This is a genomic window from Xenorhabdus stockiae (assembly GCF_002632825.1).
Lineage (GTDB): Bacteria > Pseudomonadota > Gammaproteobacteria > Enterobacterales > Enterobacteriaceae > Xenorhabdus > Xenorhabdus stockiae.
The window spans coordinates 57672-115342 of sequence record NZ_NJAJ01000012.1; the positions used below are offsets into that span (position 1 = coordinate 57672).

General features: G+C 44.3%; 44 protein-coding genes (1 of these 44 only partly in view). 26 read left to right on the top strand and 18 right to left on the bottom strand.

All coding sequences use genetic code 11. The annotated features are described in order from the left end of the window. The first annotated feature begins 69 nt into the window (after window positions 1-69). From corC to ybeD, 17 genes are all read left to right on the top strand, one after another. Window positions 70-948, top strand: a complete 879-nt coding sequence (gene corC / locus Xsto_RS07985; RefSeq protein WP_099111153.1) for a CNNM family magnesium/cobalt transport protein CorC — start codon at window positions 70-72, stop codon at window positions 946-948. 10 nt (window positions 949-958) lie between these two features. Beyond that, complete coding sequence (gene lnt, locus Xsto_RS07990) at window positions 959-2488, top strand: apolipoprotein N-acyltransferase (protein ID WP_099124710.1); 1530 nt, start codon at window positions 959-961, stop codon at window positions 2486-2488. Window positions 2489-2962: 474 nt separating this feature from the next. Beyond that, the gene (locus tag Xsto_RS07995) at window positions 2963-3850 is read left to right on the top strand and encodes a glutamate/aspartate ABC transporter substrate-binding protein (RefSeq protein WP_099111155.1); all 888 of its coding nucleotides are present in this window, start codon (window positions 2963-2965) and stop codon (window positions 3848-3850) included. Between the two features lie 88 nt (window positions 3851-3938). Then, complete coding sequence (locus Xsto_RS08000; protein ID WP_099124711.1) at window positions 3939-4679, top strand: amino acid ABC transporter permease; 741 nt, start codon at window positions 3939-3941, stop codon at window positions 4677-4679. A gap of 3 nt (window positions 4680-4682) precedes the next feature. After that, window positions 4683-5357, top strand: a complete 675-nt coding sequence (gltK, locus tag Xsto_RS08005; protein WP_099111157.1) for a glutamate/aspartate ABC transporter permease GltK — start codon at window positions 4683-4685, stop codon at window positions 5355-5357. Continuing rightward, window positions 5357-6082, top strand: a complete 726-nt coding sequence (locus tag Xsto_RS08010) for an amino acid ABC transporter ATP-binding protein (RefSeq protein WP_099111158.1) — start codon at window positions 5357-5359, stop codon at window positions 6080-6082. The genes gltK and Xsto_RS08010 overlap by 1 nt, the downstream gene beginning before the upstream one ends. Before the next feature lie 314 nt (window positions 6083-6396). After that, window positions 6397-8991, top strand: coding sequence for a leucine--tRNA ligase (leuS, locus tag Xsto_RS08015; RefSeq protein WP_099124712.1), 2595 nt, complete (start codon window positions 6397-6399; stop codon window positions 8989-8991). 16 nt (window positions 8992-9007) lie between these two features. Continuing rightward, entirely contained in the window at window positions 9008-9535 is a 528-nt protein-coding gene (lptE, locus tag Xsto_RS08020) for an LPS assembly lipoprotein LptE (protein ID WP_099111160.1), read from the top strand. Next, window positions 9532-10599 (top strand): DNA polymerase III subunit delta, encoded by a 1068-nt coding sequence (gene holA, locus Xsto_RS08025; protein ID WP_099124713.1) that lies wholly within the window; start codon window positions 9532-9534, stop codon window positions 10597-10599. The genes lptE and holA overlap by 4 nt, the downstream gene beginning before the upstream one ends. Further along, window positions 10583-11269: a nicotinate-nucleotide adenylyltransferase gene (gene nadD, locus Xsto_RS08030; RefSeq protein WP_099111162.1), complete on the top strand. Its 687-nt coding sequence runs from the start codon at window positions 10583-10585 to the stop codon at window positions 11267-11269. The genes holA and nadD overlap by 17 nt, the downstream gene beginning before the upstream one ends. 98 nt (window positions 11270-11367) lie before the next feature. After that, a complete protein-coding gene (rsfS, locus tag Xsto_RS08035; protein ID WP_099111163.1) occupies window positions 11368-11694 on the top strand; it encodes a ribosome silencing factor in 327 nt (108 codons plus the stop codon). Window positions 11695-11696: 2 nt separating this feature from the next. Next, window positions 11697-12167 (top strand): 23S rRNA (pseudouridine(1915)-N(3))-methyltransferase RlmH, encoded by a 471-nt coding sequence (gene rlmH / locus Xsto_RS08040; protein WP_099111164.1) that lies wholly within the window; start codon window positions 11697-11699, stop codon window positions 12165-12167. 36 nt (window positions 12168-12203) lie between these two features. After that, on the top strand, window positions 12204-14132 hold the full coding sequence (mrdA, locus tag Xsto_RS08045) for a peptidoglycan DD-transpeptidase MrdA (protein WP_099124714.1): 1929 nt from the start codon (window positions 12204-12206) through the stop codon (window positions 14130-14132). A 4-nt stretch (window positions 14133-14136) separates the two neighbouring features. Beyond that, entirely contained in the window at window positions 14137-15249 is a 1113-nt protein-coding gene (gene mrdB / locus Xsto_RS08050; RefSeq protein WP_099111181.1) for a peptidoglycan glycosyltransferase MrdB, read from the top strand. Window positions 15250-15261: 12 nt separating this feature from the next. Then, a complete protein-coding gene (gene rlpA / locus Xsto_RS08055) occupies window positions 15262-16278 on the top strand; it encodes an endolytic peptidoglycan transglycosylase RlpA (protein ID WP_099124715.1) in 1017 nt (338 codons plus the stop codon). Window positions 16279-16494: 216 nt separating this feature from the next. Beyond that, window positions 16495-17703 carry a D-alanyl-D-alanine carboxypeptidase DacA gene (gene dacA / locus Xsto_RS08060; protein ID WP_099111167.1) on the top strand — a complete coding sequence of 403 codons (1209 nt, stop codon included), beginning with the start codon at window positions 16495-16497 and terminating at the stop codon, window positions 17701-17703. A 108-nt stretch (window positions 17704-17811) separates the two neighbouring features. Continuing rightward, window positions 17812-18075: a DUF493 family protein YbeD gene (gene ybeD / locus Xsto_RS08065; RefSeq protein WP_086953830.1), complete on the top strand. Its 264-nt coding sequence runs from the start codon at window positions 17812-17814 to the stop codon at window positions 18073-18075. Between the two features lie 112 nt (window positions 18076-18187). Here the strand turns inward: ybeD and Xsto_RS08070 are convergent, their stop codons facing one another. Next, window positions 18188-19648: a TrkH family potassium uptake protein gene (locus Xsto_RS08070; RefSeq protein ID WP_099111168.1), complete on the bottom strand. Its 1461-nt coding sequence runs from the start codon at window positions 19646-19648 to the stop codon at window positions 18188-18190. Window positions 19649-19829: 181 nt separating this feature from the next. Here Xsto_RS08070 and lipB point away from each other — a divergent pair, with 181 nt between their 5' ends. The 3 genes from lipB (at window position 19830) to crcB (ending at window position 21962) form a co-directional block, all read left to right on the top strand. After that, on the top strand, window positions 19830-20465 hold the full coding sequence (lipB, locus tag Xsto_RS08075) for a lipoyl(octanoyl) transferase LipB (RefSeq protein ID WP_099111182.1): 636 nt from the start codon (window positions 19830-19832) through the stop codon (window positions 20463-20465). Window positions 20466-20609: 144 nt separating this feature from the next. Further along, a complete protein-coding gene (lipA, locus tag Xsto_RS08080; RefSeq protein WP_099111169.1) occupies window positions 20610-21575 on the top strand; it encodes a lipoyl synthase in 966 nt (321 codons plus the stop codon). A gap of 12 nt (window positions 21576-21587) precedes the next feature. Then, window positions 21588-21962, top strand: a complete 375-nt coding sequence (gene crcB, locus Xsto_RS08085; RefSeq protein WP_099124716.1) for a fluoride efflux transporter CrcB — start codon at window positions 21588-21590, stop codon at window positions 21960-21962. A 69-nt stretch (window positions 21963-22031) separates the two neighbouring features. On the opposite strand, the gene cspE is transcribed toward crcB, so the two are convergent. Together cspE and Xsto_RS08095 are read right to left on the bottom strand one after the other, a co-directional pair. Continuing rightward, window positions 22032-22241: a transcription antiterminator/RNA stability regulator CspE gene (gene cspE, locus Xsto_RS08090; RefSeq protein WP_045969514.1), complete on the bottom strand. Its 210-nt coding sequence runs from the start codon at window positions 22239-22241 to the stop codon at window positions 22032-22034. Between the two features lie 197 nt (window positions 22242-22438). Beyond that, complete coding sequence (locus tag Xsto_RS08095) at window positions 22439-22915, bottom strand: methylated-DNA--[protein]-cysteine S-methyltransferase (RefSeq protein ID WP_099111172.1); 477 nt, start codon at window positions 22913-22915, stop codon at window positions 22439-22441. A gap of 1392 nt (window positions 22916-24307) precedes the next feature. Here Xsto_RS08095 and Xsto_RS08100 point away from each other — a divergent pair. The 5 genes from Xsto_RS08100 (at window position 24308) to emrB (ending at window position 29078) form a co-directional block, all read left to right on the top strand. Beyond that, on the top strand, window positions 24308-25099 hold the full coding sequence (locus Xsto_RS08100; protein WP_099111174.1) for an AzlC family ABC transporter permease: 792 nt from the start codon (window positions 24308-24310) through the stop codon (window positions 25097-25099). Next, window positions 25092-25427, top strand: coding sequence for an L-valine transporter subunit YgaH (gene ygaH, locus Xsto_RS08105; RefSeq protein WP_099111175.1), 336 nt, complete (start codon window positions 25092-25094; stop codon window positions 25425-25427). The genes Xsto_RS08100 and ygaH overlap by 8 nt, the downstream gene beginning before the upstream one ends. Before the next feature lie 129 nt (window positions 25428-25556). Continuing rightward, the gene (gene mprA, locus Xsto_RS08110) at window positions 25557-26084 is read left to right on the top strand and encodes a transcriptional repressor MprA (protein ID WP_099111176.1); all 528 of its coding nucleotides are present in this window, start codon (window positions 25557-25559) and stop codon (window positions 26082-26084) included. A 240-nt stretch (window positions 26085-26324) separates the two neighbouring features. After that, entirely contained in the window at window positions 26325-27521 is a 1197-nt protein-coding gene (gene emrA, locus Xsto_RS08115; protein WP_099111177.1) for a multidrug efflux MFS transporter periplasmic adaptor subunit EmrA, read from the top strand. A gap of 15 nt (window positions 27522-27536) precedes the next feature. After that, on the top strand, window positions 27537-29078 hold the full coding sequence (gene emrB / locus Xsto_RS08120) for a multidrug efflux MFS transporter permease subunit EmrB (protein ID WP_099124717.1): 1542 nt from the start codon (window positions 27537-27539) through the stop codon (window positions 29076-29078). A gap of 71 nt (window positions 29079-29149) precedes the next feature. Here the strand turns inward: emrB and Xsto_RS08125 are convergent, their stop codons facing one another. The 12 genes from Xsto_RS08125 to Xsto_RS08180 all read right to left on the bottom strand — a co-directional run bounded on the left by Xsto_RS08125 (window position 29150) and on the right by Xsto_RS08180 (window position 54426). Then, entirely contained in the window at window positions 29150-29917 is a 768-nt protein-coding gene (locus tag Xsto_RS08125) for a thioesterase II family protein (protein WP_169926608.1), read from the bottom strand. A gap of 3 nt (window positions 29918-29920) precedes the next feature. After that, window positions 29921-33259: a non-ribosomal peptide synthetase gene (locus Xsto_RS08130; RefSeq protein WP_244590355.1), complete on the bottom strand. Its 3339-nt coding sequence runs from the start codon at window positions 33257-33259 to the stop codon at window positions 29921-29923. Continuing rightward, window positions 33256-34461, bottom strand: a complete 1206-nt coding sequence (locus Xsto_RS08135; protein WP_099124718.1) for an aromatic ring-hydroxylating oxygenase subunit alpha — start codon at window positions 34459-34461, stop codon at window positions 33256-33258. Before Xsto_RS08135 ends, Xsto_RS08130 begins: the two co-directional genes overlap by 4 nt. After that, window positions 34461-35492, bottom strand: a complete 1032-nt coding sequence (locus Xsto_RS08140; protein ID WP_099124719.1) for a ketopantoate reductase family protein — start codon at window positions 35490-35492, stop codon at window positions 34461-34463. Before Xsto_RS08140 ends, Xsto_RS08135 begins: the two co-directional genes overlap by 1 nt. A 1-nt stretch (window position 35493) precedes the next feature. Further along, window positions 35494-36744, bottom strand: coding sequence for an MFS transporter (locus tag Xsto_RS08145; protein WP_099124720.1), 1251 nt, complete (start codon window positions 36742-36744; stop codon window positions 35494-35496). Continuing rightward, the gene (locus Xsto_RS08150) at window positions 36741-42428 is read right to left on the bottom strand and encodes a non-ribosomal peptide synthetase (RefSeq protein WP_099124721.1); all 5688 of its coding nucleotides are present in this window, start codon (window positions 42426-42428) and stop codon (window positions 36741-36743) included. The genes Xsto_RS08145 and Xsto_RS08150 overlap by 4 nt, the downstream gene beginning before the upstream one ends. Window positions 42429-42432: 4 nt before the next feature. Next, window positions 42433-47382 carry a type I polyketide synthase gene (locus Xsto_RS08155; RefSeq protein WP_099124722.1) on the bottom strand — a complete coding sequence of 1650 codons (4950 nt, stop codon included), beginning with the start codon at window positions 47380-47382 and terminating at the stop codon, window positions 42433-42435. A gap of 90 nt (window positions 47383-47472) precedes the next feature. Further along, a complete protein-coding gene (locus Xsto_RS08160; protein ID WP_099124723.1) occupies window positions 47473-48435 on the bottom strand; it encodes a TauD/TfdA family dioxygenase in 963 nt (320 codons plus the stop codon). Between the two features lie 141 nt (window positions 48436-48576). Further along, on the bottom strand, window positions 48577-49755 hold the full coding sequence (locus tag Xsto_RS08165; RefSeq protein ID WP_099124724.1) for a pyridoxal phosphate-dependent aminotransferase: 1179 nt from the start codon (window positions 49753-49755) through the stop codon (window positions 48577-48579). A 77-nt stretch (window positions 49756-49832) separates the two neighbouring features. Continuing rightward, window positions 49833-51014, bottom strand: a complete 1182-nt coding sequence (gene blsG, locus Xsto_RS08170) for an arginine 2,3-aminomutase (RefSeq protein WP_099124725.1) — start codon at window positions 51012-51014, stop codon at window positions 49833-49835. Window positions 51015-51483: 469 nt separating this feature from the next. Next, window positions 51484-53010, bottom strand: a complete 1527-nt coding sequence (gene abgT, locus Xsto_RS08175) for a p-aminobenzoyl-glutamate transporter (protein WP_099124726.1) — start codon at window positions 53008-53010, stop codon at window positions 51484-51486. A gap of 90 nt (window positions 53011-53100) precedes the next feature. Next, window positions 53101-54426, bottom strand: coding sequence for a M20 family metallo-hydrolase (locus tag Xsto_RS08180; RefSeq protein ID WP_099111924.1), 1326 nt, complete (start codon window positions 54424-54426; stop codon window positions 53101-53103). Between the two features lie 129 nt (window positions 54427-54555). Here Xsto_RS08180 and Xsto_RS08185 point away from each other — a divergent pair, with 129 nt between their 5' ends. Beyond that, window positions 54556-55449, top strand: coding sequence for a LysR family transcriptional regulator (locus Xsto_RS08185; protein WP_169926609.1), 894 nt, complete (start codon window positions 54556-54558; stop codon window positions 55447-55449). Between the two features lie 22 nt (window positions 55450-55471). On the opposite strand, the gene Xsto_RS08190 is transcribed toward Xsto_RS08185, so the two are convergent. The 3 genes in view from Xsto_RS08190 to Xsto_RS08200 are tightly spaced (at most 15 nt apart) and all read right to left on the bottom strand, a layout consistent with a single transcriptional unit that may run on beyond the window. Further along, window positions 55472-56119 (bottom strand): Qnr family pentapeptide repeat protein, encoded by a 648-nt coding sequence (locus Xsto_RS08190; protein ID WP_099111922.1) that lies wholly within the window; start codon window positions 56117-56119, stop codon window positions 55472-55474. Window positions 56120-56134: 15 nt separating this feature from the next. Next, entirely contained in the window at window positions 56135-56875 is a 741-nt protein-coding gene (fhuF, locus tag Xsto_RS08195) for a siderophore-iron reductase FhuF (protein ID WP_244590356.1), read from the bottom strand. A 1-nt stretch (window position 56876) separates the two neighbouring features. Further along, window positions 56877-57671, bottom strand: partial view of an ABC transporter ATP-binding protein gene (locus tag Xsto_RS08200; RefSeq protein WP_099124728.1) — the 3' portion only. Its footprint extends 21 nt past the window's final position; the window shows 795 of its 816 coding nt (coding positions 22-816); its start codon lies off the right edge, out of view; it ends in the stop codon at window positions 56877-56879.

Below are 57671 nucleotides of genomic sequence, written 5' to 3' on the forward strand. Positions count from 1 at the left end.
ACAAAGAGGCAGCTTGAAAGACGTAGGGTATATACACATTAATTAATGAGGAAATAAAATTAGAACGCCATGAGCGACGACCATCCTTCTAGTAACGATAGCCCTGGACCTAAGAAAGGCTTTTTTGCACTTCTTAATCAGATTTTCCATGGTGAGCCGAAAAACCGCGATGATTTAGTTGAACTGATCCGAGATTCAGAACAGAACGACCTCATCGACCCCGATACCCGAGAAATGCTCGAAGGGGTGATGGATATTGCTGACCAGCGCGTGCGTGACATTATGATCCCACGCTCACAAATCGTTACCTTAAAACGCAACCAGCCTCTGGACGAATGTCTGGATGTCATTATCGAGTCAGCCCACTCCCGCTTCCCTGTGATCAGCGAGGATAAAGATCACATTGAAGGCATTCTGATGGCAAAAGATCTTCTGCCATTTATGCGCTCGAACGCAGAACCTTTCAGCATTGATAAAGTTCTGCGGCAAGCGGTGGTGGTGCCGGAAAGTAAGCGCGTTGACCGATTGCTGAAAGAGTTTCGTTCCCAACGCTACCATATGGCGATTGTTATCGATGAATTCGGCGGTGTTTCCGGTCTGGTCACGATTGAAGATATACTTGAACTGATTGTAGGCGAAATTGAGGACGAGTACGACGATGACGAAGATAACGACATTCGTGCCCTGAGCCGCCATACTTATTCAGTACGAGCTTTGGCTCAGATTGAAGATTTCAACGATGTTTTCGGCACTAATTTCAGTGATGAAGAAGTTGATACCATAGGCGGGTTGGTCATGCAGGCATTCGGGCATCTGCCTTCCCGTGGAGAATCCATCAGCATTAATGGCTATCATTTCAAAGTAGCTATGGCAGATAGCCGTAAAATCATTCAGGTTCATGTAAAAATACCGGATGACGCTGAAGTTCCTGGCCTTGATAAAGACTAATGGGATCTGGATGAACAAAACCTCATTAATAAGTTGCCAGCGGCTGCGTGCCTTGCTGGCGCTTTTCTTCGGAGCCAGTGGAACACTGGCTTTTTCACCTTTTGATTTCTGGCCTGCTGCTCTTATCTCCCTCTTTGGCCTGCAAACCCTGACGTTAAACCGAACCAGCCGACAAGCAGCCTTTATTGGTTTCTGCTGGGGATTTGGGTTGTTCGGCAGCGGAACAAACTGGGTTTATGTCAGCATTGCCGGTTTCGGGGGTATGCCAACCGCCGTTAATATCTTTTTAGTTGTCTTGCTGGCGGCTTACCTTGCGCTTTATCCAACTCTGTTTGCCGGGTTACTTAACCGCTTTTTCCCTGCTTCAAACGGGATCAGGCTGATAATTGCCGGCCCTGCTCTGTGGCAGTTAACGGAATTTTTACGTGGTTGGGTACTTACCGGTTTTCCGTGGCTACAGTTTGGTTATAGTCAAATTGATGGTCCGTTAAAAGCCATTGCGCCGGTTTTCGGGGTAGAAGGTATTACTTTCCTGTTGATGATTATCAGCGGGTTGTTGGTTTTTGCTACCGTACATAAAAAAATCGTAGCTGCCATCGTTGCCGTTGCTTTACTGATGTTACCGTGGCCAATGAGGCATTATCAGTGGTATACCCTACTACCGGAAAAATCGGCTGATATAGCACTGGTACAGGGGAATATCCCTCAGGAAATAAAATGGGATCCTTCAGCATTGGGCAAAACAGTGGATATCTATCTGGATAACAGCCGCCCTTTTATTGGGAAAGTTCCCATCATTATCTGGCCAGAAGCAGCCATTCCTGATACCGAACACGACCAGAGTCTCTTCCTGACCAAACTGGATGCGTTGCTCAGGCAACATCATACCAGCCTGATCACGGGTATTCCCGATGCACGACCAACATTAGACGGATACAAATTCTATAACAGTATTATTGTGTTAGGGGAGAAAACACCTTACCAGTATCCGGCGGCTGACCGCTATGACAAACATCACCTTGTGCCGTTTGGTGAGTTTGTACCGCTGGAATCATTACTGCGTCCATTGGCGCCCTTATTTAACCTGCCAATGTCCTCTTTCAGTCAGGGAAATTATATACAACCTCAGCTTTCTGTTGCTGGTTATGACATTACTGCTGCTATCTGTTATGAAATCATTTTGGGTGAGCAAGTCCGCGATAATTTCAAACCCAGCACAGAATTTTTGCTGACAATTTCCAACGACGCATGGTTCGGCCAATCTATTGGCCCGTGGCAACACTTCCAGATGGCGCGGATGCGCGCTCTTGAACTGGGTCGCCCATTATTACGGGGAACCAATAATGGCATTACTGCCGTAGTCAGGCCAGATGGTTCAATACAGGCTGAAATTCCGCAGTTCACCCGTCAGGTCTTGGAAGCCGAAGTCACTCCAGCCAGCGGGATCACCCCTTATTTCCGTATTGGGAACTGGCCGGTTTGGGGAATGACTGTATTGTTTATTTTGTTCGGATTAATCAGGAACCGTCGTCATACTTAGTTAAGCATTTAACGATACCCCTAAAAATCCCCCAAAGAATAAGTTCAGAATGTATTTATATACTGAACTTATTCTTTCTCGTATATCATTTTAGGTAATTTCTCCAACACGAATCCCTCCATTAGTTTCATTTCTAAAATATTCACAAAAAACATAAAAACAGCCTAAAAGATCACCGTACTACGGTATTTATTCCTAAAAAGTGCAAACTGTGAACAAGATTCAAAATTATTTGCCACAAAATCACACTTAAACAAAATTGTTTGTTTATAGTTCGAGTTGGCTCGCAAAATGAAAACATCAATGTTTCAAAAAAGTAACATTATGAATTATTTTTTTACGACTCATATACAAAACAATATTAGAAATTTATTTCTATGCTAACGATCTCTGTAAAACAGAAATAAAAGCATAGATCCACCCCCTGCAAACAAACCCAGTTTTGAATAAAACAACCACATGAAGGAGCTGTATATGCGTAAGTTTATGTTAGCCACAATGTTGCTTAGCGCGGTAGGAGCTGCCCATGCTGAGGAACTGACCGGCACATTGAAAAAAATTAAGGACAGCGGTGTTGTTGCTGTCGGGCACAGAGAATCTTCTGTTCCATTTGCTTATTACGATGGAAAACAGAACGTTGTCGGTTTCGCCCAGGACCATTCAAATTTAATCGTGGAAGCGATTAAGAAAAAAATTGGTGCTCCTGATCTACAAGTGAAATTGATCCCGGTTACCTCCCAGAACCGTATTCCATTACTCCAAAATGGGACTTTTGATTTTGAATGTGGTTCAACCACCAATACTCCCGAGCGCCAAAAACAAGCCGCATTCTCCAATACTATTTTTATCGTCAATACCCGCCTTCTGACCAATAAAGATTCAGGTATCAAAGGATTTGATGATCTGGGTGGAAAAAATGTTGTTGTCAGTGCCGGTACAACATCTGAAATGCTGCTGAATAAGCTTAATGACGAGAAAAAAATGAAGATGCGCATTATCAGTGCAAAAGATCATGGTGATTCATTCCGGACACTGGAATCTGGTCGCGCTGTCGCCTTCATGGTTGATGATGCGCTATTGGCAGGAGAGCGCGCCAAAGCGAAAAAACCTGAACAATGGATTATCGTTGGTGAACCGCAATCTAAAGAAGCTTATGGCTGTCTGATGCGCAAGGATGACCCTCAGTTCAAGAAGCTGCTGGATGAAACGGTTGCAGAAATACAGACATCAGGCAAGGCCGCAGAAAGGTTCGATATCTGGTTTAAACAGCCGATTCCACCCAAAAATCTGAATATGAATTTTACTCTGTCCGATGAGATGAAAGAACTGTTCAAAGCACCAAATGATAAGTCATTGAATTAATTATAAACCTAAAACCCCGATTTTATTGGCACGACGGGTATGAGGTAGCCGTTTCCTACCTCATTTTTATGTTTCAGGGAGCATATGTATGTCAATTGATTGGAACTGGGGCATCTTTCTACAGGAAGCGCCTTTTGGTAATACCACCTATCTGGGGTGGATCATTTCTGGATTTCAGGTAACTGTAGCTCTTTCAATATGTGCCTGGGTTATTGCATTTATTGTCGGTTCTTTTTTCGGCATTCTGCGAACTGTACCGAATAAATTTCTTTCCGGGTTAGGAACCTGCTATGTCGAACTATTTCGTAACGTTCCCCTTATAGTCCAGTTTTTTATATGGTATCTGGTTGTTCCGGAATTCCTGCCCAAAAACCTGAGTGACTGGTTCAAAATGGACTTAGATCCTAATATCCAGTTTTTCCTTTCCTCATTGGTTTGCCTCGGGTTATTCACCGCGGCACGAGTATGTGAGCAAGTCAGGGCCGCTATTCAATCCCTGCCACGGGGACAAAAAGCCGCAGGGCTGGCAATGGGGCTGACTCTGCCTCAGACTTACCGTTACGTTTTGCTACCCAACGCTTATCGTGTCATTACGCCCCCCATGACCTCAGAAATGCTCAATCTGGTGAAGAACTCCGCGATTGCTTCAACTATCGGTCTGGTGGATATGGCAGCACAGGCAGGGAAATTACTGGATTATTCAGCACATGCCTATGAAACATTTACAGTTATCACACTGGCATATGTGGGTATCAATCTCGTGATCATGCTGGCAATGAGCATACTAGAGAAAAAAATACAGCTGCCGGGCAATATAGGAGGGAAATAGGACATGTATCAATTTGACTGGAGTTCGATTGTTCCCAGCCTGCCGCTTCTGTTGGATGGATTAATCATCACCGCAGAGATCACACTAATAGCTATCGTGATTGGCATTGCCTGGGGAACCATTCTGGCAATGATGCGGCTTTCTTCCATTAAGGCTCTGAGCTGGTTTGCGGCCCTGTATGTTAACCTCTTCCGTTCCGTACCTCTGGTAATGGTATTGTTATGGTTCTATTTAATTGTGCCTAGCTTAGTTCAAAATGTTCTGGGTATATCACCAAAAACTGATATCCGATTAATCTCTGCAATGGTAGCGTTCTCAATCTTTGAAGCGGCCTATTATTCTGAAATTATCCGGGCCGGTATCCAGAGTATTTCCCGTGGTCAGTCAGCCGCATCGCTGGCATTAGGGATGACACACATGCAAAGTATGCGTTTGGTCATTCTGCCACAGGCATTCCGGGCAATGATACCGTTGCTGCTGACACAGGGCATTGTATTATTTCAGGATACTTCTCTGGTATACGTATTGAGTCTGGCGGATTTTTTCCGTACAGCAAGCAATATCGGTGAACGTGACGGTACACAGGTTGAAATGGTTCTGTTTGCCGGGTTGGTTTATTTTGTTATTAGTTTTTCCGCCTCGATGCTGGTTAACTATTTAAAGAAAAGGACTATTTAATGATCTCGCTGAAAAATGTATCCAAATGGTATGGCCAGTTTCAGGTGCTGAATGACTGTTCAACTGAAGTCAAAAAAGGCGAAGTCGTGGTCGTTTGCGGGCCTTCTGGTTCTGGCAAATCCACACTCATAAAAACGGTCAACGGCCTCGAGGCTGTCCAGCAAGGTGAAATTTCGGTCAATGGAACAAAAGTCAATGATAAAAAAACCGATCTGGCACAATTACGTTCCCAAGTCGGCATGGTATTTCAACATTTTGAACTGTTTCCTCATCTGTCGATCATAGACAATCTGACTCTGGCTCAGGTTAAAGTTCTCAAGCGCGATAAGCAGGCAGCAACAGAAAAAGGCCTGAAATTGTTAGAGAGAGTTGGGTTATCAAACCACGCCCATAAATTCCCTTCCCAGCTTTCCGGCGGGCAACAGCAGAGGGTAGCTATCGCACGTGCTCTTTGTATGGATCCGATTGCCATGCTGTTTGACGAACCCACTTCTGCCCTTGATCCAGAAATGATCAATGAAGTGCTGGATGTAATGGTTGAACTGGCTAACGAAGGAATGACCATGATGGTCGTTACCCATGAAATGGGGTTTGCAAAAAAAGTGGCTCATCGCGTTATCTTTATGGATGAGGGGACAATTGTCGAAGACAGCAGAAAAGAAGATTTCTTCGTCAACCCTAAATCAGAACGCGCCCGCGATTTTCTGGCAAAAATTCTGCACTGATTACGTTTCTGGTCGGCGGTATCAACATACCGCCGGCTTTAAGCCGCATCTGTACCCGGTAGGAAAGATAAAGGGGGTAAAAATTCAGTAATTTTCTGTGTTGTACCACTAACAGGTGTTGTTGCCCCTATTCCTATCCGCTATGCTATGGCATCTTAAATTTCATAAACAAACATACTCGCTATACCCAATAGATTTCGAGTTGCATCATGTCGGCAGGGAGTTAATCCCAGAGAACCCAACAAAGAGGCTGCCTGAAAAATGAAGGGTATAAAAGGCGTAGCATTATTACTCACCATAGGATCATCGGTGCCATGCAAGAACAATATCGTCCAGAAGACATAGAGCAACAAGTCCAGCTTCATTGGCAAGAGAAGCAAACTTTTAAAGTGACCGAAGACAGCAGCAAAGAAAAATACTACTGCCTGTCCATGCTACCTTACCCTTCTGGCCGACTACATATGGGCCATGTCCGTAACTACACTATCGGTGATGTGATTTCCCGTTACCAACGTATGCTTGGTAAAAATGTCCTGCAACCTATCGGTTGGGATGCCTTCGGCTTACCAGCAGAAGGCGCAGCGGTTAAAAACAATACCGCACCAGCACCGTGGACTTATTCCAATATCGAATACATGAAAGGCCAGCTGAAAATGCTGGGATTTGGTTACGACTGGGATCGTGAAGTCACAACCTGTACACCGGAATATTATCGCTGGGAACAATGGTTCTTCACCAAATTGTATGAAAAAGGTCTGGTTTACAAAAAAACCTCCGCAGTGAACTGGTGTCCAAACGATCTGACCGTTCTGGCGAATGAGCAGGTTATTGATGGTTGCTGCTGGCGCTGTGACAGCCCTGTAGAACGTAAAGAAATCCCGCAGTGGTTTATTAAAATCACCGATTACGCCGAAGAATTGCTGAACGATCTGGATAAGCTGGAAGAGTGGCCTGAGCAGGTGAAAGTTATGCAGCGTAACTGGATTGGCCGTTCAGAAGGTGCTGAAATCACCTTTAATGTTGCTGACAGTCAGGAAAATCTGACCGTCTATACCACCCGCCCGGATACCTTTATGGGAGCTACCTATGTTGCTGTAGCTGCGGGTCACCCTCTGGCAAAACAGGCTGCGGAAAGCAATTCTGAGCTGGCAGAATTTATCAACGAATGCCGTAATACCAAAGTTGCTGAAGCAGATATGGCTACAATGGAGAAAAAAGGCATGTCGACCGGTATGTTCGTAATCCATCCATTAACTAACGAAAAAATGCCTATCTGGGTTGCCAACTTCGTTCTGATGGAATACGGCACAGGTGCAGTTATGGCGGTTCCAGGCCATGATCAGCGTGACTGGGAATTCGCAACCAAATATAACCTGCCAATCAAAGCGGTCATTCTGGACAACGATGGTAATGTACCAACTGTTCAGGAAAGCGCGATGACTGATAAGAACACTCTGGTCAATTCCGGTGAATTCAGTGGGCTGAGCCATGAAGAAGGCTTCAATGCTATCGCTGACAAACTGGTTGAAATGGGTGTAGGCAAACGCAAAGTTAACTATCGCCTGCGTGACTGGGGAGTTTCCCGTCAGCGTTACTGGGGTGCACCAATTCCAATGGCAACACTGGAAGATGGTACAGTAGTTCCGGTTCCTGAAGATCAACTGCCGGTTATTCTGCCGGAAGATGTTGTAATGGATGGCATCACCAGCCCAATCAAAGCAGATCCGGAATGGGCCAAAACGACTATTAATGGTCAGCCTGCACTCCGTGAAACCGATACCTTCGATACCTTTATGGAATCGTCATGGTATTACGCTCGTTATACCTGCCCGGATTATGATAAAGGTATGCTTGATCCTGCCGCTGCTAACTACTGGCTGCCGGTAGATCAATATATTGGTGGTATTGAACACGCTATCATGCACCTGATGTATTTCCGTTTCTTCCACAAACTGATGCGTGATGCGGGTCTGGTCAATTCAGATGAGCCAGCAAAACATCTGCTGTGTCAGGGCATGGTTCTGGCAGAAGCCTTCTATTACACTGGCAGCAACGGTGAAAAAATCTGGGTATCTCCGGCTGATGCTATTGTTGAGCGTGACGAAAAAGGCCGCATCATCAAAGCAATGGATAATGATGGTCATGAGCTGGTTTATACCGGCATGAGCAAAATGTCCAAATCCAAAAATAACGGTATCGACCCACAGCTTATGGTTGATAAATACGGTGCTGATACCGTTCGTTTGTTTATGATGTTCGCTGCACCACCAGAACTGACTCTGGAATGGCAGGAATCTGGGGTAGAAGGAGCTAACCGCTTCCTGAAACGTGTATGGCGTCTGGTTCACGAGCATGTAAGCAAAAATACTGATAAAGGCGAAATTCAGCCACTGGATATCACCAGCCTGACAACAGAACAGAAAGATTTGCGTCGAGACCTGCACAAAACTATTGCTAAAGTCACGGATGATATCGGCCGCCGTCAGGCATTCAATACCGCAATAGCCGCTATCATGGAGCTGATGAATAAACTGACCCGCGCACCGCTGGAAACAGAGCAAGATCGTGCCCTGATGCAAGAAGCGCTGACAGCCGTTGTACGTATGCTTTCACCTATCACACCACATGCCTGCTTCGTGATGTGGAAAGCACTTGGTAATGAATGTGACATTGATACCGCTGCATGGCCGCAGGCTGATGAAAAAGCCATGGTTGATGATACTAAACTGGTTGTCATTCAGATCAACGGTAAAGTCCGTGGCCGTATCACCGTACCGGCAGATGCGACAAAAGAATATGTTCAGGAGATGGCTTCTCAGGAATACAGCGTAACGAAATACCTTGAAGGCGTCAGTATCCGGAAAGTTATCTATGTTCCGGGTAAATTGCTGAATCTGGTCGTTGGTTAATATTATAGGAAAGAGTATGCGACATCGTATTTTCACGTTGTTGCTGGGGTTAGCGGTGCTTGTCACCGCTGGCTGCGGCTTTCATCTACGTGGCACAACACAGGTTCCCAAAGAACTCCAGACATTACAGCTAAACTCTGGTGATCCTTATGGGCCATTGGCACGGGCAGTACGTCAGCAGCTACGTCTGAACGATGTCAGAATTGCTGAACAGGCCAGTGCCTCATTGCCAATTCTGAAATTACTGGGTTCAAGTGAAAACAATGTCACGGTTTCAGTCTTTCAGGATGGTAAAGCGGCGGAACGCCAACTGGTGCTGGATGTTGATGCACAGGTTCTGATGCCAAATGGTAACATTTACCCATTAGAGGTCAGGGTTGAACGTTCGTTTTTTGATAACCCATTGGAAGCACTGGCAAAAGATGCAGAAAACGAACTTGTTAAGCAGGAAATGCGTGAACAAGCTGCTCGTCAGCTGATACGCAAACTGCTGACAATTCAAAGTTCAGAGCAACCTAAATCTGCTGAAACACAAAAGCAATGATCAGACTCTATCCTGAACAACTTCTTTCGCAGCTCAATGAAGGGCTGCGAAATAACTACCTGCTATGGGGCAATGAACCATTGCTGCTACAGGAAAGTCAGGACAGTATCCGGAAAGTAGCTGAGCAGCACGGCTTTCTGGAGCATTTTTCGTTTTCACTGGATAACCATACCGAGTGGGATGAAATCTTCAGTTTATGCCAGTCACTCAGCCTTTTCGCCAGCCGTCAGTCAATTACCCTGTTGTTACCTGAAAATGGTCCCAATGCAGCAATGGCGGAACGTCTGGTTAAGCTATCAGAATTACTGCATGACGATGTTTTATTGATACTGCGCGGGCATAAACTGACCAAGGCACAGGAAAACAGTATCTGGTTCAAAGCGATCGGGAAAAATGGTGTTTATGTCAGCTGCCTCAATCCTGAGCAAAACCGTCTTCCTCAATGGGTCGCACAACGCGCTAAAAGTATGGGCCTGTCACTGGAAGATGAAGCTAACCAGTTACTGTGTTATTGCTACGAAGGAAATCTGCTGGCATTGTCACAGGCGCTGGAGCGGCTCTCACTGCTCTATCCTGATAATCGCCTGACGCTTCATCGGGTCGAAGAGGCTGTCAATGATGCGGCACATTTTGCCCCTTACCATTGGGTCGATGCGCTACTGGCGGGCAAAGTCAAACGCGGATGGCATATCCTGAAACAATTGCGACAGGAAGATACCGAAGAGATTATTCTGCTTCGTACTATACAGCGAGAACTGATGCTACTGTTAACCCTTAAGCGTCAGGAAAAAACAACACCTTTAAAGGCACTGTTTGATCAACATAAAGTCTGGCAAAACCGTCGGATGCTTTTGACTTCGGCATTACAACGGCTATCACTGCAAGATTTGCACTCAGCTATACACTTGTTGACCCAGATGGAGTTGCGCATCAAACAGGATTATGGCCAATCTATTTGGGCTGACCTGGAAACCCTTTCTATGCTGCTGTTATACGGAAAAGACCTCGGAAAGACGCACGGAAAAATATTACCAGAGAGCTTTTTGAATGCTTCACACCACTAATTCATCCTTAACTCATCCATCGTTAAATTCACCGATTATTCATGCTTTATTTGGTGGTACTTTTGATCCCATCCATTATGGTCATTTACGTCCGGTAGAAGCATTAGCAAAACTGGCGGGGCTTAAACAGGTTATTCTGTTACCTAACCATGTTCCGCCTCACCGCCCTCAGCCAGAAGCCACCGCTCAGCAACGGCTGGAAATGGTGCGTCTGGCAGTACAGGATAATCCCCTGTTTACTGTTGATACGCGGGAATTGCAGCGTCAGACACCTTCTTACACTATTGATACATTAAAGTCATTCCGTGAAGAAGTCGGTGAGCAGTGTCCGCTGGCATTTATCATCGGGCAGGATTCCCTGCAATCCATTCATAACTGGCACCGATGGTCTGAATTGCTGGATATCTGTCATTTACTGGTCTGCTCCCGTCCCGGCTATTCAAAGCAGCTTTCAACACCGGAAATGCAGGAATGGCTGGAACAGCACAAAATTGATACTCCCGCACCATTAAGTCATAAATCACATGGTTACATTTATCTGGCCGAAACACCGTTGTTGGACATTTCAGCAACCGATATTCGCCGCCGCCATCAACAGGGCTTAAACTGTGATGATTTATTACCTCCATTAATACAAAATTATATTGATTCCCAGCAGTTATATAGTTGATAGTTAAATCATATGTGATTTCCCGGCTCAGTAGCTTACGTTTATAGAGACGGGCATGCTATTATTCTGCGTTACTCAACTACTTTGATAAAATTAAGGTGATCCTTTTGCAAGGCACAGAACTACAACAATTTATTATTGATAAACTTGAAGATTCAAAAGCACAGGATATTGTTTCTATAGATGTTCGTGGAAAATCCAGCATTACAGACTGTATGCTGATCTGCACCGGTACATCAAGTCGTCATCTGATGTCAGTCGCTGACAATCTGGTTGATGACTGCCGCGAAGCCGGCATTATGCCTCTGGGTGTCGAAGGACAAGGGATCTCAGACTGGATTGTTGTAGACCTCGGCGAAGTAATGGTGCATGTCATGCAGGAAGACAGCCGCCGGATGTATGAACTGGAAAAACTCTGGAGCTGAGTTTGAAGTTACAACTTGTCGCTGTGGGAACAAAAATGCCGGACTGGGTACAGACCGGCTTCATGGATTACTTACACCGTTTTCCCAAAGATATGCCATTCGAATTAATTGAAATTCCGGCAGGAAAACGGGGCAAAAACGCCGATATCAAACGTATTCTGGAAAAAGAAGGCGAACAAATGTTGTCGGCTGTCGGTAAAGGCAACCGTATTGTCACGCTGGATATCCCCGGCTCTCGTTGGGAAACACCCCAACTGGCACAACAGCTTGAACGCTGGAAACAGGACGGAAGAAATGTCAGTTTACTGATTGGTGGTCCGGAAGGGTTAGCGCCTGCCTGTAAAGCAGCGGCAGAACAAAGCTGGTCACTTTCCCCACTGACTCTTCCACATCCTCTGGTACGGGTTTTGGTTGCTGAAAGCCTATACCGGGCATGGAGTATCACAACTAATCACCCTTATCATCGGGAATAAATTAGGTAATCTATCACCGTGAATTCTGGTAATGGGATGAAGAATAAACGAACTCCTTTTCGCGATTATACGGCTGAATCAGCCCTCTTTATACGCCGCGCACTCGTGGCGTTTGTTGGCGTTATCCTTTTAACGGGGGTTCTGATTGCCAACCTCTATAATCTCCAGATCACCCGGCACGAAGATTACCAGACGCGCTCAAATGGGAACCGTATCAAACTTGTTCCCATTGCGCCAAGCCGTGGGCTCATTTATGACCGTAACGGCACACTTCTGGCAGCTAACCGTACAATTTACCAATTGGAGATTGTGCCACAAAAAGTTGATGACCTTGATAAGACACTCAATGAGCTGCGTTCTATCGTCGGGCTCACTGATGAAGATATTGAGAATTTCCAAAAAGAACGGCGACGTGCCCGTCGTTTTACCTCAATTCCCCTGAAGACACCACTGACTCAGGTACAGGTTGCCCGGTTCTCTGTTAATCAGTACCGTTTCCCCGGTCTGGAAATCAGAGGATATCAACGCCGCTATTACCCTTATGGCTCTGCCCTCACCCACGTTATCGGCTATGTATCTAAAATTAATGACAAAGATGTAGAACGGCTCGATCAGGAAGGGATATTACCGGATTATGCGGCGACTCATGATATCGGCAAATTGGGTATTGAACGTTATTACGAATCCATTCTGCATGGCAAACCCGGCTATGAAGAAGTTGAAGTTAATAACCGCGGTAAAGTTATCCGCCAGCTACACGAACAACCGCCTCAAGCGGGTAAAGATATTTATCTGTCAATAGACTTAGAGCTGCAAACTTACATTGAAAAAATCCTGACAACCAGCCGGGCCGCCGTTGTTGTTACCGACCCCCGGACTGGCGAAGTGCTGGCAATGGTATCGACTCCAAGCTATGACCCCAATCTGTTTGTTGATGGTATTTCCAGTAAGGATTATAAAGCGTTGCTCAATAACCCTAACCGCCCATTGATTAACCGAGCAACACAAGGCGCATATCCTCCGGCCTCGACAGTAAAACCATTTATTTCTGTTGCAGCACTAAGCAGCGGTGTCATTACAAAGAATACAACTATCCACGACACAGGAAGATGGCAATTACCTAACTCCAATATGAGTTACCGCGACTGGAAACGTTATGGGCATGGCCTGCTGAATGTGCATAAGGCTATTGTTGAATCGGCTGATACCTTTTTCTATCAGCTCGCCTATGATATGGGTATCGATAGGATCTCCGAGTGGATGATAAAATTTGGCTACGGTCAGTTTACCGGTATTGACCTGAAAGAAGAGACTGCGGGTAATATGCCAACCCGGGAATGGAAACAAAAACGCTATAAAAAACCTTGGTACCAAGGTGATACAATATCTGTCGGTATCGGTCAGGGGTACTGGACCGCTACGCCTATGCAGATGGTAAAAGCCCTGATGATATTGATCAATGACGGCGTGGTGAAAACACCACACTTTCTGTTGAAGACTCATCTGAACAATAGCGTCCATCCTTACCAGCCTCCAGTCATTGAACCTATCGGAGATATTCATTCCGGCTATTGGGAGATCGCCAAAGAGGGAATGTATGGTGTTGTCAACGCTCCGAACGGTACGGCACGCAGATTTTTCGCTGGTACTCCTTACAAAGTCGCAGGTAAAACTGGTACAGCTCAGGTATTCAGGTATGAAACCTATAATGCAAGTAAACTTGCAGAACATCTGCGGGACCACAAGCTAATGATTGCTTTTGCTCCTTATGATAATCCAACTGTTGCCATCTCAGTTATTTTAGAAAATGGCGGTGCAGGGCCATCTGTTGGCGCCATCGTGCGCCAGATTTTGGATCATATCCTAATCAAGAGTGATAAAGATCCTTCACCTACTGAGCCTGCTGATAAAAACAGGTCACTACCCGCTGGGAATCCAGCCAGCGGGACACGAGTTAATGAGTAATGCTATGACAGAATCGCAGAAAAAAGTTCCTTTCTGGAACAGAATACATATAGATACCCCGCTGCTACTGTGCATTCTGCTACTGCTTGCCTACAGCCTTTTCATTATGTGGAGCGCCAGCGGACAGGATGCTGGCATGATGGAACGTAAAGTCGGACAGGTGCTTATCGGGCTGGTGGTTATGGTAGCCCTTGCTCAGGTACCACCCCGAATATATGAAAGTTGGGCACCTTACCTTTACATTGTCTGTGTGATCCTGCTTATCCTTGTTGATGTTTTCGGGCAAATCAGTAAAGGGGCACAACGCTGGCTGGATCTGGGCATTGTACGTTTCCAGCCTTCAGAAATTGCCAAAATTGCGGTTCCTCTAATGGTGGCCCGCTTTATGAACCGGGATCTTTGCCCCCCTTCCCTGAAAAATACGGGAATTGCACTAATCCTGATTTTCTTGCCAACCCTGCTTGTCGCGGCACAACCTGACTTAGGTACATCTATCCTGATCGCCGCATCCGGGCTGTTTATCTTGTTTCTGGCTGGAATGAACTGGCGCTTAATCGCGATTGCCGTTGTATTGGCAGCCTGTTTTTTACCAATATTGTGGTTCTTTCTGATGCATGACTATCAACGGGCCAGAGTCATGATGCTGTTAGATCCGGAAAGCGACCCTCTGGGGAAAGGCTACCATATCATTCAATCAAAGATTGCCATTGGCTCGGGCGGGTTATTTGGAAAAGGCTGGTTACAGGGCACACAGTCACAATTAGAGTTTTTGCCTGAGCGTCATACCGATTTTATTTTTGCGGTTCTGGCAGAAGAACTGGGGCTAGTTGGTGTCATCGTATTGCTTGCCCTTTACTTACTGATCATTATCCGTGGGTTGATTATTGCAGCCAAAGCACAAAATACTTTCGGCCGAGTCATGGTTGGAGGGCTAATATTGATACTGTTTGTTTATGTTTTCGTTAACATCGGTATGGTTAGCGGTATCTTGCCAGTGGTCGGCGTGCCCCTGCCACTAGTCAGCTATGGAGGCTCGGCATTAATCGTCTTAATGGCTGGATTCGGCATTATCATGTCGATACATACCCATCGCAAGTTATTATCCAAAAGTCTATGAGGAAGAGATTTCATGCGTCAACAATGGCTTATTCTCGGCATAGTGGCTGTACTGATTTCAGGCTGTACAACAAAAAATGAAAAGGGAGCCACCTCCGTTCTGCCCATTCCGACCCGTGATGTTTTAGGTGCAGAGCCTGTCTATGAGCCTTATCACCCCAGTGCTAATCAGGATTACACAAAGGACGGTGTGAATTATCACATCGTCAAGGATCCGGCCCAATTTACTCAGACAGGGTATGCCAGTGTATTTGGTGAAGAATCCACTGGAAAATTGACCGCGATTGGTGAACGGGATACTCCCTATGCACTGACAGCCGCCCACCCGACACTGCCAATACCGGGCTATGTACGGGTCACTAATTTAAGTAATGGACGCATGATAATTGTCAGGATTAATGATCGTGGCCCTTATAATAAGCCGGGAAAAGTTATCGAATTATCGCGGGCTGTTGCTGATCGTCTGAATTTAATGCAGCAAAGCAAAGTTAAGCTGGATGGCATTCAGGTTGCTCCTGATGGCTCACTTGCGGGTTTGGGTACAGAAGGTTCAACTATTGTCAAACAAAGCTACGCCCTACCTGACAGACCTGCGCTGAACTCATCAGCTTCTGTCACAGGTATGGACTCCGGTTTATCTGAGCAAACTCCCCCAGAACAGAATCTATCCGCAAATACTGTCAACACTGATAGTCAAAGCGTTTCACAACCGGAGAAGCCTGCTTCTGTGCAGGAAACCGTGCAGGAGCCTCCGGCACAAACAAAATCAGTTGTCACATCTTCTGCTACACCAGAATCAGCTAACGTATCAGGCTATATGGTACAAGTTGGCGCGGTCAGCACCGAAGCTAAAGCCAGAGAGTGGCAGCAGTCGTTAAGTAAACGCTTTAATACTCCCGGACGAGTGATTCAATTTGGTCATGTCTACCGCGTGCAACTAGGGCCTTTCAATGCCCGCCAGCAAGCCGTAGAGTTACAACAGAAATTAACGGATCAAATGCAACAATCTTCCTTTATTACTACTCCGTGATTAGCAAATCCCCCGCTGATATTTGCCTTTATTCCGGCCATTATCAGTGGGGAGAAACCAAGTAAGATAAAGGCCTTCACCGAATACAGCGTAATCAAGTAAAAAAGTGCAAATATACTTCTGTCCCAATTTTGTTTAATGTCACTCTTTTCGTCATTTGTTATGATGTGACTTATCTTTTATCAATGCTTCTTCACGGATGTCATCTAATCAATCATGAAATACATAGTTACTTCCCGTTTTATTAAAAATGCTACGCTGAGCATTGCTCTGGCAGCCAGTGCTTCTGCATTCGCCAACACCGATGATAGCTTCAAAACCATGATCCCCGGTGTTCCACAACTTGATGCCGAAGCCTATATTCTGATTGATTACAATTCAGGAAAAATATTGGCTGAAAAGAATTCAGATGTCCGTCGCGATCCTGCCAGCCTGACAAAAATGATGACCAGTTATGTTATTGGTCAGGCTATTAAATCCGGGAAAATTAGCCCGAATGATATCGTTACCGTGGGTAAAGATGCATGGGCAACAGGAAACCCAGTCTTCAAAGGCTCCTCCCTGATGTTTTTAAAACCCGGCGATCAGGTTTCTGTCGCTATGCTCTCCCGCGGTATTAACCTGCAATCAGGTAATGATGCCTGTGTCGCAATGGCAGATTATGTGGCTGGTAGTCAGGACGCGTTTGTCGGCCTGATGAATAAATATGTACAGAGCTTAGGATTAAAAAACACTCATTTTCAGACGGTTCATGGTCTGGATGCAGCGGGTCAATACAGCTCTGCTCATGATATGGCTCTGATTGGTCAGGCGCTAGTCCGCGATGTACCAGATGAATACTCCATCTATAAAGAAAAAGAATTCACTTACAACAACATTCGCCAACCTAACCGTAACGGCTTACTGTGGGATAAGAGCCTGAATGTTGATGGTATTAAAACAGGGCATACCAGCGGTGCTGGCTATAACCTTGTCTCTTCCGCCACGGAAGGTAATATGCGTCTGATTGCTACGGTGATGGGCAGCCCGACTTTCAAAGGCCGTGAAACAGACAGTAAAAAACTGCTGACATGGGGCTTTCGTTTCTTTGAAACAGTCTCCCCCTTGCAGGCAGGTAAAGAATTTGCCTCTGAACCCGTCTGGTTTGGTGATAACGATAAAGTACAACTGGGCGTCGAAAAAGATGTTTATCTGACTATTCCTCGTGGTCGCCTGAAAGATCTGAAAGCCAGCTATGTTCTGAACAGCAATGAGTTACATGCCCCACTTCCCCAGAATCAGGTTGTTGGCACCATCAATTTCCAGCTTGATGGTAAAACGATTGAGCAACGTCCACTGGTCGTGATGCAGGAAGTGAAAGAAGGTGGTTTCTTTAGCCGTCTGATTGATTATATCCGTTTGATGTTCCATCACTGGCTTGGCTGATATCTTGAAAAATTAAAGTTAAACCACATATTCATATAACTTGTCAGAAAATAGTCATGCCACGGTAGAATGTCTGATGTTACCGTGGCGAATAAATCAGGAGTGCCCATGAAAACGAAATTAAATGAACTGCTTGAGTTCCCCTGCTCATTCACTTACAAAGTGATGGGCTTAGCTCAGCCTGAGCTGGTGGACCATGTTGTTGAAGTGGTTCAGCGCCACGCACCGGGCGATTACTCCCCAGATGTGAAACCAAGCAGCAAAGGCAACTACCACTCTGTTTCTATTACCATCAATGCAACTCACATTGAGCAGGTTGAAACACTATATGAAGAGTTAGGCGCACTGGAGCTGGTGCGTGTCGTGCTGTAATGTATCACTTTGTTAATCTGTGATTATTCCGACAAAGCGCTGGCAAAAAACCAGCGCTTTTCTCTATCTGCTCTATCTAACCTGACTGTATCCGATTCTCTGTTAACCCCGCTCAAAAACGCCAGAACGCTTTCGAACACAGGATCAAAATAGGATAGATTTCTAGCCTTCCCAATAACATAGCAGCACACATCATCCATTTCGCTACTGCACTAAGGTTGCCAAAACCTTGTACTGTATCGCCGTAACCTACGCCCATGTTATTGATACATGCAGCAACCGTGGCAAATGAAGTCACTAAATCATAACCAAGCAGATTTAGCGCCCAAATAAAGAAACAGCTACAAAAAACATATAAGAAGAAAAAACCCCAGACCGAACGCAGTACCCTTTCCTGCACAGGCGCCTGACCAACTTTAATGGTTGAAATCGCATTCGGATGAATAAGTTGATTAATCTCACTGAAACTTTGTTTTGTCAGGATCAGGAAACGTAATGCTTTGATGCCTCCACAAGTGGAACCAACACAGCCCCCAAAGAAACTGACAGCCAATAACATCAGCATCGTATGGGGTGGCCACTGTGCATAATCGGAAGTCGACAGACCATTATCTGTCATCATTGAACTGGTCATAAAAAAACCATGCACAAACGCATCTTTCAGCCCATACATGCCGGAACGGTATAACTCCAGCCAAATGATGCAAACTACGATGAAAAGTACCAGCAAGAAAAATTTAAACTCCGCATTTTTCAGTAACGGCTTAAGGCTTCTCCGGGTCAGAATAACAAAATAAAGTGTGAAGTTAACTGCCGATAATATTGAGAAAACACCGCCCACCATTTCAATCAGGGAATTGTCATAATAGCCAAGACTTTCATTACGGGTCGAAAATCCCCCCAAAGAAACCGTTGATATCCCATGACAAATAGCATCAAACCAAGACATCCCGGCTGCCCAGAAGCTGAACGAACATAGTCCACCCAATAACAGATAAACTACCCATAGGCTTTTGGCACTATCAGCCAGACGTGGCGTCAATCGCTCCTCTTTAAATGGGCCCGGCATTTCTGACTGATAAAGTTTTACGCCACCAATGCCAAGCAGCGGCAGGATAGCCACAGCAAGAACAATCACGCCCAAACCACCGATAAAGTTCAGCTGAGCACGATAATAAAGAACGGATTTGGGTAAAGCAGAAACATCATTCAGTACTGTTGCTCCGGTGGTTGTAATACCGGATACACCTTCAAACATGGCATCAACAAGATTGATATTCAGGCTTTTATCCAATACGAAAGGTAAGGCACTCAACAACGAAAAGAGCAACCAGAACAGGACGATAATAAGGAATCCGTCCTGAGTACTGGGTTGTATTTTTGTTTTTCGAGTGAAATACCACCCAACGCCGCCAAAAATCAACCCGATTATAAAAGTTTCTAAAAAAGCAAAAACGCTTTTTTCTTTATAAAATAGGGCAACAAAAGTAGGCAGCAACATTGAGAGGCTGTAAAGGAGCACCAGAGAACTGCAAAGATGCCCTACAATCAAAAGTTGGTTTTTTCTGACCATCTGTTAGCTCAAACAGAAAATAAGGAGGAAATCATCAAAATATATAACTATGATAATATAAAATTTAAATATATTCGTCTAATTAACATTATTAGTGTATTAGCGCATTGCCGAACTGGTGAGAATCCTTTTAGGGCGTTATACTGGCGGGCAATTTTTGTTAACCGATGATGACAGTCCATTGCAACATAACACCGTTATTTTACGCCAGTTGGGTCTTCAGCCCTACGAGCCGGTTTCTGAAGCCATGCACCAGTTCACCGAGCAGCGGACAGCGGAAACTACCGATGAAATCTGGTTTGTCCAACATGAGAAAGTGTTTACACAAGGTCAGGCGGGTAAAGCAGAACATATAATTGCCGCAGGTGATATTCCTGTTATTCAGTCCGACAGGGGTGGGCAAATCACGTATCATGGTCCCGGGCAGCAGGTCATGTATATTTTGATCGACTTGAAACGCGCTAAGCTCGGGGTTCGTCAGCTAGTCACCGCGATTGAAAACACCGTTGTCGAAACGTTAGCTCATTTTGGCGTTGAATCTTATGCCCGGGCCGATGCGCCAGGGGTATATGTCAATGGTAATAAAATTTGTTCATTGGGATTGCGTATCCGCAAAGGGTGTTCTTTTCATGGGCTGGCATTAAATATTGCAATGGATTTACAGCCATTTTTGCGCATTAATCCATGTGGATATGCAGGTATGCAAATGACCCAGCTCAGTGACCTCGTTACCGGGATCACGGTTGAAGATGTACAGCCCGTTCTGGCACAAAAATTCTGCCAGATCTTGGGATTCCAACTCACCGATGAAAGATGATATAATTTTTTAACATTTTTCAAAAAAATTTGAATAGTCTTATTGTCCCGATGAACTTGATGCTGAATTTAGTTTATTAATCAGCAAAATAGTTATCAGGCAATAAATTACAATCTGAAGAATATAACTGGAACCAGCACGATTATGAGTAAACCAATTCAGATGGAACGTGGTGTCAAATACCGCGACGCAGATAAGATGGCTTTAATCCCTGTGAAAACAGTGGTTACAGAACGTGAAGCACTCTTGCGTAAACCTGAGTGGATGAAAATCAAACTTCCTGCGGATTCCAGCCGCATTCAGGGAATCAAAGCTGCAATGCGCAAAAATGGGCTGCACTCCGTCTGTGAGGAAGCCTCCTGCCCTAACCTTGCAGAATGTTTTAATCACGGAACAGCGACCTTTATGATTCTGGGTGCCATTTGTACCCGCCGCTGCCCGTTCTGTGATGTGGCACATGGCCGACCAAACGCGCCTGATGCTAATGAACCGATTAAACTTGCGCAAACCATTCAGGATATGGGGCTACGCTACGTTGTTATCACTTCCGTTGACCGTGATGACTTACGTGACGGCGGAGCACAGCACTTTGCTGACTGTATCACTGCAATCCGTGAAAAAAATCCATCAATTAAAATTGAAACTCTGGTACCGGATTTCCGGGGTCGTATGGATCGCGCACTGGAAATTTTGACCGCAACACCACCTGATGTGTTTAACCACAATCTGGAAAACGTACCACGCATGTATCGTCAGATCCGTCCGGGTGCTAATTATGAATGGTCATTAAAATTACTGGAAAGATTTAAAGAAGCACACCCAGATATTCCGACTAAATCTGGCCTGATGGTAGGTTTGGGAGAAACTAACGAAGAGATTCTGGAAGTCATGCGTGATTTACGCAAACATGGCGTCACCATGCTGACATTGGGGCAGTATTTACAGCCTAGCCGTCATCATTTGCCTGTACAGCGTTATGTTAGCCCGGCAGAATTTGATGAAATGAAAGAAGCAGCCTTAGAAATGGGCTTTACCCATGCAGCCTGTGGCCCGTTTGTTCGCTCATCTTATCATGCAGACATGCAGGCCAAAGGCATGGAAGTCAAATAAGCAATACCACTGCTGATGAATCTTGTTCTTGCTGTATTTATCGGTGGTGGCATAGGCAGCGTTTTACGCTGGTTTATCAGCCTCCGCCTGAATCATATCTCAGCACCGATTGCCGTTGGGACTCTGACGGCTAACTGTGTTGGCGCATTTATTATCGGGCTGGGGCTGGCTTACTTCAGTAAAGCGACACATATCGATCCCGTCTGGAAACTTCTGTTAACAACAGGCTTCTGTGGTGGCCTGACGACGTTCTCTACATTTTCTGCTGAAGTAGTTTATTTATTACAGGCAGGGAAAATAAGCTGGGCGTTGGGCAGCATTCTGGCGAATGTGATTGGCTCATTATTGATGACTATGCTCGCCTTTACTGTGATAAACAAGTTCTGAGACAGCGAGTATCAGGAAACATAAAAAAACCCGTTTTTATAACGGGTTTTCAAAATACGGGATTAGAAATTAGATCGCGACAACGTTTGCAGCAGATGGACCTTTCGCACCCTCGGTGATTTCAAATTCAACTTTTTGGCCTTCTGCCAGTGTCTTGAAACCATTTGATTGAATGGCGGAAAAGTGTACAAAAACATCTTTGCTACCATCTTCTGGAGTGATAAAACCAAATCCTTTAGATTCGTTAAACCACTTAACGTTACCTTTAATTTTAGACATCAAACTTACCTTTAATAAAAATGACACAAACTCCGTGCTACATACAGTACAACAAATAATATAGCTTACTGTCTGCAACCTAGATCACGAAATATATAACAAAATGCGAAAAACGCACGTTTTGTTTAATTTCATTGATTTATTTTATACGCCAATCGCCATTTCACAAATCAATTGGCGTTTCATTTTAGTTTTGTTTACTTTTTTGCCTTCTTTTTCTTCTCATGCTCCAGCAGCCATTCCTTAATATTCAGCCCTCCTGTATATCCGACTAACTTACCATCATGGCCAATTACCCGATGACAGGGGACAATCAGTGAAATAGGATTACGTGAGTTCGCCATACCAACGGCACGACAATAATTTACCGAACCCAGTGTTAGTGCTAATTGTTTGTAACTCCACATCTCACCAAATGGGATATTACAGAGCTGCTTCCAAACCCGCTGCTGAAATTCAGTTCCCTGCATACTTAAAGGAACCGTAAATGTATCTCGCTTTCCTTTAAAATATTCTTGTAACTCTTTTACACACTGCTTAGTTATCGCATTTTTAGATTCTAATTCTTTCTTTTCATTAACAAAATAAATACTAGTAACGCCTTCATCATTAGCAGTGACGTGCACATAAGGTTTAGGAAAACCTTCTGGAGTATTCAGATAATGGTGATACATAAACTACCTCCATTTAATTTATTGTTAATAATTTCTGCACTATTTCTATACTAGCCTAAAGCTCTCCTTCATCAATTTGCAATGATGAATTCAGTTACACATCTGACAATTTGATAAAGAAACCATACCGCCTACTGATAATAAAAATCAGAGGATTGCCAATAAGATATAATACCTTACTTTTAATAACACACATTCAAAAAAGATAAAAACACCATATATTGAAACAAAAAAGAAATCAAAACCCATATATAGTATCGTTCTCATAAAGAGATTATCAAAGTGTAATGCATCAATACTCTTTTTTATTCTTCAATAAGTGCCCGGATCAATAAAGAATTTTACCAGAAGAGTGATAATTTATGGCAAACACCATTGGATCCCGGGTAGTTATACTCATCGAAAATCAGATACAAACACTTTTCATCTGGCAGCGATAACAAATAAATCTCAACGTATATCCTCTCCCCAGAAGAGATAAACTCCAGAGGAGTTATTTTTCATCCCTGCCATGACATCAATATTTTTTCTATTAAATCATGCTGTCTGCAATGAAAGATTCAAATTAAGTCTTAAATGCAAACAGTTATCTACAAAACAGATTATCTTTTGATTAACAATAATAAACAATAATTTGTCAGCATATCTCAACGCTTCGGTATATAGCTTGGAAAATTTATCTAGATTAAGCCATTAAAGAGAATATACCTTTTCACAAAGCTAAATATTTATTACATGACAATTAAACTCAAAGTTAAGAATTTATATAACGTATTCAGTTATTGTCCAAAACAGGAGGTTAATTTATTGGAATCCCACTATAATAAATCTGAACATTTGCAAAAAAAGCAGGATGTATGTCTTCATAATCGCCTGATAAAACTGTTTAAAAGCCAGAAAAATATCAATAGACAAGATAATTGCATAAGTTCAGATAACTAATGACAGGAAATTCTCCGCAATAAAAATAGTATGATTTACGATCAGACTGATTTTCCCTCATGCCATATTTAAATGCAGCAAAGAATATAATCAGGGGATATACATTAGTGGGAAAATTTAAAACCCGATAAAAAAACCACCGGAAAAAAATTCAAGGTAATGCAGAAAAATGATAACTCAGACAGGGATCCTGTTCAGACAACATTCAATACACTCTTCTCCAGAGTAACCAGAAAATCCATAAAGCAAAAATCCTTTCCTCTACTCCAGTTCATAACCACACATAAATCTATTAACAAATCAACACCCATATCCATGGTTACTCCATTTTTTCGATCAAAATCATTGTTCTAAATAATATTTATTAAATAATTTAGACATTTCACATTTTCACTTTTATTATATTTTGTTAATGTTGTTTTACCTGTTAACAAAAAAATAAATTACCCTATGTCGATACCTGATACACCCGTGCCCGATAGCTCAAGTTCAGACACGCCGATAAATGACCACACTATAACAGGCAAAAGTTCCTCATTTGTTGGAGGTATTTTTGATAGTCTCCCTATTGTTATCGGCTATATTCCCATCTCTTTTGCTTTCGGTCTAAGTGCAGTCAAACTGGGTTTTTCTCCTCTCGAAGCCATATTTTTTTCGTGTGTTATCTACGCAGGTGCCAGTCAATTCGTCATCACGGCATTACTCAGTGCAGGCGCATCACTATGGATTGCAGCCCTGACGGTTATGGCGATGGATATCCGCCACATTCTGTATGGCCCGGCTTTACGCTATCGGCTCAAGCAAAAGTTATCCCAAAAGAAAACGGTTATTTGGGCGTTCGGGTTAACCGATGAAGTTTTCGCCGCTGCTACAACAAAATTAATAAAAGATCAACGCAGCTGGAGCGAAAACTGGATGGTCGCCATTGCCACGTGTTCCTGGCTGTCATGGGTATTGGGCACAGTAGCGGGCGCATTGCTGGGTAATGGTTATCTCGACTCATACCCTGCTATTGAAGCAGCGATGATATTTATGCTGCCAGCCCTGTTTTTAAGTTTTCTGCTCTCTTCCTTCAAAAAACAAAATAATTACTGCGTTATTGCTTCTCTGACTGGCGCATTAATAGGTGTCATGTTTTTTTCTATCCCGGTTGCCATCCTGACAGGAATTATTGGTGGCTGCTTAGGTGCTCTTATACAAGCTCATCTAACTCAAGTGGGGGAAAAAGCATCTCATGATTGATCATAAGATATTCATAATTGGAATGGTTGTAGGAATAGCCAACTTTTTGTTCCGCTATCTGCCTCTGTGCTTTGGCTCGAATCGTTCTCCCGGAGCAAAAATGGGAAACATCGGGATCATATTGGACAGTATTGGGGTGGCATCAATTTGTTCGCTCCTCATCGTTGCAGGAATTCCTGAGGTGATGCGGGCACATGACAAGTTTTTTCCTACACTGTTGGGCTGTCTGGCTATCGGTATATGCTTCTATAAGACACGTAGCATTATCATATCTACACTGTCCGGAGCAGCCATTTTTGGATTAACATTCAAAGTATTTATGAATTAGGTATCAATATTAAAAGAAATATGATGATAATAAATAACTATAATTGCTAAATTTAACTTTTAATATAGTATTTGTATGGTTTTTAACAGAAGTTACTTTACCGGTTGAAACTAATAAGGTATCTAAACAATGGAAAGTTCATTCACTCCCACAGAAGAGTTGCTTAATTGCCGTGTTGCACAGCAAAAAGAGTTGAACAAAAGTTTGCCCTATCAAGAGATATTACTGACTCGCTTATCGATGCATGTCCAGAGTAAGATGCTGGAAAATAGAAATAACATGCTGAGAGCTCAAGGAATCAACGAAACCTTGTTTATGGCACTGATGATCCTGGATACCAAAGAAAGTCGCAGCATTCAGCCATCAGAACTTAGTGCAGCGTTGGGTTCTTCTCGTACAAACGCAACTCGAATTGCTGATGAATTAGAGAAGCAAGGCTGGATAGAAAGAAAGGAGAGCCACAACGACCGCCGTTGTCTCCACCTTCATCTGACAGAAAAAGGTACAATTTTTTTGAATAGTTTACTCCCGCCTCAGCATGAGTGCTTGGTTAAACTTTGGTCTGCCCTTGATCTGGAGGAACAGAAACAATTAGAGAACTTGATGAGAAAATTGCTGACACAGTTGGATAATCTTGGGGATTGTTTGAAAAAGTGATTGTTTCTCCCTGAACAGTACTGAGTCAAAAAAAAAATCACATTATGGCAATATGACCTAAAAAAACTTTTCCGCTAGCCGGTATCATTTGATACTTCATATGGCTAACGATTAGCCTCTGATAATAATCAATCCCATAAGTCTATCTTTTCCAGTAGTGTCATCTACACTACTGGAATTGAATGGTTTTTAAATATTCATGTCGTACAGCAAAATACACAGAAATTACGGAGATTCACTATGAGTTCTAGTGAGGGAAATCCAGTACCACCAACTTCGAATCAGCCTCAAAAAAATATGAGAAACAAAAAACGCTCTCGTAGCAATGCATTGATTTTAATCTCTTTATTATTTCTCATCGTCGGAGTTATTTACGCCATTTACTGGTATCTCTTCTCGCGCCACCAGCAAGAAACGGATAACGCCTATGTCACAGGCAATCAGATTCAGATCATGTCTCAGGTGAATGGTAGTGTTACCACTGTCTATTTTGATAATACCGATTTCGTGAAAAGTGGCAGTGTTCTGGTTCAACTCGACCCTACAGATGCAGAACTTGCACTAGAAAAAGCACAGAATGGACTTGCCATGGCGGTTCGGAACACTCAGCAACAGATAGTTGATAGTGAAAGATATCAGGCCATAATTGCACAGAAAAAAATTGCCCTCAGAAAAGCACAGAATGATTTTGACCGCAGGAAAATACTGGGTAGCCGAGAAGCGATTGGTAAAGAAGAGCTACAACATGCTTATGAAAGTGTGGCGCTTGCTCAGGCGGATTTGAATGTCGCAATTGAACAGTACAATAGTAATCAGGCTGTTATTTTGCATACACCGCTGGAAAAACAACCCGCAGTGGAAAAAGCAGCCTCCGATGTCCGTGATGCCTGGCTGAATTTACAGAGAACCAAAATTGTCAGCCCTGTAGACGGGTATGTTTCCCGCCGCAATGTACAGATAGGCTCCCGCATCAATACAGGAGCGCCTTTGATGGCTATCGTACCCGCCACCGGCATGTGGGTTGAAGCTAACTTCAAAGAAACCCAGCTCGTTAATATGCGGCTTGACCAACCAGCAAAAATCGTCAGCGATTTTTACGGTGATAAGATCGTGTATAAAGGAAAAGTTGTCGGCCTTGATATGGGTACAGGCAGCGCATTTTCTCTGCTACCTGCTCAAAATGCCAGTGGAAACTGGATCAAAGTTGTCCAGCGCTTGCCTGTCCGCATTGAAATTGACTCAGAAGACTTGATAAAACATCCTCTTCGTATCGGGCTGTCAACAAAAACCACCGTTGATACAGCGGATACCAACGGAATTGCCTTATCCACCACTGAACGCATTAAACCGGCCTATCACACAAATGCGTTGGCGATAGACATGTCTCCTGCAAACAAAATAGTTACTGACATCATTAATAGTAACTTAAAGAATTAATTATAAGGGGGAGCCATGGTAACACGAGCACCACTTACAGGCGCAAAACTGGCGTTAGTGACCATTTCTCTCGCAATGGCTACTTTTATGCTGGTCTTGGATTCAACCATTGCCAATGTTGCCATACCAACCATTGCGGGGAATTTAGGGGCATCAAACTCCCAGGGAACATGGGTTATCACCTCGTTTGGGGTTGCCAACGCCATATCCATCCCCATTACCGGCTGGCTGGCAAAACGCATTGGTGAAGTCAGGCTGTTCATCTGGTCTACAGCACTGTTTACCCTCTCTTCATGGCTGTGTGGGATCTCAGGCAGTCTTGAGATGTTAATCGCTTTTCGTATTATTCAGGGATTAGTAGCAGGCCCAGTGCTTCCGCTTTGCCAAAGCCTGTTGTTGAATAACTACCCACCAGCCAAGCGGAATATGGCGCTGGCACTCTGGTCTGTCATGGTGGTGGTTGCTCCCATTTGTGGCCCGATACTGGGCGGTTATATCAGTGATAACTACCACTGGGGCTGGATTTTCTTTATCAACGTCCCTCTTGGTATCGGAATTATCTTTGTCACAATGAAACTCCTGCGAGACAGGGAAACCAAAACAGAAATTAAACCGATTGATACAGTTGGTTTAATTTTACTCATCGCAGGTGTTGGATGCTTACAGATCATGCTTGATAAGGGTAAGGAGCTGGATTGGTTTAATTCGACTGAAATTATTGTTCTGGCAACTATCGCTGTTATTTCATTAGTGCTTTTGGTCATATGGGAATTAACCGACGATAACCCCATTATCGACCTTTCACTGTTCCGGGAGCGTAATTTTACTATCGGAACATTGAGTATCAGCCTCGCCTTTATGTTGTATTTCGGCAGCATCGTTCTGCTACCACAGCTACTACAGGAAGTATTTGGCTATACCGCAACATGGGCCGGTTTTGCAGCCGCCCCGGTGGGGATACTCCCGCTGTTACTGTCACCACTTTTCGGTAAATATGGTCATAAAGTTGACATGCGTGTCCTCATCACCTTCAGCTTTATTGTTTATGCTATCTGTTTTTACTGGCGGGCATATACATTCGAACCAGGAATGGATTTTGCCGCAGCGGCATGGCCCCAATTCTTACAAGGGCTTGCGATGGCCTGCTTCTTCATGCCACTGACAACCATCACTTTGTCAGGTTTGGGGCCTGAACGCATGGCATCCGCTTCCAGCCTGTCAAACTTTACCCGTATATTATCAGGCTCAATTGGTACATCGATCACAACCACATTGTGGACACAACGTGAATCGATGCATCATGCAAACTTTACCGAGCAGATCATCCCGTATAACCCCAATTATCAGCAGGTTCATCAGCAACTCTCTCAATTGGGAATGAATGATCAGCAAATTGCCGCCTATCTGGCAAAAGAGATCACTCATCAGGGGTTGATCATTTCAGCTAATGAAATTTTTTGGATTTCAGCAGGTATATTCTTGATCCTGATATTACTTATCTGGATGGCGAAGCCACCTTTTGTAGCAGGAAAACAGGGTAGTGGCGGAGCACACTGAGCGGATTTTATATTTCCGTTCATGGTTTTTCCGACAATTACAGATCATTCTCTGACTGAAAGAACCCGAGATCATTCGGGTTCTTCAGACAATGACGCTAAAACAACCTCTATAACCTTCTCTTTATTTTCATCAATAAAAAAATGACCGCCCTGGACATATTGTACGGTTACACCTTCACTGGATAATTCTGACCAGGCATGGAGTTCAATTGGTTTAATGTCCGGGTCAGCATCTCCGCTTAAAACGGTTATCGGGCTTTTCAACAATCTCCGTTTTATCAGATAAGTTTCTGCCATTTTAAAATCAGCCCTTAAAAGCGGCAGCAAGAAATCCATCAGTTCCCTGTTTGACAGGGCTTCATCCGTAGTACCATTCATTTCCCGTAATACACAGATAAATTCATCATGTGGTAAATCGTGAGTTACGGGGTAATTATGTCTCAAATGCGGAGCTGTACAGCCTGATGCAAACAAATGCACAGGAACCGGATAACCACAGGATTGCAGTTTGCAGGCAAGCTCAAATGCCACCCGGGAGCCCAGACTGTGTCCGATGAAAGCATATGGGATTGTCGTAATAAATTCCGTATGAGCCATTAATTCATCGATCAGTAATTGCAAATCTTCATATGGCGCTTCATCAATCCGGGTTGTTCTACCCGGCGGCTGTACGGCAACAATTTCAATATCATCCGTAAAATATTTAGCCCAGTCATGGTACGTCTTGGCTGAGCCTCCCGCATAGGGAAAACAGAATATTCTCAGCCTCGGATTATGGATCGGCTTAGGTATAATAAATAGCTTATTACTCTCCAAACTACCCTTCTGTTTTTCCATAAATTACCTATTAATATGCATATTGCGATAGCGCAGTTGTTCTTCCGCTAACGCAATCAAATTTGCCAGAGACGGGCGCTGATAAAAGGCTTTAAGTTTTAGCTCAATGCTAAAATGGGTATTAATTTTTGCCAGTAGACGTGCAGCCATCAGAGAATCTCCGCCCAGCTCAAAAAAATTGTCCTCCGGCGAAACCGTGCTGCGATTGAGCGCCTCACTGAAATGGGAACAGAGCTGTCTGGCAATCTCAGAGCTAAATTCACACTCCACATGTTCTTCTGTCAGTGGAGAATGTTGGTTTTGCCCTAATATCAATAAAGCGGCGGTATCAATCTTATTGTTTATGGTATAAGGAATAGCATCGATCACCCGCCATTGCGTTGGGATCATATAATCCGGCAATTGGCATTGCAGATGCTGTTTGACCAGATCAATAAGTTGATGAGGGCTTTCCATAATCCCGGAAGCTGGCACCAGATAACCACAGAGTCGCTCATAGGGCTGTTTTTCAACAACGACGACAGCTTTATCAATACCCGATACTTGCTTAATCCACGATTCAATCTCTTCCGGCTCAATTCGATAACCTCGGAGTTTGATTTGCTTATCCTTCCGCCCCAGACACAACAGCGTGTTATCCAGAGTAAAACAACCCAGATCACCGGTTTTATAAAGCCGTTCGCCGTTAATGCGGGAGAAAGTATCTTCAATAAACGCTGCCGCCGTTAAATCGGGACGCTGCCAATACCCTTTCGCTACCCCCGCTCCACCGATAAATAACTCACCAACCACTCCGGCTGGTTGATGGCAACCCTGTTCATTGAGAACATACATCTGTGTATTGGCAATAGGGGAGCCAATCGGTAGCACCCCCTGATTCCTTCGGAGATCTGACTCGATATTCAATCGCTCGACACAACAACCCACAACCGTTTCTGTCGGGCCATACTCATTAAAACATACACTTTCAGGCGCAATAGCGCTGAGATACTCCAGATGGGTACGACTCATTTGCTCGCCACCGACGACAATCACTTTAACATCCAGCGATGTCTGTTTCTCTCCCAGACTGAGAGCCAGATGCTCTAATTGTGAAGGTGTTGTTTTCATTAATCCCAGTGACTTATTCAGTTCTAATAGGCGCAGTAATGGCCCATCCTGACTGGCTTGCGAGGAGAACAATATGACATGTCCTCCTGCCATTAATGGCAAAAGCAAGCTGGTGATAGTGGCATCAAAACCGAAGGATGTTGTTACGGGAACTCCCAGCCCGCCTAAATCATGGGGTTTTGTCGGAATATAGGTTTGTACTGCCCAGTTGAGATAGTTATTCAGCCCCTTACGATAAACTTCAACGCCTTTGGGTTTGCCTGTCGTACCGGAGGTATAAATCATGTAGCAAAGACTGTCATTCCGGGAAATTCGTTCCCATTGAGGGACTAACGCACCAAAGCTTCTGTTAGCTCTGCTCGCCGTTTCCCATTCGCGCGTCAGCTCAATAACCGAAGTATTGAAACGCGATATCTCCGCAACCAAAGATGCGTTTTTACCCTCTACACCATTTTCCTCAATCACAACAGCGTCAGGGCAGGCATCTTCAATAATCATCAGCAAACGGTTAAGAGGTAAATGACTATCGACAGGTATCCAGACAATGCCTTCCATCAAACAGGCAATAATAGTTGCCAGAGCCAAGGGAGTAGCACCGGAGAAAATCACAACCCGGGCCTGCTGCGCCGTTTCTGACATAATATGCCGGCGTAGCTCATCAGCAACTTTCTGGCTCAGAAAATATAGGTTTTCATAACTCATACTTTCATCATGTGAGCCAGTTAAATATTCAACTGCTGTTAACTCAGGTTCTGTACTTAATTGGCGCAAAAAATGCTGACAGAAGTCTTCCTGAAAGAGAGTATCGGTCTGATTGAATGCCAGTACCTGACGTTGATAATCATCCTCGCTCAGCAAAGACTGAGCCAATACTTCCTGATCAGCATTGAAAGTCATCGCGGTACACAACTGCTGATAACTGTTGATTAATACGTCAGAATAGTCTGCCGCAACATGGTTATATTGATATTCAAAACATAGTTCCACGGTATCAACGTGATTCACCACAAACAGCGTCAGTGGGAATTTTCCCCCGACCGGCGTTAACTCGTGTAGATAAGCGCGAGTACCGGGTAACGTCCAATCTGTCTGACCGACAAAATAGTTGTACATCACATTGAATAACGGAGTTTGTGGGGTCTGCTGCGCATGGCTGACACTGCGCACAATAGAGCTGTAAGGAAATTGCTGATGCTGTATACCGGTGTAAAGCTGGTTACTCAGTTGAGTGGCAATATCGGCAAAACTAATTTTCGGGTGGAAGATCACTTTAATGGGTAACACATTGATAAAATAACCTATTGTTTTATCAAGACGTGCATCATCCCGCAAAGACGCAGGGACGCCGAACACAATCGTTTGTTGTCCCGTCAATCGGTATAGCAGCGCAGCGTATACAGTAAAGTAAGCAAGTGCCGGTGAAATGCTCAGACCAGAAGCACATTGATTGAACGTGTTAGCTAAATGTGATTCCAGCAAACGTCGAACCATACCGCCCTGCTCACTCTTTGATGCGATGGGATTACCGATAGAAAACTCCAATCGGCCATCTACGCCAGATAATTCATTCAGCCAGTAAGTTTCATCACCGTCCAAGTAATCACCACGCAGTAACTCATCCTGCCAAACTGCAAAATCCGCGTACTCGAGGATATCGGCTCCTGCATCATCACTGAATAACGGCTCTCCTGCATATGCAGCCGCAATGTTATTGAGAATTAAGGCGACAGAATCATTGTCACAAATCAGATGATGGAGGCAAAAATGCAGAATATGCCGTTGCTCTCCTAATTTGATCAACAGAAAACGAGCTAAACCGGGCTGGCTCAATGTAAATGGTGTTTCCAGATTATTCTGACAGTAAGCCAGTGCCCGTTGTAGTTGTGACTGCCGATGATCATCCGGGATATCATTTTTCCCGGACAGATCTACAACAGTCACCGGTAATTCAACCACAGGGTAAATATGCTGCACCAGCCCCTGTTCAGTTTCGACAAATGCCGTACGGAAAGCTTCACTGTTTTGGATCGTCTGTGCAATGGCATCCAATAACCTCACCTGATCCAACGTTCCGACCAACTCGTAGGTAACAGGCACAATGTAGAGCTGTTTTTCAGTCAACTGCTCCGCCAGCCATAAATCTTGCTGACCGGCAGATGCCTGTATTTCATCAATTTCAAAGGTACGTTCCATCTCTATATCAGTATGCATCTGGTCTTTCATCTTATTCATGCCTGACTTTCCTTCCTGCCATTTGGATGTAAAATCGCCGCTAAGTTGCGGTGCAACTGGCTGATGAGAGACTCAGCCTCACCATATAACAGGCTCGGAGCACTGGATACTTCCAGATTCTTCTGCACTTGCTCGATGGCCTCGTAATCCTCTTCCAACGCTTCCGCCAAATACTCCACATCCAACTGGCATACTTCCTTAATCTCTGCATCCGCGTTATGGATAAAGTTGAAGGTCTTCGACCACGTTTGGTTAGCCGATACAGGATGGTAAAAAGAGACAAAAACATGATAAGGCTGTACCCCGATAATCACGTTAGGGAACAGTAAATAAGTCGCAACCATTTCCCGGCGTATCTTATGAGGGGTTTGCTGGCGAACCTGAGCCAGATTTTTCAGCGGAGTCAGGATACGTCCATGCTGGGCAAAAGAATCCAGCGAGTACAATTGACCATTCAATGTAGGTGCCAGACTGTTCCGGTGCAAAGACTGAACGTGATAGTATTCGATAAAATTTTCGATCAGCAATTTCCAGTTAGCCTGCACCATTCTTTCGCGGGAATTCAGCAGTTGATGCTGTTCAAAACCGATGGCTGTCATTTGATCTTCAATGGCAGCGAACCAGTTATCCAGCGAAAAATCAGGTTTAGGATCGCTCGGCATTTGCCACAACATACCGAATCTTTGTCGGGTACTAATTGAATTCAGTGAACGGTATTGGTCTGGTATTTCGGGGAAGGCTTCCCGCCAACGCGCAGCAATTAAGTGCCCCTGATGGCTGAATGACCAGCTATGATAAGGGCAGACAAAGGCTTTTTTGCATCCTTTCGTCTGGTTTTCCAGCCTTGCTCCCCGATGTGGGCACACGTTTGCAAATACGGCACAGCGATCACTGTCTACTTTGCTTACGATCATGGGAACACGGCCTTGGTAATCAACCGTAATAAAATCCCCGATATTTTCCAGTGACTGCATAGGAGTTATAAACTGAGGGATTTTTTTCCACAGCTTTTGCTGTTCGTCCTTAAAATAATCCTGACAAATATAGTGTTTAACCTGACTTTCATAGATCCCAACGGGTTGCGTTGCAATAAAAGAATTACGCTGATTAAGCATGTCGATAAAATAATCAGCATAAGGAGAAAATACGTTATTCAGAACGCCTTCACTACCATCAAGCGACCTTATTGTGGTTCCGCTCATTACGCATCTCCTTCAACCAGAGTCATATCTGTGAATGTATAAGATTGGGTTATGTACGACTGAGTTATATAGGTATTGTAAAAATCGAAGTAGCGATAAACGAAATCCAGATTTGGTACTGCAATGCCCATTCGTTGGCTGAGATTGATAAAAGAAGCGAGCAAAGTTTCAGCTTCTGTTTCTTTGCCATGAAGCACATCCAGCACCAAAGAGGATTTAAAATCAGGAATCGACATCAAATATCCCATGGACTGACGACGAAAATTTTCACTATCTCTGACATATCCGGCTTTCTCACCAATAACCGTACATTCATCAATAATCGCTTGGATCACGGTTCGGGAACTGCTGTTGCGCATCGCGGTTTCTACGCCGGAACGGACTAATCCACACACGGAAGCCGCCGCATTCAGGGTATTTTTAGCAAAAGCTTTATGCTCTATATCTGTACAGCCTTCGAAGGGAATGCCTACGCGGTTGAGTAAATCCAATACCGCTAAAATGTCCGTTTCTGACCGTTCTTTGATTCTTTTTATCTGCCCAGGGACACCAAGATAACTGGTTTTCAGGAACCTCAATTTCAGTTTTTGTTTCCCGTGCTGAGTCACTGAGAAATTGAGCACCCCACGAATAATTGTGACATCCAGAGCTTCATCAATGAATAGCCGCTCGGTGGAAAACCCATTCTGAAATAAGATCACCGGACCTTTAAGACAGTGTTTATGGCGGGACAATTGCTGACAAATATGCAGGTTGGAAACGGTCTTACTGCACACATACAGTTGATCAAACTCTTTAGCCAAAAAATCACTGTAGTCGGTAAGATGCCCATCAATAGCAATTCTACCGAGATCCACACTTGCGGCGTATTCTGATTTTGTCTCATCGAACAACTGTATTTGGCTGATCGGATGTGCCTGATGTCTTGTACCGCGTGAAGACAATAAAAAAACCTGACACCCTTGCTGCTTACATTGATGGGCTAAGTAACACGCAACCGCCCCCGTACCGATAATGCCTATTCTGAGCATATTATTCTCCCCCTATAGCGACTAACAGCCTGCGTGTCGAGATAAGCAAGGGAGGTAATATCAGTAAGGTAATCCCAATAAAGTAAAGATCCATAGGATTACCCTGCCCCCAAATCGCCCATCCACCCTCTTGAGCCAGTAAGAGATCCAATACAATTCCGGTGATGAGATAAATAATGAAACTACTGAATGTCTTAACCAGATTACGCAGTGCAAAGACACGGCCGTGATATATTTTCGGCACCGTTGTTTGCCATAACGTTTGCATTTTAATGATACTTATCCGCATCGTGATAAAGCTAAGCGCAATACATATGCCAGCGACATAAATATTCTTTATCTGGGTCAATACCACAAAACCCGCCGCGAACAGGAATTCCAGGGCGAATAGCGGCATACGTTTTAATATAGAAGGCCGCCATGCTGAGATTAGGCTGACGATCACCATGGAGACACCACCGATAGACATCATGTAACCGGCATCTGCGACAGAAAAATAAGTGGTGAAATAAGGCACAATAGTGATTAGCGTTCCCCCAACCAGAATGGCTTTAAAAAAGGTATACGCAATCATATAAGTCATTTCCGGCGATGCCCTGACCAACCGGACACACCCGATATCAGGAAAAATCGCTTTCCAATTCAATTTAGAGAGCGTGCCATCATCATGTGGCAGAAACTGCACTGCGCTGACCCTGAATAATAATCCGGCAGCAAAGGCACTGATCATAAAAGTCAGCAGATCGAGCGTCAGCACAATTCCCAAACCATAGTGAGAGAACAGAAACGCCCCGATGATCGGGGCAAGCATTTGTGGTAATGAATCGCTGAGGCTGCCCAATGAATTCGCCCGATTCAGTGAAGCCGCCGGAACCAGCCGGAAAACCAGCGTGCTGTAACAATCTATTTGTAACGCAGTCAACACACTGGTCAATGCGATATAGAGATAAACCACGATGTTATTGAGATAGCCAAAGTGATTGAAGATAAGCACAATCGCCAAAGCTAAACCCGCAATGCCTTCTGTGAACAATAACACCTTACGTTTATCGTAATGATCAATCACATACCCGACTAACGGCATCAGTAAAAAGGCCGGAAGCACTAATACCAGATACATATTTGTGTAGGCAGTGACTGACATTTGCTTTTCCAGCAACCACAGCCCGAATGCAAATTCGGTCAGCTCACTGCCAAAAATCGACACCGCAATGCCAATCCACAGCGGATAAAAACCATTGATCCCCTTCATGCAACCATTACCTTCTTTTTCCGACGACGGGCCTGTAATACAGGTTTTGCTTTTTGCCCGGCTATCTCTGCATGATTATTCGGTAAGGATGCCTGAGATCCGGTTGTAACCCTGCTCTCAGCCAGCGCTGATTCAATCCACCCAATCAGGTCAGCTAAGGTTTCACAAGCCATAAACTCCGGTAGTCTCAGCGTCATGCCATACTCTTTTTGCAAAGCAGACAAAATCTTGATCGCAATTAACGAATCTCCGCCCAATGCAACAAAGCTTTCATTCATATTCAACCCATGCTGTCCAAGATGAGTTGCCAGCAAACGACCCGCTGTGCTGCTAAGATCCACCGGTGATGGCGTTTGCGTGACACGTTCAGAAACATGCAACTGTAATGAACTTTGTTGTAATGCGTTATTTGGGAATAGGTCAGGTTGCAAAGGAAATCTTTTTATCGATACTTTGCCATTAGTGGTTTTAGGGAAGTCAGTCAGATAAATAATGGCATGTGGCTGCATATAATGAGCAAAATTACGACGGATATACTGACGTATCCGCTCACTTAGCGCTTTTTGTTCCGCTTTATCCGCCTGAGTTTTCACATAACAGAGTAATTTTGTTTCCGCCGGCGGAATACGTGGATCAATGACACTGTTTGTTGTCAGTACAACCTGCTCAACACCTTCCCACTGGCCGATAATACTTTCAAGCTGAGTCGGCTCAATGCGATAGCCACGTACCTTAATTTGGAAATCGGTACGTCCGAGGAATGACAGGCATCCCTGCTCATCCATGCTGACCAAATCACCGGTTTTATACATACGCGGAGTGGCATGGTTGCAGGCTTCACGCGGAATATACGGATCAGCCACATATTTGGCAGCGGTCAGAGTGTTATTACCGTAATACCCTTTGGATACCAGCGGGCCGCCAATATACAATTCACCGGGTTCGCCTCGGGGCACTGGCTGCCCGGCTTCATCCAGCACATAAAAACCGGTATTCGCTAATGGCTTGCCCAGCGGAACTGTTTCACCGACCCATGTATCAGAAGTGATTACCGAATCTGTCGCGGTGATGGTTGTCTCAGTCTGAGCATAAGCATTGGAGAAAATCCCGCCTTTCGGAACGTGCTGCTGCCATTTTTTCAGTGTCTGTGGATCAACTTTTTCTGTCCCGACTAAAATACGTCGTAAGTGAGAGGAATACTCCATCGCCGGATCGTCTAAACTTTCCACCCAGCCTTGCCAGTAAGTCGATGGTAAATCAGCCAGTGTAATCTGTTGCTCAATCAACAATTGATTAAAATCAGAGAAAGTGCTTGGCGGTGTATCACCCAAAAAGACAACCCGACCGCCGGCGCTCCAGACAGGGAAAAGTTCTTCAAGAACAATATCCCAGAATAAATCGGTAAATTGAAGCATCCGATCTTCGGGACCAATCGCCAGATATTCCTTCATCATCAAACAGTGATGGGCAATGGCTCCATGAGAATTCATCACGCAATTCGGTTGCTGAGTACTGCCTGAAGTACAGGTAATGTAAGCGGTCTGACCTGCTGGGATCACTTTTTCGGGATTTTGCAATAACGCCGAATTTCCCTCATTAATTCCCCCTTCATCCACGCCACATTGACGTAACAGCGTCTTTTCATCGTAAAAATTGAAATGTTGCACATGAGAGAGGGTGCTGAAGGTGCCATAATCTTCGTCGATAAGGGCAAATCGTGGAGTCAGTATTGAAAGCAGATATTCAACCTGAGTCACTGGTAATTTTTTATCGACAGGAACATATACGCCCCCTGCTTTCAGTATGGCTAACACGGAGATTGCCAAAGGAATACCACGACGCACCCTGACAAAAACAGGTTCTTCTGGCTGTAATCCTTGATGTAACAAGTGATGAGCCAACGCATTTGCCTGACGATTCAGCTCAGCAAATGAAAGTTGCTTCACCCCTTCTGGCAAACCGGTATCAACTAATGCACACGCCTGTGGTTCATCGGAAGCACGTTGCTCAAACAAGGCATGGATCGGAGCCTGATACAGAAAATCCTTCCGCACTGTTCCTATGGCAATAGAAGGCGCATCCAGTGATTTAAGATGAGTAGTAATATCAGCCAGAGTCAGTGCATTCTGCTCTGGTGCACTCACCAGATAGTCCAATAATTGCGCCATTTGACCGGACAGCATTTTAACTTGTACCTTGCTGTAGGCTTGGGCCGCATACTCCCAGTGCAGATACAGATCATTCTCGTTCTGGAACACATCCAGAGACAATTGACCCACAATGTAACGTTTGGGATTGTCCAATAATACCGACCAGCTACCACTATCATTAAGCCTGAGTTTACGGGGGCTGAAATTGAAATCGTAATTGAGATAACGAGTCAGCATTTCTGAACGATTGCTCAGACTGTTACTTTGCACTGCCAGATCGTCAACGGTCACATCCTGATGGGAAAGAACCTCCAACAATTGCTCACAAGTCAGGTCAAGATACTCACTGAAAAGCTGCTGTTCATTGCTGGTATTGACCCGAACGGGCAACATCGCGGTCGTTAACCCGACCAAATTATCGAAGTTATCAAAATTACGCCCGGCCACCGATGTCGCCATAACGAACTGGGATTGTTTAAGTACCGATCCCAGAAAAATGGAGTAGGCGGTATACATCAGTATGTAAGGTGTTACGCGATGTTGAGTGGCGTATTGCAACAGCTTGGCCGTCAGTTCAGCCGGTAATTTCTCCAGATGAAAGCCCCCCGTAGCCAGCACGTCACCTTCTTCAGTGAGTTCGACAGGAACGGTAACGGGTAAATTAGCCAAATCCTTTTGCCAGCCAGATAGATATTTATGCCAGAATGATTTCTGATGAATAAAATCTGGTGTGTTTTTGAAGGCAGCCAGCCGCCCCAGATAATCCTGATATTGCGCAGCGGGTGGCAAATCACTGGCCCCATGATAAACAGCAACTAATTCATTGATGAAGATATCCAAAGAGACACCATCAACAACCGTATGATGGGCAACCAAACAGATGATATCCACCCGGCAATGATCTGATGCGTATTGCGCTAAAGAAGTTCCATTCCATAATGGTTTTGACAGATCAACCTGCGCTACATGCACTCTGAACATCGGCCCGCGATCGAGTATAAATTCTTCATCTATACAGGCTTGTTGCCACTGAGAAAACTGCTCCGGTGAATCAAGAGGAGACGGCTCAACACGCATGGCAGCATGATAGTCAAATTGTCCCGTTACGGTTTTAAACGTTTCAGGGCAAAAAACCTGTTGTAGCTGCTGGTGACGATTGAATAGAGACTCAATGGTGCTGTTCAAACGATGGGGCTGCAATTCATCGGTAATCACGCACTGAATGAATTCATTGTAAGATTTTGAGGCTGCCGGATCGTACCAACTCGCCATCGCCAGGTTTTTCTGCATTCTGGGTTCAGCCAAAACCGTTGTTTCCTGCATTTTCGGCGTAGTCGGTTTATCCTGCGGGCGAGCAGAAGAAGAGCGAGAAGAAGCGGTAATTCCTTCAACCGTTTTTTCGAAGGCATTGAAACACGTCTCCAGAACATTATCGTCATGAGCCGTCGAGAGGAAACAAGTACGCCCTTCCCACGTATAAACCCCATTCATCAATAAATGATGGAAAAACAGTTCATGGTTTTTCTTCTGGCTGAATTTGAAAAGTGATCCAAAATTCGCAACTTCTATCCCACTATTTGCCGCGGTAAATAAACCATTAAGCCGTTTAACGAACCCTGTTGTTCTGTCGTTCAAATCAGCTTGTAATGATGGCCCTTGTGCTTTCATATGTAACAGCGTTGCTTCTGCGGCGGCCATTGCCAAAGGGTGTTTACAGAATGTTCCGGCAAAGAAAGTAGTTTCATTAGGCGGATAAGAGGCATCACCAAATTGCCAGAAACCACCATCAATATAATCCATGACTACAGCATCTCCGGCCAGTACACCAACGGGCAGACCGCCACCGATGACTTTGCCATAAGTCACCAAATCTGCCTTAACCTGATAGTAATGTTGGGCGCCTCGGGCGTGATAACGGAATCCTGTAATAATTTCGTCAAATAACAAAACGATATTCTGTTGTGCGGTGATTTTCCGTAACGTCTGAATAAACGATTCTGGTCGTAAAGTGATATTGCGTGATTGAACCGGTTCAACCATAACCATGGCGATTTCATGCCCGTGGGCTGTAATGTAATCCAGACTTTGCTGCTCGCCATAATTAAGCACCACAATATCCCGCCCCAGATTATCAGGAATACCGCTGGATTGTGGGAACTGCTCTCCGGGCTTCATGCCACCCATAAAGAGGATTTCCGTATAATGACCGTGATAGGCATTATTGAAAATGACAATTTTTTGTTTCCCGCTGGCAGCTCTTGCCACACGGCAGGCAAGCATTATTGCCTCTGTCCCTGAATTGGTGAAAGCGACACGTTCAACGCCGGTGATTTCGGTAATGAGATCCGCAACAACCATCGCAGACTCATCAACAGGGCCAAGATGAAAACCGTGCTGGAGCCGCTTTTGCAACGCCTGTTGGATAAAATCAGGGTTATGCCCAAAAAAGTTGACGCCAAATCCCATCGCGATATCGATAAAAACATTACCGTCCAGATCAGTAAAGTGTGCCCCTTTTGCCGTTTTCCCCACAATCGGGTAACATAGTTCTTTCAGTTTGCTGTTGAATTGGATCGCATTACGGTTATCACAAAGTGCTGTCCGATATTTCTGGATAGTGTTTTTTGACGCGATTGTTTTCGCATTGTATTGCTGAATAAACGCTGTCGTTTCCGTATCACATTGCACAGGCTCTGAAAGCACAACCGGTTTATAGGTAAATTTGGCTTTTTCACCTGACGAAGCTGCTGGCTTTGCCGCCTCAGGCTGAGGCTGCTCAGTGTGATGATCGGGGATCTCAACAGATTGTTTGCCTGATTGAGTGCTGGTCAATGGAGCGGTATTTGATGCTGTAGGCACCGTTGATGTTATTGGTGCTGGTGGTGCTATTGGGGCTGTAGATAATACCGGGGCTAATGCTGATACTGGCGGTTGATTCGCCGTGATAAAATTCGTGGTTCCTCCCCTGATATTCTGCAATACCGCCAGCTGTTGCTGAAACAGTTGCTGCATAGCATTTAACTGAGCCACCATAATGCCCTGTTTAGTCTCAATATCGAGTTTGGTTTCACGGACAGGAGTCATCGGCACATTAACGACAGATGTGTTAACTGTAGATTGGTTAACTACTGATTGGTTAACTACAGATTGATTAACCATAGGTTCGTTAACTATCGGCTCAGGCTGCCTATTGTCGGTTGCCTGTGGCTGTACCAGTGATTGCTGCGGTGTTGGCATCTCTGGCACAGTTAGCGGCACATTCGGTTCATGATTAACACTGCCAGCCACGGCAGGCTGAGCCTGCTGACTGATGAAACTGGCAACTTTATCGATATTCGACAATCCCTTAAAAAATTTCCCGATGCTGATATCCACGCCATATTGGGATTTAATATTGTTTTTAAACCTAATCAACGTGAGAGATTCAATCCCCAGCGCCAAAAAGTCAGTATTGGTAGGTACATGCTCACTCGCTAATTCCGACTGTAGCCAATTTTGCAGAGCGTGTTTTAGTTCATTTGGCAGTTGCGTCATTACGTTACTTTCCCTTCATAAGTTCTAATTGGGCTTGGAAAATGGCGTTCATACAGTCAATTTGCTGCTGCATGATGAAGAAAGGTTCATGATCGTTCAGATTGCCCTGCTCATATTCTTCAGGCTGTTTCTGTTGTCTTACGCCATTCGCTAACGTGGCGGTGTATTCCGTAAACCAACACGTTTCTGTCAGTAGTTTTCTGGCCGGCAATAAGGCGGGATTAAATGTGAACGGGGAATACATTGTCAGCCATTCTCTCGGTGAGCCGGATAAACAGTCGCTGGCTAATACCGCCAATAAATCGCAATAATTGAGTTGCTGGCTGTTCTGAGAAGGACTATAAGCGGAGGCAAAGTGTTGCGGTTGTTTCTCCGACAACCATACGCTGAGCATACTTTTAGGCCCAATCTCAATGATCTTCAGCCCAGACATCGCCACTAAATTCTCCAGATTACGCCGGAACAGGACACGACCTAACATGTGCTGCTGCCAGTATTCGACTGTAGCAAAACACGCTGTTTCCGGTTGTCCTGTCAGATTCGACAAAATCGGCACTTCTGCCACTTTAAGCGGAATATCAGCGAGGAACGCCCCAAATTCCTGAGCTGCCTTACCCATCATCGGAGAGTGAAATGCCCGGTTAGTATTGATAAATCGGGCATGGAGATCATGCTGTTCGAGTTTTTGCCGGAAATGCTCCAGCGCATCATGTGTACCGCTGATAATAGTGTTGGTTTCGCTGTTTTCTGCGGCAATAGCCAGCTCAGCGTATTCAATCAGCTCACTGACTTGCTCCGCCGAACCATTCACCATCATCATTGCACCACGGGGATCGCTGGCTTCCATTAATTGAGCGCGCTTGATGATGATCCTCAGCCCTTCTTTCAGGGAAAATACATTAGCGATACAGGCCGCCACATATTCACCAAGACTGTGACCAAGCAGAATATCAATGCGTCCAATGGCAGGACGCAGACACTGATAGAGCGCATATTCGAAGGCAAACAAAATAACCTGAGCAAACTCAGTGCGGTTGATAGTCTGCTCGTCTACCTGCTCAATCAGAAGTTGTCTGACCTCCACCTTGAGTTGACCACTTTCATGTGCTATCTCCGAACATAATTGATCAATCTGATCAATCCACTGGGCAAATTGCACATTATGACGATACAACTGAGCCGCCATTGCTATCGATTGAGTTCCCTGTCCGGCAAAAACTAATGCCATCGTTGTTTTATCAGCCGTGGTATCAGCAATTGATGGGCCATGTTCACTGGCGCGATAACCTATTATTTCGCCTCTGGATACGGCGGATAACTGCTCAACCAATTGTTCAGCACTATTGACCCCCAGTGTACAAACAACCGGCAAGACCGTCCGTTGAGCCAGTGTCTGGCAAAAGTCTCTAAGCACAAATCGCTTTTGTTTAATATGTTGCTGCACATCCGCCAATAATCGGCAGGCAAATGCCTGTAGATGTGCCTGATCGTATCCGCTCAGCACGCAAGGCAACGTCTGGTTTTCTGGCCCTGTCTCAGCAAGCCTTTCTTGACTTTTACTGTGGCTTTTGATCACCACATGCGCCCCTGTTCCTCCCATACCAAATGCACTGACGGCCAGACACGTTTTTTCGGGAGCGAGCGGCTGGACGGTAGTCGGGATCGCCAGTTGTCCTTCGGCCAGCGTGATACGTGGATTCAGCTCGCTGAATCCTGCCACTGGCGGCGCTATTCTGTGTTTATCAATCAGCAACAGTTTGATTAATCCGGCAATACCCGCCGCAGCCTCAAGATGTCCGATATTAGCTTTGATAGCGCCTAAATAGCAGGGAGTCTGCGCTTTTTGAGCGTGAAAACAGGCATGAATACCTGCCATTTCTATAGGATCGCCCAGATGAGTGCCCGTACCGTGAGTTTCGAAATAACCGATATCACTGGCCTTCACATCAGCATTTGCCCAACACTGTTCCAGCAACTGTTGCTGTGCAAGCGGATCGGGGGCTGTGATGCCATTACTACGACCACCATGATAAATCTCAGAAGCCAGCAGACTGGCTTTAATATCGTTGTTATCACGGATAGCAAGATCATGACGTTTAAGGATAACCACACCAGCCCCTTCACCCAGAACGGTTCCGTTTGCCTTAGCGTCAAAAGGGCGGCATATGCCATCATGAGATAATACGCTCAATTGCTGCATTTCCCTGAAATGCGCCATATCCAACTGTAGGTGTACTCCCGCCACAATAGCGGTATCGCATTCGCCCCGTTCAATACTCAAACGTGCCTGATGTAATGCCACCAGCGATGATGAACACAACGTATCGACCGTTAACGAAGGCCCTCTCAAATCCAAAAAGTACGATAGTCGATTAGCGCATACGCTGTTCTGATTGTTGATTGCGCTGCTCGGATATCCCTCTTCCCCTGTCTCCGTGAGATAATCCTGTAGCAACTGCCGATAACCATTCTGACTGATGCCAACAAATACACCGGTTCGGCTTTCTTTCAGATCATTGAGGCTCAGGTTAGCCTGCTCAATAGCCTCCCATGTCACCATCAACAATAATCGGTGCTGAGGGTCCATCAGCCGGGCATCTTTAGGCGTAATTTGGAAGAAACTATGATTGAACTGACGAATATCGTCGCAAAACGCCCCGCTCAACTGGATACCATTCGCCTCAAACTCGGCTAATAGCGATGCCATAAAAGGACGATCTTCCGGGCAGCGGCTGAACTGGCTTTTTCCTGCCAGCAGATTTTCCCACAACTGATCGCAATCTTCTGCACCGGGAAAACGTCCGGCATAGCCGATAATCGCTACTTCAGCATTATTTTGTTCAGACGGCAGTGATATTCTAGCTTCAGTGTGCGAAAGGCTTTCATCTATGGTTTTTACTGAGGATGTTTTTACTGTAGGTACTGCCAGCCTCTGCCAAAGCTGATGAATTGACGAAGCGGAGAACAACACGACTTCAGTCACCGCATGGCCCATAGTCTGACTTAAACTGTCAGCCAATTGGACGATGGTCACGGAGTTATAACCCAGATCCATTAAAGAACGTTGTACATCATCTTCGGCCAGTTTCTGACCCCGCACCTGACCAATGATGTGAACAAATGTTTCCCAGTTAATTCTCTGTATTGGCACAGCCTCTTGAGGAATAACAGATGAAACAATATGATTTTCGGTAATTTTCAGGAATGAATGACATGCCGGATTCAGATGGAAAGGCTGACTGATATCGTATAAGGCATCACGCACAGACTGATAATTTTCGCGTACAGTACGCTGCGACACTTTGAATGACGGTGTGACTTCCCCTTTCTCCAGAGACAGTGAGGTTTCAGTGACCGCCACCGCAATCAATTTAAACGAACTATCCTCCACCTGCTGATTATGCTGTTGTACCACCTCAGCAATATGCTCCTGCAAGCGGGATGAGTGTTGTAGTGTGCAATTCTCGCCAAATCGCTGGCGACAAAGCTCAGGGTTAATAAACAATAAAGCGGTAGCGTAGGGGCGTTGTTCAATATCAATAATGGCATGGTTGATAATATCGGTTTTCTCAAACAGACTTTGTTCAATGGCATCGCTGGATACCTTTTCGCCATTAGACAGTTTTTTAACCGAATCTAACCGCCCCAGAAGCACAAGTTCACCCTTGACCATCTTGCCGAGATCGCCTGTTCTGAACCAGCCATGCCTGAAACAACGCTGGTTAGCGGCTTCATCGGCATAATAGCCCAGCATCACATTCGGCCCTTTTGCCAAAATCTCCCCGCTATCTTCATCGATACTGAGAATGACATTGGGTAAAGGGCGGCCTACGCTGTTGTGTTCTTCATAGCCCGGGCCTTTAAGTGTCAGGCATGGGCTGGTTTCCGTCAGCCCCCAGCCCTCAGCAACGTAGATACCGCAATGCTTAAAATAGTCTTCGATATCCAGAGGCAATTTGGAGGCAGCAGAGAAGATCATCTGCAATGTCGGTGCCACTGCCCGGTAAAAAGCCCCGGAATGTTTCATTTTGTTGGCAACGACTGTCAGTATCTTGGGCACACTGAAAAAACGTGTCGGTTTTAACTGACTCAGATTACTGCACATCCGGTCAATATCCATGCCCCGGCTATTATCAATATGTAACATCGCCTGACTGAAAATGGCCGTGTATTTTTCAAATAATCCACCAAAGCTGTGATGCCACGGCAGGTAACTGAGAAAAGATTGCGGGCCATCGAAATGCCATAATGTTTGCAGAGCCTGCTGCTGTGACAGAATATTGTTCTGACTGAGCAACACACCTTTCGGTTTACCACTGGAGCCGGAAGTAAACATCAAACAGAATGCCTGTTCTGCCTGCGTGGCCTGTAAATCTGTCGTAATAGCCCTGAGTAACGCCTCTCCGATGGCTTCATGGCTGACGGCTTTATCCGGGCTAATCAGATCAGTTTCCCTGTCAATACCGGCAAAATCAGGGAAAGATCCGGCCTGCTCCAGTGTCATCACCTGCCACGAGCTATGCTGTGCCAGCGTCTGTGCCAGTGATGCCTTTTCCGTGATGACTAATACGGGTTCTGCCAATGACAGACAGTAAGTCATCATCTCCTCAGAATAATTGGCGTATACCGGCGCATAAATAGCGCCTTTAATCTGACAGGCAAATTCAATAGCCAGTAATTCCCAGCAATTATGCGAAATTGTCACCACCCGCTGACCACGAGTCACGTTCAATTCGTGCAAATAACGATAAATGCGGGCAATACTGCACAGTAATTGGCGCCAGCTTAGCTGACGCCCGGATTGCAAGTCGTTAAACCGTATTGCATCAATATCGCTGAGTGCTTTTTTCAGTAACGCCAGAATAAGGACATTATCAGTATCAAGTCCCTGAAGGCAGACACGCCATTGCTCAACAAAACGATCTGCTCCTGCATTTTGATTGTGTTTACGCATACTCTTAAACCAAATAAAAAAGATCACTCAAATACATCAAGATTTCAGGCAGCAAAAATTCACCTCAGTACTTAGACTTAAGGTAAAAATTTAAGGCAACACGTTGATGCGGTCGGGTAACGACAGGTGTTTAAAATCCCGTAATCTCGTTAAAATCTGGGTACGCTTCAGCCAGCGATCAGTGCCGTCATATCTGGGTTGGTACGCTTTACGGCCATGAGCACAACGGTAATTATCGATAAAGGCAATTTCACCGGGGCTTAAAACCAGATCAAATACCGCCGATTCAGCTAATGCCTCCAGTTCAGCCACTGCCTCAAGTTCTTCGGTATCCAACGCGGCTTTATCCATATACAGAGGGTCATAGCGCATATGAATATGATCACCGCTGCCCGTCAGGACAGGACAAACCGTATAATTTTCATCCCGCTCTTCTTTTGACAAACACGGACGATCGTTAAAAATACGGAATTTGTTTTTCTTGAGAATAGTGACTGTTTTTTCACTGAGTTTAGAGAAATCGGGAACTGACACGCTGGTGGGGATACGGTAAATATTGCGGATACACATGAAACCGAGGTAATCCGCACGATAGTCCAGCGAGGTATCTTCGGTATGCAGTAATAGATCGACAGAACCCGTGCCTAATTGCTTTCCGGCATCCTGCTGGATTGGGAAGATTTCCTGCACCAATTTTCCGCCTTGTAAATCGGAAAAACCGACTACATCACCGCATAAGCTCGACATCAAACAACAGTAGTAATCATAATGACCGTTCGTATTGGAAACATCCTTCCAGTGGTTTGGTGTTGCCCCCATCGACTCGGACATATCGGGGTATCCCTTTATAACAGCTAGCGGGTAACCTTGATGGCGGAATTTTTTAACTTCAATACGTAATCGGGTGGGCAATGACTCGACCCATTCCGGCAAGCTGCGAACAAATGCCTGATCATCAGTAGAGTGATAACGTTCTTGTAAATTTGCGATGAGAGCCTGAATCTCATCAACTTCTGAATTAGACAATTCAATGGAATATATCGCTTGGTTCATTATTGTTAATCCTTGTGGTCATTAATTATACACTTCGTCTTTCAAGTTGCCTCTTTGTTGGCTGCGCTCGCTCACCCCGGTCACATAGATATCTATGCTCCCGGGAACTCTCCCCCTTGCCGCCGCGATGCATCCTGAAATTCATTGTGTATAGCGCAATACGTTTGCTATCCGTTCAAACCCCTGTTCAATGGCATCCATGGGCGCTGCAAAAGAAACTCGTACGTGTCCACGATACAGACAGGCTTCTGCCGGGATCAGGGCTACCCCTGCATGAGTGAGCAGATATTCACAGAATTGAGTGGCATCACGACAACGATCATTGAGGTATTTTTCAACATTGGGGAACAGATAAAATGCGCCAGCAGGAAGCTCACAATCGAAAAGTTCGCGGGTATATCGGTATGCCCGATCCCGGCGTTGTTTGAGTATATCTAACCTTTCCTGATAAAAATCTTTGGGCATTTCGAGCGAGGCAATTGCACCATACTGGGCAAAAGTGCAGACATTATCGGTCATATGACCATGCAGGTCAGAGACTCTGTTGATTAATTCAGGGTGGGCTATCATGTAACCAATACGGTAGCCCGTCATGGCAAAGCTTTTTGAAAATGTTTGCACCGTGATTATGTATTCATTGTCATCAATGGCAGCCAGACTATGATGTTCACTATCAAAGACAATTTGTTCATAGGCTTCATCAGATAACATGAAAATCTGTTTTTCTTTGACGAATTGGCACAGGGTCTGTAATGCAGCTTTCGAGTAAACAGCCCCGGTCGGATTATTCGGCGTATTGATAATGATAAGTTTGGTATTGCCGGTAATAGCCTGTTTTATTTTTTCAACATCCAGATCAACACCAATATTTTCAATTAATACCGCTTTCCCGCCGGCTAATTTGACCGCTTCAAGGTATGTTGCCCAACAGGGCACAGGAATAATGACTTCATCACCGGGGTTAATGACTGTCTGTAATATTTCATAAATAACTTGTTTGGAGCCATTGGTTACGATGATATTTTCAGGCGTCGCCTTAATCCGGTTATCTTCAAATACTTTTTGGCAGATTTTTTCTCTTAATTCAGGTTCACCGTTGAGCCAGCTATAACGTGTCCTGCCATCTATCAATGCCCGGATGGTCTCATTAACAATCGTAGCCCCAGTACTGAAATCCAGCTCACCTTCATTCAATCCAATAATGTCACGACCTTCACTTTTCAATTTAGCAACGATATCTGCCAGCCCTACCGTTACTGAGGCATTAATATTCTTTGCTCTACCAGCAATGCGGGATGAAAAAAGATTCTCTTGTATCATTATGAATATCCGAGTTAATTAATATGACAATGCTTAATCTTTCGTTTTAAAAACCGATAGTCTCCAGATCGCTCTTTTTATAAATCGACAGTCTTAGAGGGAATCATTTCACTATTACGATATTCAGAGGAATAATCATTCAAATCTGAGGGTGGCTTGATATATTCAGTAATATCCAAAGAATCCTGTTTATAATTCCTCGCCGTCACACGACCATCTTCATGAGCGGTAACATGTGCCCGGTTAACAGGTAATTTGCCTAATGTCGTTGTAACGACATACTGCGGCACGCTAAAACCGGTCTCGAACCCTACCATTGCATCCATAATTTCCTGTCCCTTCTCCAGAGTGGTCATGAAGTGAGAAACACCGGATACGTTATCGCAATGGTACAAGTAATAAGGACGAACTCTGATCCTCAAAAGCGCCTTGAGTAGTGACCGCATCGTTTCTACATCGTCGTTGATCCCTTTTAATAAAACGGACTGGTTTTGCACAGGGATACCATGCCTCAGTAATCGATCACAGGCAGCGGCCGCTTCTTCGGTCACTTCTTTCGGGTGATTAAAATGTGTGTTAACCCAGATAGGATGGTACTTTTCCAGCATCTGGCAGAATTTTTCTGTCACTCTTTGAGGAGCAAATACGGGATAACGGGTTCCGATACGGATAATATTAATGTGACTGATGCTTCTCAGTCTCTTAATGATCGCCTCAAGAAACTTATCATAATGTATTAAGGGATCACCGCCCGTCAGCAGAACATCATCAATTTCGGGGTGGCTCTCAATATAAGCGAAGTCTTCTTCATAAGATGCGGCAAGATCGGAACCAAAATAGGTGCCACTGACATCTGTGGTATGAAACTTTCGCGTACAATGGCGACAATAGACAGGGCAAGTATCGGAAACCAGCAAAACAATTCTATTCGGATATTTATGTACTACTCTGGCTGTTTTGAGGTTAGCTGTATCTCCTACCGGATCGTTATCAGAGTTTTCCGCTACGTTCATTTCTCTTAAATGAGGAATAGTCTGTAATCGAATGGGGCAATTCTCATCATGTTTGTCCATAAGCGAAGCATAATACGGAGTGCTCTGCCACAGATATTTTCCTTTAACTGCTTCTATGGCTTTTCTTTCTCCGTCAGTTAATGCCACCCATTTTTCCAGCCCCTCAGATGTTTTAATTAAGTTACGTAACTGAAACTTGGGATCGTTCCACTCCTCGTCACTGAACGATTCTTTACTTAAGAACATACCACCTTCCTCGTATACTTTTATATTCTTTATTAAGTGTGAGTCATGCTTCAAACCACGACAGTAAAATTTAGAAACAGGCGTAATAAAATAGCTATCACATCGAAAACCAGAGGAATAACTCACGAAATGAATGTGGGCATAAATAATAATGAGTGTTTTGATAACGTCTGGATAGCATTTATTAACAACAACAAGGCGTAATATAAATAAACCCTGCAACATTGCAGACTTTAAAATATATCTCCCCATTAAAAACAAATCATACTTTCAAAAACAAACACCCCGTTCAAAATAAACGCGCCATTTAAAATAAAATGCCCTATATAAAAAATGAATAATTACTCTTTTCCGAATTCAGGAATAACAGGAATAAATAGAGTGGGAGGGTTATTTTACTGAGGATAAATGAGAGGACGAAGCCTCTCAATGGAGATCAGATTAAGTTAGAACCACTACATATTAGTCATTAATTTAATATTGGATAAATACCCGGCCCGATGGGTAATCCAGTAAAATACCATCCGATAAGCAACAACATCCAGACGATAAAAAATACCAGAGGATAAGGCAGTACCAGCGTATAGTAAGTGCCTAAGCGGGCATTTTTATAATAACGCTGGAGAAATCCTAAAAAGAGAGGCAGAAAAGGTGACATCGGTGCCAAAGGGAATACAGCAGAGTCAGAAATGCGAAAGATGATCTGCGCAAAAGCAGGATGAAAGCCAAGTAAAATAAACATCGGCACAAAGATAGGCGCAAGAATCGACCAAATGGCTGAACCACTCGCAATAAACATGCACAAAAAGGAAGATAAAAACATCAGTCCGATAAAAGCAGGCGCGCCAGTCAGCCCCAGAGTTTCCAGCAAACCAGTGATGCCAATGGCCATAAATTTCCCCATATGGCTCCAATTAAAGAAAGCAACAAACTGAGCCAAAGGGAAAACCATCACAATGAAACCCGCCATGCTTTTCATCGGGTCAACGAGTAACTCAGGAATATCGTTAGGTGTTTTTATTTGTTTGGTAAAAACACCATATGTAATGGAGACTACAAAGAAAAACAGAATAATCAGTGGCACAATCCCTTTTATAAAAGGTGACGGAAGGACTGACCCCGTCAGAGGATCCCGCAACAACGCATTTTCAGGAACCACCATCAGCCCAACAATACCGATGAAAATCAGGGCCGACAATCCGGTCATTAACAACCCGCGGTTTTGTTGTGGCGTGAGTTTTTCTAATTTTTCCTCGTTATTTCCTTCCCAGGCAGGTAAACGCGGCTCAATAAACTTATCCGTCAGAATTGCTCCCGCAATTGTCAGTACAATCACGGATGTTGCCATAAAATACCAATTATCAATGACACTGACATGCAGGTTAGGATCAAACATTTTAGCCGCTTCCGTGCTGATGCCAGACAGCAGAACATCAGTTGTGACAATCAAGATATTTGCCGTAAATCCTGATCCTACCCCCGCAATTGCAGCCAGTAATCCTGCCACTGGATGCCGCCCAACGGCAATAAACATCAGTGCTCCCAACGGAGGCATCACAACAAGTGCAGCATCCGACGAAATATGGCTAAAAAAGGCGATAAACAACACCATATAACTGGCATAACGTTTATTGATACCCGCCGCCATTTTATACATCAGAGCTCTTAACAAACCGACTTTGTCAGCCAGACCGGCACCAATGACCAGCGCCAGAATAGCTCCGAGAGGGGTAAAACTACTGAAATTTTTTACAATATTAGGCAGAATCCATTGTATTCCCTCAGCACTGAGTAAATTTTTAACCCTGACCATTTCTCCATCTATCGGGTTTTTTACCGCCAAATCAAACCAAGATAAAATAGCAGTCGCAATCATTAACACGGCAATCAGATAGATAAATAAAACAAAAGGATTCGGAATTTTATTTCCTACTTTTTCAATCCATCCCAAAATATATCCCGGACTCTTATTTACAGATAGAGAGGCCTGATTCATAGTTTTTCCTCTTCATTTGCTGACATTGTTATGTTGTATGCGGTTATGGCTGGATGCAGGTTTGCCTTGAACAGACAAGCCTAATAAGCGTTATTGGTGACGCTCGGCGTCAAAATCAGGTAGGTTAATGGTGATTGTTGCCAGTGTTTTCACTGCAATTGCCAGTACATCTTCATTAAAATCAAACTGACCATGATGATGGCCTGCACTAAGTTCAGTACCGAAAATAAGGTAAGAAGCCAGACCTCCGTTTGCTTTAACCCGCTCCATAAAATAAGTTGCATCTTCTGAGCCCACGGATTGACGACCGCTTTTAACAACAGATGAAAGTTCAGGAACATGCTGTTGAGCCTGCTGATAAATAAAATCGACCCATGCCGGACTGGGTTTACTGCTTTGCGCTGCCCCCATTAGCTCGATTTCATACTCCACATTCTGCATTTTTGCTGCGCCTTCGATAACACCAAGGGCATGACCGTAGATAAATTCGTTGATTTCATTCGTTTCACCACGGGTTTCCACTTTCATTAATGCGTAGTCAGGAATAACATTACGGCCGGTACCAGCCTGTAATACGCCAACATTAATACGCGAAATACCTTTGCTGTGATGAGAAATTGCATGCAGTCCTACAGTAGCCTGAGCCGCAGCCAACAAAGCATTTTTTCCTTCTTCCGGCTTTCCGCCCGCATGAGAAGCCGCCCCGCGATAAGTGACATCAATTTTGGTCGTCGCCAGAAAACTATCTTTACCACAAACTAATTCTCCCATAGGTATACCGAGACCAATATGGATGGCGATAAAAAAATCAACATCATCAACAACCCCGGCCTCGACCATTGATTTTGCCCCTCTTGTCCCTTCTTCTGCCGGCTGAAATATCAGTTTGATTTTCCCTGTGAGCCGATTTTCATATTGTTTCAATATACGCGCGAGTCCGAGCCCGATAGCTGTGTGACCATCATGGCCGCAGGCATGCATCATATGCGCATTACAGGAATAAAAATCTTCAGCATAAGGGCGATGAACATGGGTCTGATCTTCATTCAAATCAAGTGCATCCATATCAACCCGGAATGCCAGTGTCGGACCTGCTTTTCCGGTATCCAGTGTTGCGACAATGCCAGTAAAACCACCGGAAAAATGCGGCAACCATTCCACCTTCGCACCCTGTTGGATGGCACGCTGTTCTTGTTCCTGTAATGCCTGTACTGAAGGCAGCCCCATTCTCGCATCGGCTTTAATCACCTCCTTCCCCATTTTCAGGCTATAACCTAACCGGTGTAGCTCATCAGCAACAAGGGTCGCGGTTCTGAATTCAAACCAGCCTGACTCAGCGAAATGGTGAAAATCACGACGCCAGTTTTGTAGTTGTCCGGCAATTTGCCGAATAGATTCATTCAATAAAGTTTGCATATGCCTATCCCTTTTAGTTATCACATCAGTAGTTTGTTTTTAATTAATGTAGACAAGAGGCGCTGCTTAAATGAGATACAATTAACTTCATCTATATAACTAATAGTTATCGCAAAAGAGAAAATAGTGATGCCAATAAAACTCAATCAGTTACGGGCTTTTGTTGAAATTAGCCGCTATGGCAGTATTCGAGCAGCAAGCCGATCCTTGTCACTTTCGCAACCTGCTTTGACAAAATCCGTTCGTGAATTGGAAGATTCACTGGGGGCAAAATTATTTATACGCAGTAATCAGGGCATTCATTTAACGGAGTGCGGGCAAAGTTTTTTATTACGTGCCAGCTTGATACTTGAAGAGTTGAGAATTGCTCAAGAAGATATTCAGCAACGTATTGGATTACTCGGTGGTGTCATCAATATTGGCGTTGCTGGCTGTATTGTCCGCACAATCATGCCAAAAATCATTACACAATTTCATCGCAATTATCCCACCGTCAAATTGCGTATTGTTGAAGGGCAGTTATTGGCTATGCTACCCCAACTCAGACAAGGTGAACTGGATTTCTCTGTGAATACCTATTATCCCGAGAATACAGATGCAGACCTCAGCTTTGAGAGGTTAATGGAAAAAGAGTACAAAGTGATTGTGCGTAAAGGGCACCCCAAACAGCATGCGACCTCTCTAGAAGAGCTATCTGATTGCAACTGGACCATGCCAACACCAAAAGGTACCTATTATCGCAGTTTATTCGAAAGGCTTTCATTAATGGAGAAGCCTCCTGTCTTCAGCGTCACGTGCGAAACATTGATGTCTTGCATGAGCCTCGTTGCCAAAAGTGATTTTGTGACCATCGTCGCTGTCGATTTAGCAGATGATGTACTGTTTCATCAGCAATTTGTCGCCTTAGACCTTAAAGAACAGCTTCCATTAGCCATGTTTTGTCTGATCCGTCGTAAAGATACCAATTTAACCCCCGCCGGAGAGCATTTAGCCAGACTGTTTCGGATGTATTGCCGTGATTGACCGCCTGACATGCATCCTGCTGCTAGCCAATAACCACAATGCCGAGCTGTTCCATGATTTCAGCAACCTGAGAGGATTCTAGTTTAACCCCCTGAAAATCCACTCGCCGTATATCAATTTCACCCAAAATAGAATTGGTTAAATCACAATGAGTAAAGTTTGCTGCATACCAGTCAAAAGCTGTAAATTCCCCACCAGACAGATCTGAGCCACTGAACGTTGCCCCTAAAATATGAGTACCATGCCATCGATTTTCCCATAGTTCACATTTTTCGAGTACCACATCAGACAAATTTGCATAGCTTAAGTTACTTTTGGTGATATAGGCTGAACAAAACCGAATTGTGGGACTTACGATATTCATAAAACTCACACCACGAAAATCAGCGCCTTGCAACCGACATCCACAAATTTCTATCCCCAGTGCATTGGCATATCTGAAATCCACCATCGATAAGTCACAATTTTTAAAACTGGCATCTTTCAAAATAGCGTGTTTAAAATTACAGCTCAGCTGATTTTTGGATTCATAAAATAAGCAATCAATAAACTGGCTGTCTGTTAAATCAGCATATGAGAAATCACAATTAAAGAAATGCGTATTTTTAACCACCTGACCACGAAATTGATCTTTTTCAATCCGTTTTTCCCGGAAATGGATTACTTGCATAACACCTCCTATTTATTAACCAATTTCAAGTGGGCAATCACGACAGTTCCCTACTCCCGGTAATTTATTCCGTTGGCAACAACAGCGACGCTGTATAATATTATTTCTTAATATCACTGTACGATATAATGGATTATCTCTGCCATCAGGTAATTTTGCTTCAAAGAAAAGATTATTGACCAATATTTGATATTGTTCATCACTCATTCTTTCTTTGAAGTTACTTAAATACCAATACATCACATAACCAATATTATTCCATAGCAAACGCCCATTAATCCCTTTATAAGATTCAATTTTTTCACAGACCGGAATAATATGGCGATCCAATAAAGCATAATAGCGATCCAGTAAAGATATAGGCTCATCCATCCAGGTTAATTGATAGTAAACCATATTAGGCCGGCCGCTTTCATGAAATTCAACCTGAAAAAGATTATAATCAGCATCTGCTGCTTGAGGGTATTCCAGCAATATTAGCATCAGCGGCGGAACAACTATGCCAAAATACCACTGCGCCCATAAAGAATAAAGCCCTTTACTATTCGGCTTCTGATCACTCTTTGCATAATATTCATTCTGGTAACGTTGCATTAATGGTAAAAATTCTTTTTCATTCGACCATTGATGAAATACCATGCTGCCTTCTGGAATATTTTCCGCATTCACTTTCATCGATGAATTAAAATGGCTGAATGCGCTGTCGAATAAACCAACAATATTATTAACATCTATTTCTGACGTTATCTGAGTCATTCTACACCCTTCCATTATATCTCGGAATAATTAATGGCTTATCGGATTCTGGATCACGGATAATTCGGCATGCCAGACCAAATACATCGGCAATACTCTGCTCTGTGATGATTTCTTCAGGCTTTCCTTCCGCATAAATATGACCATTCTTCATCATGATCAACCGTGTGGCATAACGCAGGGCTAAATTAATATCGTGTAAAACCAATACCAATGTTTTTCCCTGCTGATGTAAGCGTTGGCATAAATCAAGCATTTCAATCTGATGGGAAATATCCAGATAAGTCGTCGGCTCATCCAGTAGGATAATCGGCGTTTGCTGTGCCAGTGTCATAGCAAACCATGCACGCTGACGCTGACCTCCTGAGAGTTCGCTGACAAATTTTTCCGATATATCCCATAAATCGACAGCCTGTAAGGATTCTCTGACAACGCGTTCATCTGTTTCTGACCATTGCCACAGGAAAGTCTGATAAGCATAGCGACCGCGGGAAACAAGGTCATAAATCGTCAACTCTTCCGTCACTATTGCCCCTTGGGTTAACAGTGACAACTCACGTGCAACCGCTTTTGGCTTATAACGATGGATATTTATTCCATCAAGTTGAATTTCACCATGTTGTGGCTGCATACTTCGGCTAATTGCCCGCAACAACGTCGATTTCCCACACCCATTAGGGCCAATAATAACGCTGAATTCGTTATCGTGGATTGCAAGGTTAATATCTTCAATAATCGTTTTTTTACCGTATGCCAGTGAAAGGCTCTGGGCTTTAAGCCGCGAGATCACCTCTGG

Coding starts and splice junctions, on each gene's coding strand:
- corC (WP_099111153.1), top strand. CDS start 70: ATGAGCGACGACCATCCTTCTAGTAACGATAGCCCTGGACCTAAGAAA.
- lnt (WP_099124710.1), top strand. CDS start 959: ATGAACAAAACCTCATTAATAAGTTGCCAGCGGCTGCGTGCCTTGCTG.
- Xsto_RS07995 (WP_099111155.1), top strand. CDS start 2,963: ATGCGTAAGTTTATGTTAGCCACAATGTTGCTTAGCGCGGTAGGAGCT.
- Xsto_RS08000 (WP_099124711.1), top strand. CDS start 3,939: ATGTCAATTGATTGGAACTGGGGCATCTTTCTACAGGAAGCGCCTTTT.
- gltK (WP_099111157.1), top strand. CDS start 4,683: ATGTATCAATTTGACTGGAGTTCGATTGTTCCCAGCCTGCCGCTTCTG.
- Xsto_RS08010 (WP_099111158.1), top strand. CDS start 5,357: ATGATCTCGCTGAAAAATGTATCCAAATGGTATGGCCAGTTTCAGGTG.
- leuS (WP_099124712.1), top strand. CDS start 6,397: ATGCAAGAACAATATCGTCCAGAAGACATAGAGCAACAAGTCCAGCTT.
- lptE (WP_099111160.1), top strand. CDS start 9,008: ATGCGACATCGTATTTTCACGTTGTTGCTGGGGTTAGCGGTGCTTGTC.
- holA (WP_099124713.1), top strand. CDS start 9,532: ATGATCAGACTCTATCCTGAACAACTTCTTTCGCAGCTCAATGAAGGG.
- nadD (WP_099111162.1), top strand. CDS start 10,583: ATGCTTCACACCACTAATTCATCCTTAACTCATCCATCGTTAAATTCA.
- mrdA (WP_099124714.1), top strand. CDS start 12,204: ATGAAGAATAAACGAACTCCTTTTCGCGATTATACGGCTGAATCAGCC.
- mrdB (WP_099111181.1), top strand. CDS start 14,137: ATGACAGAATCGCAGAAAAAAGTTCCTTTCTGGAACAGAATACATATA.
- rlpA (WP_099124715.1), top strand. CDS start 15,262: ATGCGTCAACAATGGCTTATTCTCGGCATAGTGGCTGTACTGATTTCA.
- dacA (WP_099111167.1), top strand. CDS start 16,495: ATGAAATACATAGTTACTTCCCGTTTTATTAAAAATGCTACGCTGAGC.
- ybeD (WP_086953830.1), top strand. CDS start 17,812: ATGAAAACGAAATTAAATGAACTGCTTGAGTTCCCCTGCTCATTCACT.
- Xsto_RS08070 (WP_099111168.1), bottom strand. CDS start 19,648: ATGGTCAGAAAAAACCAACTTTTGATTGTAGGGCATCTTTGCAGTTCT.
- lipA (WP_099111169.1), top strand. CDS start 20,610: ATGAGTAAACCAATTCAGATGGAACGTGGTGTCAAATACCGCGACGCA.
- cspE (WP_045969514.1), bottom strand. CDS start 22,241: ATGTCTAAAATTAAAGGTAACGTTAAGTGGTTTAACGAATCTAAAGGA.
- Xsto_RS08095 (WP_099111172.1), bottom strand. CDS start 22,915: ATGTATCACCATTATCTGAATACTCCAGAAGGTTTTCCTAAACCTTAT.
- Xsto_RS08100 (WP_099111174.1), top strand. CDS start 24,308: ATGTCGATACCTGATACACCCGTGCCCGATAGCTCAAGTTCAGACACG.
- ygaH (WP_099111175.1), top strand. CDS start 25,092: ATGATTGATCATAAGATATTCATAATTGGAATGGTTGTAGGAATAGCC.
- mprA (WP_099111176.1), top strand. CDS start 25,557: ATGGAAAGTTCATTCACTCCCACAGAAGAGTTGCTTAATTGCCGTGTT.
- emrA (WP_099111177.1), top strand. CDS start 26,325: ATGAGTTCTAGTGAGGGAAATCCAGTACCACCAACTTCGAATCAGCCT.
- emrB (WP_099124717.1), top strand. CDS start 27,537: ATGGTAACACGAGCACCACTTACAGGCGCAAAACTGGCGTTAGTGACC.
- Xsto_RS08125 (WP_169926608.1), bottom strand. CDS start 29,917: ATGGAAAAACAGAAGGGTAGTTTGGAGAGTAATAAGCTATTTATTATA.
- Xsto_RS08130 (WP_244590355.1), bottom strand. CDS start 33,259: ATGAATAAGATGAAAGACCAGATGCATACTGATATAGAGATGGAACGT.
- Xsto_RS08135 (WP_099124718.1), bottom strand. CDS start 34,461: ATGAGCGGAACCACAATAAGGTCGCTTGATGGTAGTGAAGGCGTTCTG.
- Xsto_RS08140 (WP_099124719.1), bottom strand. CDS start 35,492: ATGCTCAGAATAGGCATTATCGGTACGGGGGCGGTTGCGTGTTACTTA.
- Xsto_RS08145 (WP_099124720.1), bottom strand. CDS start 36,744: ATGAAGGGGATCAATGGTTTTTATCCGCTGTGGATTGGCATTGCGGTG.
- Xsto_RS08150 (WP_099124721.1), bottom strand. CDS start 42,428: ATGACGCAACTGCCAAATGAACTAAAACACGCTCTGCAAAATTGGCTA.
- Xsto_RS08155 (WP_099124722.1), bottom strand. CDS start 47,382: ATGCGTAAACACAATCAAAATGCAGGAGCAGATCGTTTTGTTGAGCAA.
- Xsto_RS08160 (WP_099124723.1), bottom strand. CDS start 48,435: ATGAACCAAGCGATATATTCCATTGAATTGTCTAATTCAGAAGTTGAT.
- Xsto_RS08165 (WP_099124724.1), bottom strand. CDS start 49,755: ATGATACAAGAGAATCTTTTTTCATCCCGCATTGCTGGTAGAGCAAAG.
- blsG (WP_099124725.1), bottom strand. CDS start 51,014: ATGTTCTTAAGTAAAGAATCGTTCAGTGACGAGGAGTGGAACGATCCC.
- abgT (WP_099124726.1), bottom strand. CDS start 53,010: ATGAATCAGGCCTCTCTATCTGTAAATAAGAGTCCGGGATATATTTTG.
- Xsto_RS08180 (WP_099111924.1), bottom strand. CDS start 54,426: ATGCAAACTTTATTGAATGAATCTATTCGGCAAATTGCCGGACAACTA.
- Xsto_RS08185 (WP_169926609.1), top strand. CDS start 54,556: ATGCCAATAAAACTCAATCAGTTACGGGCTTTTGTTGAAATTAGCCGC.
- Xsto_RS08190 (WP_099111922.1), bottom strand. CDS start 56,119: ATGCAAGTAATCCATTTCCGGGAAAAACGGATTGAAAAAGATCAATTT.
- fhuF (WP_244590356.1), bottom strand. CDS start 56,875: ATGACTCAGATAACGTCAGAAATAGATGTTAATAATATTGTTGGTTTA.